Origin of the sequence: Desulfovibrio sp. TomC (assembly GCF_000801335.2) — a bacterium.
In the GTDB taxonomy this organism is placed as follows: Bacteria; Desulfobacterota; Desulfovibrionia; order Desulfovibrionales; family Desulfovibrionaceae; genus Solidesulfovibrio.
Genome location: NZ_JSEH01000014.1, coordinates 57,672 through 115,342, shown reverse-complemented (window position 1 = coordinate 115,342; position 57,671 = coordinate 57,672). Strand labels below are relative to the sequence as shown.

The following is a 57,671-nucleotide window of genomic DNA, read 5'->3' as shown; positions in this document are numbered from 1 at the left end:
GCTACGTCACCACCCAAGAGCTTAACCAAGCGACGAACGATTGAAAGCCCCAGGCCTGCCCCCTGAAATCGCCTCGTATACGTACCTTCTGCCTGGACAAATGGTTCAAAAACAGACTTAATACACTCCTCGGAAATGCCTATCCCCGTATCACTGACTGTGATTAACACACGTACAACAGAATTTCCGAGACTCACCAACAAAGAAGCATCAATCCGAACTTCTCCTTTATCGGTAAATTTAATCGCGTTTCCAACAAGGTTGAACAGGATTTGTCGAAGCCGAACCTCGTCCCCAATCAAGACCAAGGGCAAATCCTCGTTCCAACCGAACTCCAAAAAGAGTCCTTTCCTACGTGCCTCCATGTCAAACAGTTCATATATGGAATCGCGCATCTTCTTGATGTCGAATTCTATGTCAACAATATCCATCCTGCCGGCTTCAATCCTTGAGATATCAAGGATATCAGAGAGAAGCCGGGTCAGTCGATTTGTGGACCGAATCGCACCCGCTAGATACTCTTTCTGTTCATCATTCGGATCAGTAGTCTTAAGTAATTGAAGCATGCCGAGAATTCCATTGAGTGGGGTGCGAATTTCATGGCTCATGTTTGCTAGGAATTCGCTCTTAGCGCGGCTGGCTGCTTCGGCTTGGTCCTTAGCCAGTAGGGTGTCATTTTCCGCTCTATTACGCTCGGTCACATCTCGGAACACGCCCAGAATGAGCCTGTGTTCCTTTATTTCAAATGTGCTGGCAGTAACTTCCACAGCCCGCACGTCACCGCCAGAGGACAAGAGCCTGATTTCCTGTTTAAGCATTGGATCAGTTGTCACACGCTTGAAGTCTTCGGTCACGCCCTCGACTTGGAGAGTCCCCGGCGGATGCAGATCACGTTGAGGCAAACCGATAAGTTGCTCCCTATTACGCCCAAAAAATCTCTCCGCAGCGGGGTTGCACTCTACCAGAATACCCGTTTCCCTAATGGCTACCAGCACGGGATCACTTACAGCAGAGAACAATGCACGAAAACGCTCTTCGCTCTCGCGCAGCGCCTCTTCAGCTTGACTGCGCTCAGTTATATCAATGTTAATGCCCAGAATCCCCAGGATATCACCACCTTGACGAATAGGTGCGACAATGGCGTGGTAATGTCGTAAATCACCTCCAGGGCTGGCATATGCACAATCTTCGTCAACCACATCCCCTCGCAACACCCGATCGTTAATGGGCATCCATGATTGGAGGTATTCTTGTTCAACTTGAGCATCATCAATGGCCGTTTTCGTAAGGTCTCCCCACAGCCGAACGGACTCATCGCTTTGCATAATCATGCGCTGGCTTGTGTCACGCGCCCAAAAATCAAAGGGGAGGTTACGCAGCATCGCCCCTAGCAAGGCGTCTTTGCGGGCTAAGGCATCTTCCGCATGCTTTCGATCGGTGATATCGGAAAAAATGCAGTGGGTACGCATGAAGTTGCCATCGCGGTCAGTCTGCACCCGGCCGTTGAAACTCACAATAATTCGTCCACCATTGATGCGGAGCATCTCGAACTCCACCCCGTCGATGACACAGGCTTGCTTGAACATGGGGAAGTTGATGTCGAAGTGTTCTTTGAAGCCGGGCGCAAGGAAATCCCCGAACCACTTCCCAACTACATCGTCCTTGGCGGCATAGCCCAGGGCCTCCAGCCACTTCCTGTTCACGTCCAGGAACCGTCCGTTTTCGTCCAGGGACTGATAGGCCAGAGGCGCATTTTCAAACAGGCTACGAAAACGCTTCTCGCTCTCGCGCAGGGATTCTTCGTTACGTATACGGTCTGTGATGTCGTCGAGAATGCCGACGACACCAGCAGGGGAGCCGTCTTTGCCGGGAAATACGGCCTTTGTGATCATCAAGGTGCGAAGGCCCAGAGCAGTAGGCATTACATGTTGGTAGCGCTGCATGTCACCTAAATTCGAAAGTTCCTGGTCGCGCTGCACGAACACTTGCCCATGCTCCTGGGAGAAAGCTTCTGTGGGGAGCCTGCCGACAAAGTCCTGCTCTGGTTTCCCCATGAGGGTTTCAAAGGCCGGGTTGACGCCGAGATAGCGACCCTGAATATCCTTGTAGAACAGCGGGGCGGGCATGGCCCGCATGAGCGTCTCCACGAAGTTCAACTGGCCCTGGTACAAAGCCTCGGCTACCTTGCGGCGCGACACATTCAGGGCAAGAAATATCGATAAGAGAAGCAGGCAAAGGCCGACCGCGCCACCAGTCAAAAACAGGATCTTGTTGACGGCGTAAAAAGAGACAGGGGCATTTAATATCACCGCGCCCTCAGGCAGCAGGCTCTCGGACATCCCAAAACGTGTGAAGGCAAGACTGTCCGCGATAGTGACATTGTTCTCCTGGCTGACCACGGGAATGTCATCCGCCCGTTCACCCTTCAGGATTCGACTCGCCATTACTGCCGCCGTCTCCCCTTGAGACCTACCGGAAACCACCACGCCCGCTGCCGGGCCGTGGCCCATCCAGAAATCCCACGTGACAAATAAAGGGACAGCACAAGCCCGGCTAAGCCTCTGGCTAGCCGCTTGAGCGGAGAGCACTCCATTCTCATCCAGGGGCCGAACCATAGGCAGCACGACCCATTCCGGACTAAGCCCAGCCAAGCGAGCCTCAAGCTTGTAAATGTCCGTCTCCTCCAAGACTTCAATCTCCACACGGCCTGAAAGGCGCGATAATTGCGCCTGAAGAAGTGAGAGGTTCGCCTTGCACGTCGGTGTATCCTCAGCAAGGACGAGCAACTTGCTCGCCATGGGGCGCAGCTTGCTCGCCAAGACTATGGTCTCGTAAAAGGAGGGTATCTCCGCCACCCCAGTGATGTTCGATTGCCCGCGCAGCATGTCTTGAGTGAAGTTGTTGATGCCGCAAAACACTACGGGGGCGTTCCCGGCAATTGACTCGCGATGATCCAACAGAAAATCCAAGGCTGCATTGTCAGAAACAAGGACCATGTCGAACGGCTTGCCTGCAGACATGTTGACTATCTGCTGTTGCAACAGTTCCTTGTTTTTGCGCAAGGCCTTGGGGTCTGTTATGCGCGCCACGTCTAGGTATTTGACATCAACTTCCAGGGGAAACCCGCTTCGGGCTAGAGTGGCTGAGAAAGCCGCCTGGATGTCATCTGTCCAGGATAATCCCTGATGATAACTATGGAGGATAAGCACGCGATGTGGGCCACCAAAGGCCTCGGCCATCATTGGTGTGGACAAAAGAAAAAGCACACAGACCAAAACCAAGCGCATGTGGAGAAAAGCAGTGCGCGTAACGCATGTGACCGTGCCCATGTCTCCTCCATCCGCAGTACAGTAGTCAAGTTTGCATATATATATCACGGTTCTCGCGATCGTACCAATATAATATCCCATCGGTTAGTTTTGTCCGGCTAAGCAGAGATTAATAAATATATAGAATTGTTGATTTTTTATTTTTACCTGTGATGAGCAGAGATTTAGCATCTGATTTTTGCTGCGGCCATATTTGCAATATCACCTTTGTAGCCTGCCGATAAGTTTCATAAATTCATGTGGTTGCCTGAAAATCGCTGGCGCATAGGGGTGTCATTTGGCCCAGTGGGCGAGGACGGGGCAGGACCAGGAAACCAACCAGCCCCGGTAAAATAACAGCACCTGCGACTCCATGGGGCAGTTCCTGCGGATTTTCCTACATCAGCCTCGGACAAGATTTCCGTCAGCAGGAAACGGGGCTGATTTTTTCAGGGGATGCACCAGAAACAATGGTATGGACCGCGCCCTGCTCAGCGTCAATTACCCCTGGGCACTGACGACAACTATTCTTGTGCACGCACCTCGGCTTCAGCCAAGCGATCTTCGGGTATGGGGTCAACCCGCGTCCGTGGTCATTGCCGCGAAGCTGCGTATCGCCGGACAAGCTCATGGCCGATGGCACACAGCAGGTGCGTTTTTCCGCGTCCCGGCAGGCCAAAGGCTACGATGTTTTCCGCTCGTCCCAGGAAGGGCGATGTACTGGTGACGCTGGGCACCCCGGTGGAGCCACGAGGCGCACGACAGTGCTATTCAGGTTTGCCGGCCACGCTCGTGGAAATCACGGCCATCTCCATTTCGAAAATGGACAAATTGCCAGCGGCTGCCCAATTTTGGACCAGGTTCCGAGTCTTTTGGGGTCCCGTTGGAATCGCACTCATGGTTATGAAGCAAGTGGCAGCTTAACAGCTAATTGGTTCGATTTGTCAAGGTAAAGTGGTAAATTTAAAACTCTTACCCTGGGATTTTTAGCAACGCCCCCTAGAAACTTAGCGGCAAGTGGTAAACAGCGGATTCAGCCACGCGACAGTCGCCATGCCATGCTTCAAAAAATCCGGGCATCCATTTCCCCGGGTTGACCGAATTGACCGATTCCAAAGTGTGGCCAGGAAAGTTTGTCGCGCTTCCCTTCGGCTCTTCGCATCACAACCTCTCAAATTTGAGAATAGCACTATTCGTATTTCCGGGATTGCTCAGGACATGCTGCTCAAAGTATGTTTATGGTAATTTTAGGCATGATCGGTAATCAATATATTAATGTGTCAAATGAAATCAATAAATAAATTGAAAATATAGTTTGTTCAAAAAATAATATAAAATTAATCTTCAAGTGTTTAATAAATTGAAAATTTTGAAAGGTCTTTTGCCGGAACCTCGTGTTTATTGATTTGACAGACATAGGAAAATCTATTAAGCTTCTTTTCAGGTTGAGGGGTAATTTTTCAAAGAATAAATAACATGGAAAAGTGAGGTAAAATTATGAGTAAGACTAAAATCGATTGGACTGATTGCACATGGAATCCTACAACAGGATGCACAAAGATAAGTTCAGGTTGTGCCAATTGCTATGCTGAAATAATGGCGAAAAGATGCAAGCTGATGGGCTTGGAAAAATATCGCAACGGATTTGATCTGACACTGCATCCCGACATGTTGGATAAGAAGTTAAGTTACCGAGATCCTAAGATGATATTCGTTAACTCTATGTCAGATATGTTTCACAAAGACATTCCTTTTGGATTTATTGATAAAGTCTTTGCGTATATGCGACGCGCTCCTCAACATATTTTCCAAGTGTTGACAAAACGAGGCGATCGACTGGAAGAATTGTCCCCCCATTTGTTTTGGCATGACAACATCTGGATGGGAGTGACGGTAGAGGGGGAGCAAACCATAAAACGAATTGATAATTTACGTACAACTCCAGCGATTGTGCGATTTGTATCTATTGAACCACTTCTTGGTCCTCTTCCAGATCTGAACCTCGATGGCATCCATTGGGTTATCGTCGGCGGCGAGTCAGGTCCTCGTGCACGTCAGATGGACTTAGATTGGGTGCGCCCAATTCGCGACAAGTGTATAGAGATGAATATTCCGTTCTTTTTTAAGCAGAAAGGTGGGTTCCGGAAGGAGGAAGGTTATAATGTTCTTGATGGACAAATTTGGCATCAGTTTCCATTGAACCATATAAAGTAAACACAAGTCTAATTCTAAAATGGGAGTATTCATAAAGAATACTCCCATTTTAAACTTTCATAAGTAGTTTCATGTTGTCATGAAAAAGGAAATTCCAAAATGGAAAGTGCAAAAATTACTTTCAAAGCGCAGCTTGTGGAAAGAGCGCCATACAGCACATTGATTGGAACTGATTATATTGACTTTTTGGAAAGTAACTTAAGCGAATTGTATCAAGGTAACATTGGAATATATTTATCTCGTGAAGTACAGATTGAAAATCAAAAATTATACTTCCCGTTTATTGACATAGATCCATTTTTGAATAAAGAAAACAATACTGAATGTGAATTGATAACTGATTCAATTCTCCGCACTAAAATATTGATCCAATCATTTTCAGAGCTCAGCATCCTTGGTTGTTTTAAATTTATCGCAACAGGTGGATATGGTTTTAGAGCAATATCTAGTATGCTTCTTAACAAAGAAAATTACAACGGGTTCGTTGATCTTGTCAAAAATGAATTAAAAAGTTGTATTATCGATTTCCAGCCTACAGAAGTAACAACACAGCCGTATCAAGTATTTGCCCGTAAGGACAATCCATTTCAAAATCATAGAACTTTAATTGGTAGACATTCTGTCCTTGTTGAGAGTGATATAATCATGGGTGAATTCACCTCCGATGACTATCGTTCTGTCACGGGTGGAGAGTTGAATCCATATTATTACATTGATGCCGCCAAGCAATTAATGGATTTTCGCATTGTTTCAGACATTTCCTCACTCGGCGAATTTGGCCATAAAATACAACGCTATAGTGAATTGCGTAAGGGCAATGCTGTTGATAGTATAAATTTTTTTGATATATCAAAAAATGTCAAGGCAATATCGGCAGACAAGACCCTCGAAATGCTTAACAATCATGGATATTTTTTCAAAGAAATGGATAAAGCCACCGGGAAGTTTTACACATTCAAAAACAAAATATGCCCGGTTTGTGGATCTTCCAATAGCAATGCATACATTAAGCCGCCGTATTTTCGGCTGAAATGTTTTAGGTCATCATGTCCTGCAAATATTACCCATGGCGGATTGCCATTGCCAGAATGGTCTGGCTTACTTTTACAGAAAGAATATAACAGTTCGCACCGTTTGCTTTCCGCTATCCCAGCCCAAAAAATGACACTTGCCGATGCGCAGCAATCCATCAAAGCACACTTAAACTCAAACAGCGATGTTTTCTTGAGGGTTACCCCAGGCTCGGGCAAAACGCACTTGGCGTTGGAGTATGCCTGTTCGCAGGCTTCACTCGGCAAAAAAATTATATACAGTACTTATAACGTCGCGCAACTTGATGAAATCTATAATGTTGCCAAGCAGATTTTAAATGGTGAAGATAAAATATATCGTCTGAACACCCAAGAATCATTTTGTAGATTCAAGGACAATTACCGAGCAGTGGTGGATATTGGATACTCTACGTCAACATTGCTTTGTAAATGTTGCCAAGAAAAAGATAATTGCGAGTATTACACTGAACGAAGTCAAATGCATTCAGGAGTTTATTTCGTAACACACAACATGCTTTCAGAACTCAATACAGGAGTATTTAATGCGGATATAATAATAATTGACGAAAGCATTTTGCCATTAGCATTGAACGACAGCGAAAGCTTTGCCGATGCAGACTTAAGATCGTTACATGCGGTAGTGGAAAACACTCACTCGGTGATAATAAATGAAATCTTAAAAACTCTTACTGAAATATACAGCCGCAAGTCTAGTGCATACCATCAGATCCTCCTTACTAAAAACTATCATGAAACTTATCATGACAATTTATTGGATTTAGTCAGCGCCAAATTGAGCATGGAAAGTAAAGAGTTGATTTCTGCTATTGCTGAAATTGTTGCAAAGCTCAAGCTCAAGTATAATGATCTCTACGCTTCTAGAATAAACTACAATGTTATTAAATGGTTGTCTGGTTTTATAGAAGACGACGTGATTTCGCACGTGTCGTTTGAAAGCAATGGAATAATAAAATTTTGCATTAAGTATATTAAAAAGCCACTTGAGTTTGACGGCAGATACATTTTATTAGATGCCACAGGTAGCAGCATAATTGTAGACAATATTTGCAATAAGCCAATTCCATTTCTAAATATTGACATTGAATGGACGTGCAACTCTTTGTTTTTAGAAAAAACCATTAAAAAAAGTACAGATGTCGAGGAAGGTGAAATTGAAGAAATAATCAAAACTGGTTTGTCGCATTTCAAACAAGACAAAATACTGGTTGTTTCATTTAAAAGCAATGGTGGAAAATTGCTGAATAAATGCAGAGCAATCAAACCAAATATCCAGTTTGAGTTCTACAACTTCTTCGGCCAAAAAGGGACAAATCAATTTAAAGAGTTTGGTGCCATCTTCGTTTTTGGTCTCCCCTTCCCGAATATTAACGCCGCCTGGCAGGATGCCCATATTTTGTTTCCAGGGGTGGAACAAGACGGCCTGCGTGACAGTTGGGCATATATGGGCATGGAGAATGAACTTCTTCAAATTGTCCACAGAACTAGACCCGTACTTAAGGACAACCAGCCTGTAGAGCTGGTTGTCGCGGGCAATTGCTATCCATCTTCACTTCCAGGTCCATCTCAAACAATATCTTTCAAGCGGAGAGAAGATCCCGTAGGAACGGCTATCGCTCGGTTACGTAAATTTATCGATTATTTTGGATTTTATGATATTATATTGGAATATATAGCTGGGATAGCTACAACAGATTCTGAAACAAAAGCCACTCAACTTCGTAAGTCGGTATTTGATAAACTAGGTGAAGTAGTTGAGCAATATAAAGCTCAGTCTTTGTCAGCCGGGCCTGATTATGGGGGGACAGAAGTTACTAGTACTTGTCCTCGAAGCATATCTAGTACCTACAATTTAATTTCACATTTACTTGTACAATTAAAAAAATTTAAAATCATTGATTCCGAAGGAGAAGCTCAGTCTAGTACCATTATATATACTATAATGGAAATAGACTCGGCTATCGATTGCAATTTAATGCTTTTCGAAAATGATCAAAATGATCAATTTGACATCAATAAAATGAAATTGATCATATTAAAATTGATCACTTTGTACTTTTATTTAAGTGAAACCAAATGGGAAGTTAATCTCCCTATGCACTTTGTACACAAAAACCAGGCCCGGGATTTTCGGACTCAGCTCAAGGACGAGTTTGAGTACATGGACAAGTACAAAATAACATCTTTATATTCTAAATTTAGAAAAATTGATGGTATGGAAATTGATTCAAATGGATTGTATTTTTATAATACACTTTCAGAACTTGGTTTGGTAGATGTAAAAATAGCAAAATCGTATGCTGTAAATAAAAGTGAAAATTTTATTGATTCAGAGTTTAATGTTATAATCGTATATTTTGTGGGCAATATTGTTCATCTGCTTTCAAAAAACGAATTTGTAACAATCGAATCGAATGAAAGAATTGACAACAATTTTTTTCATGAATACAATTGTATAGTGACAAACGATGGTCAAGCATGTTTTAAATTAAGCAAAATTGAAATTACAACTAGTATTCATGACGTAATGATCGTTGACAAACTGTTGAACAATAGTAAAAAATACTTGAAGCCAAACAGTGTTAAAAATTTACTTCAAAAATTTAATTCAGAGTTTCAGAGTGAAGGCGGTTTTAAAGTTTGCAAAACAATTTTTAAAGTATATCAAATGCAAATTGACTTGATAGTCAGCAAAAAAATTATTTATATTTACCAACTTGAGTGCCAAATGCTGCATTTGCACTCAATAATTGGTCGCAATGGATTTACAGTTGATGCTGATAAATTGAATGGTATAATAAAAGCTAATGGAGAAAATGGTAATAATTGTTTGAATATTGAGAAAAATAATAGAATTTTGTCTGAGGCGGCCTTCAGTAAGATATTTGTCTCTGAGGCTAACCTCTCAGAGACAATTACCGGAAGAATAGGATTTAAATACCTTTCGAAAATGGATAAAAAATATAGATCTGAATTCAAACCGAAATTTGGTTGTGTTTTACTTTGCTTTGACATCAAATACTTTGAACCAACAATTATTTGCAGTTTTTCAGGGGAGCCTTATGGATTAGAATTATTAAACTCGGGAAAAGATCTTTACTCGGAAGTCGCAAGTCAGATTTCAAAAAAAATAATGGACGAGCGTTTAAATAACAGATGGTTTGGCAAGGTATTGTTTAATATTGCAATAAATGGAGGTGGTGAGTATGCGCTTGTTTCTCGGTGCTTTGACAGTAATTTTCAAATTGAACGCCAAGAGGCAGGCCAAATATTTCAATATTTCAGAGACATGTTTCCAGGTATATTTCAATTTCACCGTGCGATCATTGACAAAGCAAGACAGCACGGGAAAATATGTACAAAATACCATCGTATATTGCTTGTAGGTAATGAAGACAAGGATTCAACCATCTCTAATTTTGTTGTACAAGGGTCAGCAGCTGACGCTTTTAAACGATTGCTGCTGAAAGTTAATGGTTTACTGATTCATCCAGAGGAAGATATTTTACTCCACCATTACGATGCAGTTTATATCCAGGTGCCGGAGCATGGTGCCAGAAACCGAATGGACGAACTGAAGGCGGCCATGGAGGATAGCTTATCGTTGGACTTTGGCAACGTCCGCTTCTCGGTTGCGGCATCGATGCGCAGATCCTGGGCCGAAGAGGATACCATTGTGCAGGTTTAGCTACATGGATTTTCCCAGATTTGACCGGTTTGGCCAGTAATTTGTGGGCAAGTGCTATTTCGACACAGAAGGCCGCTGGCTGCGTTTTGCCGGTCATGGTGACCTTTGCCCTCCCTCTTCCTTCAAACGCCGCGTATACGCCAAATTTGAGGCATAAAGAAGCTCGGCTTGAACCGAGTATAAATTATAGAGCGGTTATTGATTGTTGCTATTGTTAAAGTAAAGGCCCGAAAGTGAATTTTGTTTTCTTGAAAAAAACTATTGTAAAATATTTTGAGAAAAAAATGAAAAGTAAAAAATTATATAATTTAATATTGAAAGCTGGTTCAATTAAGCATGACATTGATATATTAAGTGATACACCACAAAAATGTTTAGTAAACTTGAATAAAATTTTCAGACTAAAACTTATACTAATAAAAAATAAAGATATTATCCCAGATCCAGCCTCGAGACCAATTGACCAAGGGTATGCCAAACAAGAACAACGTCGAAAATTGCGATTATCATTTAAAAACAAGCGAATCATGTTGCACGAATATCCACACTTAAGAGATGACGCCAATGACTAGGCTAGGCAAATTACAACGAGCAATTATCTATCTACTAAATGATGACGCCTATATCGGCGTGGATCAAGTTCTTGAGTATTTAGATCTGACGCGCTCCCGGTCAAATCTTGTTTCCGTTAGGCGTGCTTTCCATTTATTAAAAAAAAGAGGACTGATAAATGTCGCTAAATTTGATTATGGCGATGGCCACGCCTGGGGATTGATAGCATGGTTACCCGAAACAAAATCACCGGATGTTATTGAAGAAATTAAAGTGACTGATGTTGAAAATATTGTGTTGAATTTTTTGAATTACATGAAGCAAGAATTCGATTCTACTTCCGGAGTCAATTACAAATTAATATTAAATTATATTAACAAATTAAATAGTAGAATTGGAAACATCCAGGAAAATGACGCCAGAATTCCGGTGTCGTACCATAGAGCACTCAAAGCACTGGCGACAAAGAATTCTATTGTCCTTGACTTTGTAAAGACCAATGGCAGGATCGAATCCGTTGCCTTGAATTGTTTCAATGACATGAATCAATAGATAGCAATCTTCACTGACTTAAGAAGTTGCTGTAATCCAAAAGCCCCCTAGATCATTTCAGATCTTGGGGGCCTTTATTTTTCTGCTACAGCAAACATTGCTTCGACCAGTCGTTCGGCATCGGCTTCAAGGAGTAACTGGTCAAGGAACCCGTCGGGAAGCGAGAGGACCAGCTCATCGAACTCCTTGCGCGACAAGGGCGTCTTCTTCCAGGGCTTTGCGGTCTCATAATCACGTCGGGAAACCTTTAGCACTGCCCATGGCTTGTTTAATGGTTTGGCGCTCCCCATAAGATCTTTATATATACAGCGCCAACTATTCGCAAGTCAGATTTTGCGCTGGACGGGTCTTTGCTGCGTCATCGTCCTCAGCAATATCCCCTTTGCCATTAAAGACACTCATGATCTGCTCATACCGTTCACAACCAGTCTCACCACCCATCCGCACGCCATACGATAAGAGTTTTGCAACGGGCAGCTTGCCAACGCACCTGTCGCACAGGGTGAGCAGACAATTGCTCGTGCCAACTTCTATTCCGCAATCATGAAATTTTTCGTAGTTTAAATTTAACGAATAAAAATAAGTATTTTCGGAAATATCTTTGTCGCATACATCGCATACAAATATCATACAAACACCTCTCATGTCTTTACAAAATGTTTTATTGAAAATTATTTTTATGAAAGTAAAAATTCGAGTTGACAAATTTTTTGGTACGTATATTCGACGATCCATATATTTCAGCCAATGGAGAGACGAAAGTGAATCCGATGCATTTATTTGTTTATGGGACACTTAGGCGGGGGCAGTCAAACTATCAGCGACTACTTGACGGCAAAGAAGGATTTGAATTTGTCGGTTCTGCGACGACCGCAAATAAGTACACAATGTCCTCTTCAGGGATTCCTTTCGTCCACAAGCAACCAGAGATGTCATTAATCAGAGGGGAAGTGTTTATGGTCTGGGACAATAAATTGATCAAATCGCTGGACTCGCTGGAAGGCCATCAGGACGGCGAGCGCCAAGGCTACCACCGTGAGATGACGCCAGTACGTTTAGATAATGGTGTCGATATGCTAGCCTGGCTTTATTTTTATTATGGCGTCCACCATGGCTCCATTGTCCAGTCCGGAGATTGGCTAAATCGAAAAAACAATAAATAACGAGAATGTTGCCGTGAAAGTTAACTACAAATATATGGACTACGTCAGGTATTGGCCTGGGGATTCCCGTGTCCATGTTATTATTGATGCCCCGCACTGTTCCGGTGAGCCGAATGAGTCCGACGAGAGGACTTTGGAATTGTCGCATGATTTAGCTGAAGCTACCGGTGCTGGGGTTATCCAAAGTTTAATTCCTCGGACAATTGCAGACCTTAACCGCGACATTGACTTCGAAAACCAAGTATCTGCCCAGGCCCACGCACAACAACGTAAAGCTTTGTACCACATCCTAAAACATAAAAATGTGTTAAATACGGAAGGGCTGGCTGACAATTGCTTTTTGTATATTTCGCTTCACGGCATGAAAAATGGCTTCTCTACTGATTTGAAATCTATTGACATCGAAATTGGCACTCGTTGGGGAGCACTGTGTGAAGACAACATGGCTGATTATTTGAAGTTATTGCTAAGTTGTTCCGGTCAATATAATGTATTGTTGAATAACAAGTTTGTCGGCAGCAAGTGCCTGTATTGGCATATTAATGGCGACCCACGTGTGCCAGCGTATAAAGGATATGGGCGGAATCTCAAGGTTGTTCAAATCGAGTTGTGCCGTGTGCTTCGATTTAAGTATTATGACAATATCTTTAAAGTTCTGGCGAATTGTATCGGTACGATTCACCAAGACATAATCGAGAACAACAAAAGAAAAATTTATTCGCAGATACACTAGGAGTCAACATGTTTACTTTGACAGGTAGGACATTTATAGCATTCGATGACAAATTTGGTCGATCAACCGTTAGTATGTTGACGCACTCGCAGGGAAATAGTGATGAAAATGAATGGTTTTCCTTGCTTTTGAATTTGATTGCTAGCAACTCAAAATTGCATGTTGCTTCATTTAGAGGTATGGTTGTCGATATCGATAAAGTCAAGTCGATTATTTTTCAGGACAACATCCAAGAACAATGGACACAAAAAAGGTTAAAGCGGTTTGTTTTGGACAAACTGCAAAATTACGAGAGAAATTTTTTAAAAAATTTTTAACCGCAATGCCTTTAATTGTTTGTATGGTTTGAAGTTAAAATCAACACATGCATACCGTGTATTTATTTAAGACCGGCGAAGGTCCCATCCCTTTCGAGGGATGGGACCTTGTTGTATTTCAACCAGGCCTACTAGCTTAAAGGGGTTCTTCGATGTTTCAAATGGAATTCAGAAAACAATTAAATCGCCGATTAGGGCGGCGATCAAGTAGATCATGGAGATGAAATTTGCCACATTCCGATAGCCTCTGGCGCGAGCTTCCGAGAAGTAACCGTTTAGGCCTTCCAGTCGGGCGTTGGTGTAGCCATGCAAGACCGCAGTATGGCAATTACAAGTGCATAATAAATCAATCAACAACGATGCAACTTTTGTATTATATTTATATTTGGCTAAAAGTTATAGTCAAGCTAAATCCAATTTCTGGTTTTTAACGGGCCTACCGATTTTTTTCTTGACTTAATTCCTTTTTTATGGTTTATTAGATTCAAGTTTGGCGTTGCCAGATTCAAAAAAATCTTGGAGGAATATTTTTATGGTAAAAATTAAGGAAAGTGAAACGCTTGTTGAAAATTTTGTATTGTCCCCGGCATTTATGAAGGAAAATTTCAAGAAAGCAATAATCGCGACATGTAACGAAGCAGGGAAGTCAGCGGCAGAGACCGAGCGATTATTAGCTTTATCTGATTGCGTTAACTTTAGTCCTGTTGTGCCAGTCGAGTGTATCTCGAATAAGCAAGAGGCAATAATGGAGATTTGCATTGGCGATACTTCGACAGCAACGGAATTGCCCTCTGAGCATGCTTTTGAACAAGCATTATACAACATGGTGTATAATGTATCAAAGCTTAACATGTTTAGTAAACAGGACCTGCGCCAATTAGCAGAAGAATTGATTGTGTTCAAATTTGCAATACAACAACACAAGCTCAGTGCGTACAAATTCTATGAACAGCAAGAGCAAAATTCGGACTGCTACTTGTTTAATGAATTTTATGCATTAATAATCGAAGATAGCATTGATTGTTGGTGTAGTGCTGGTGGTACAGAGTTCACAGAAGATTTGATAGATTCTGAACAGTTTTGCGGAGTCCAGGGTTTAGCATTAAGACGTTTTGTCTACGAGCTGTTCGGAATAGATCTCGTGCAATATTCGCTACTGTAATTATTGTTTGTTAGCGTACTAAAAAACTGGCAGCATAGAGTGCTGCCAGTTTTTAATGGATATGTAAAATTGCCTTTGTATGTCACAAAATGTTATTGCTATTGATTTTACATTTTGAGCAGAAAGTATGTGTTACAATGAAGATTTCTTGAGAGTTCAAATAAAGGGCAACTAATATATCATATTGCGGATGACCAGAAAGCAATACGTGGTGGACTGTCTTTAAAATACTACAGCCTAGAATAAACTTAGATTGCTCGTGTCTCCAGGCGGACTCACTTTGAAGCCAAAGCGGGTCCCTAAAGTGGTCTTGACTGCTCAACCATTTTCGTGCGCTCGAGAGGGAGGAGCTTGACAGGAGAGGTTCGGCTTGAGTGACTGGGGTTGGCGCAAATTTGAAGGCGAGCGACCGAGCGATTTTCTGATCAAATCATGGTGGTTGCCATCAAAGTGTCAACCGAAATCGAACGTCATAGCAGTGCATTTATGTCAATCGAAATGCCAATTTTTAGTTGACGGATATTGTCCATTTAAATTATAGAATAGCCATTGAAGTTGACATCAACCCACGGAGCAACAAATGAGCACGACCTGGGCATATTTGAGGGTCTCGACATCTAGACAGGAGCTGGACAATCAACGCTTGGAAATTTTAAATTTTGCCAACCAGGCCGGCATCCGAGTTGACGAATTCGTGGAGGTCGAGATTTCCAGCCGGAAGACCACGGAGGAACGGCGCATTGACGAACTGCTGGCTCGTTTGGCTCCAGGGGATACCGTTGTCGTCAGCGAGTTGTCGCGGCTTGGTCGTTCGCTCGGGGAGATGGTTCAGATAGTGGAGCAACTGAAGGAAAAGGAAGTGGCGCTGATCGCCATCAAGCAGGGAATCAATACCCGAAGTGACTCTGATATGGCATCCAAGTGTATCATCTACCTGTCCGGGATGTTTGCTGAGCTTGAGCGTGACTTTCTGAGCCAGCGCACAAAAAATGGTCTTGAACGCGCCAAGGCACAAGGCAAGGTCCTTGGTCGCAAGAAAGGTAGTCTTGGAAAATCGAAAATGGATGAACATGTTGATGAGATCAAGAGGCTCATGACATTGAAAGTGCCAAAGGCGTCCGTTGCAAAGATCCTTGGCGTGAGCCGACAAGCATTGTATAAATTTATTGAAAGTCGAAATATTGATGTCGCTAGCTGATAAAGCGTCTGGGCAAGAACTTTTTTTAAGACAAAGAGATATCCCTTGATTTTTAAGATAGGTATTGCAAAAAATTTTATTTTATGTATAGTTTATTATAACGAATTCAAGGAGGACTATATGAATTTTGAATATGGGTACATTTCGATGGACGAGTTGATAAAGAGAGGGTGGTCGCTTCAGATGGCCAAAAGATTGTATGGTGAGCCTGACATGACGGTAAGTTCAGGTTATAAAAAAAAGAAGTGGAGATTTTTTAATAGATCAAAAATTATGTGGCTTGAAAAATCTAATGAATTCAAGAAAGCCAAATATAGCCACCTGGACAGATCAAATAAGAAAGTGGTGAAGGAATTAAGCAGTGAGTCAATGTTTGCGTACGAATTTTGCAAATCATTCGTGCTTAAGATTAAAGACTTCGATTCAGATATATTGATACTGCGCGCACTCGATGCATATGACGAGGTGATGTCGAGGAAGTTTGGCATTATAACGCCAACCAAGGATACGTGCTGGCGGCATGAGATATCACGGGACAAGCTATTGCCAATAATAGTTGAGTACATTAAGTGTCGAGAATCAAATTATTGTTATGCGCGAAATTATATCGAAATGCTGCGAGTTGAGCTGACCAAGAGAGGTGCTGAGTTTAGTGATTACAACCGGTGCTTATCTGTCTTGGAGGTTGTTACAGACCTAGCTGTCTTCAGCAAGTATCCTGAGATAGCCATGCATTTTGATGATAAAGCTTTTGAAGAAAGATGCGAAAAACTATCGGGCCTAAAATTTTGCGACGTCGATACTGGTATGCCTCAATAGCTATCGCACAGCGCCTGGAGATGTCGCACAATCTCCAAGCGCTGGTATTAGATGCTTGTGTGATTAAAATGTTGTGATATTATTATTTAATGACAGACAGAGTAAGCATTGCGCTTATTTGTTGCGGAGCTGTTTATGATATTTGCGATTCATCAAAGCAAGAACAACCCTAGAATATATCTTTTTACGAAAGAAAAAGGCAACATCTCGGGAGTTCCCGAGGGGGTGATCGAACATCTAGGGAAAATTCAATTTTTGCGAAATTCCCGCGAGCAATCAAAGGAAACAGAAATTATAGCTTTGCGCTACAAAGAGATTGAAGCTAAAATAATATCTGATGGCTATTGCCTGTTGAAGCTGTAGTGAGACTTGGTAGCTATCTTTGGGGCAAAACAAGAAATGAAGAGGATTTACGATGAAAATATATCAGGCTGGTCCATTGTTTACCGAAGCTGACCGAGATTGGCACAAGAAGTTTACTTCTGCCCTCAATAAAGAAGGCCATACGGCGATCTGGCCAGGCGATCTATTTGACGAGGAGCATTTATTGTCTCTTGGCAGTAAGGCCAAGGAACATATTTTTGAAAAGTGCCGGAATACCATTGACGAGTGCGATATTGTAGTTGCACTTTTGGACGGCACCCAAGTCGATGATGGAACATCCTGGGAAATTGGGTATGCTTTTGCAAAGAATATCCCCATTTTTGGGATCAGAACTGATTTTCGAAATGGAGGAGATACGAGTCACTCAATGGTGAATTGCATGATCGAGTGTTCCTGCAAAGCAATAGCTACAAGTATTTCTGGCTTGCTAGAGCTCCTATAGATCGCCATGGATCTAGTTGATCTCCAGGGACAGATAGAGCGGGTCACTTTTACCAGCGAAGAGAGTGGCTACACCATTGCCAAGGTCAAGGTGTACGGCCGCCGCGAACTCGTAACCGTCGTTGGCAATATCTTGTGCCCCACCCCGGGCGAGATCATCAAGATGAAGGGCGAATGGGGTAACCACCCGAAGTTCGGCGAGCAGTTCAAACTCACATTCTACAAGACGACCACCCCCGCCTCTGTCCACGGAATTGAAAAATACCTTGGGTCGGGCCTGATCAAGGGCATCGGCCCGGTCATGGCCAAGCGCATCGTCAAGCTGTTCGGGGAGGCCACACTGGATGTCATTGAGGCGGACATTCAGAAGCTTGTTGAGGTGCCGGGCATCGGCTCCAAACGGGTCGGAATGATCGGTCTGGCCTGGGAGGAGCAGAAAGAAATCCGCTCGGTCATGTTGTTCCTCCAGACCCACGGGGTCAGCTCCGGCTACGCGACGAAAATCTACAAGCAGTACAAGAACGAGTCGATAGGCGTGGTCCAGGAGAATCCCTACCGGCTGGCCCATGACATTTTCGGCATCGGCTTTGTCACAGCGGACAAAATCGCGCAGAAGCTTGGGTTCGACAAAAACTCTCCGCTCCGGGCCGAGGCCGGCATCCTGTATGTCCTTCACCAGCTGTCTGACGAGGGTCACGTCTTTTACCCCCGGGAACCATTAATCGAGAAGGCCATTGAGATCTTGGAAGTGGAGGCTGGAGTTCTGACTGATGCCCTCGGTCGTCTGGCAAGGGAGCAAAAGATTGTCGCTGAAACGTTGGATAATCCGGGTGGGCCGGTTGAAGCCGTCTACCTTGCCAAATACCATCTCTCTGAAAAGCAGGTGACGGCGAGGCTCAAGGCGCTCCAGGCTGCCGCCAAAGGTGTTCGCGCCATTGACGCCGTGAAGGCAGTGGAATGGGTCCAGGAAAAGCTGTCCATGACCCTGGCAGAGAAACAGGTCGAGGCGGTGCGGGCCGCAGCCACGAGCAAGGTCCTGGTCATTACCGGTGGACCGGGGACCGGCAAAACGACAATTATCCGGGCCATCCTCAAGATTTTTTCCGCGATTACCAAGCACATCCTCCTGGCGGCACCGACAGGCCGTGCAGCTAAGCGCATGTCCGAAGCCACCGGTCATGAAGCCAAGACGCTCCACCGGCTGCTTGAGTACTCCATGCAGAAAGGTGGCTTCCAGAAGAACGAGGACCATCCCCTCGATTGCGAGCTGATTGTCGTGGACGAAGCGTCCATGATTGACCTCATTCTGATGCACCATTTGCTCAAGGCCATCCCGAAACCGGCCACCTTGATACTGGTTGGTGACGTGGACCAGCTGCCGTCGGTCGGTGCCGGCAACGTGCTCAAGGACGTGATCGCTTCTGGAGCCATTCCGGTCGTGGAGCTGAACGAAATTTTCCGGCAGGCGCAAGAATCCTCCATTATCGTCAACGCCCACAGGATCAACAAGGGCGTCATGCCTGACCTGCGGCCGAAAATGGAGGGTGATGATTTTTATTTCGTGCAAGAGGATGAACCAGACCGAGCGCTGCAGCGAATCATCCATTTGGTCAAGGAGCGGATTCCGAAAAAGTTTGGCCTGGACCCCATCGACGACATCCAGGTATTAACCCCCATGAACCGAGGCGTTGTCGGGACCGCGAACCTTAACACTGCTCTTCAGGAAGCACTCAATCCTCGAGGTGAGGAACTCGCCCGTGGAGGAAGGACGTTCCGAGTCGGCGACAAGGTCATGCAGATCAAAAATGACTATGACCGGGAAGTTTTTAATGGTGACATCGGGCGGATTGCGAGAATTGATTCAGAAGAACAAGAAGTTGTCCTAGCCATTGATGGCCGCGAAGTTAAATATGAATATTCTGATCTAGATGAGTTGGTACTTGCTTATGGCGTGTCGATTCACAAATCTCAGGGGTCAGAGTATCCGGCGATTGTTATTCCTATTATGATGCAGCACTATATAATGCTACAGAGAAATCTAATATACACTGGAATTACTCGGGGGCGGAAGCTCGTTGTCCTCGTTGGCCAAAAGAAAGCGCTTGGTATGGCCGTAAGAAATAATAAGACGTCATTTAGGAACACCTATTTAGACAAAAGACTCAAGCTCGGAAAGTAAAGAGACAACTTCGTGCCCTGGTATGTTTATATACTTAAGTGCTCCGATGGCACATTTTATTGTGGAATAACGTGTGACGTGACCCGTAGGATTGATGAACATAATGGATTATTGCCTGGCGGAGCTAGATACACATGCAGCCGAAGGCCCGTGCTCCTTGTTTCTAGTGCCCCTTTTGCAAATAGATCTGAAGCTTCAAGAGCTGAGTATCGAATTAAAAAGGTACACAGGGACAAGAAAGTATCACTTTTAAATGAGTTCGCTAATGGTATGGTAAGTAATAATCAGTCGTAATTTTTTCAGTTTTCTAAAAAAAGAAAGAATTCAAATAATGGTTGATATAGGTCGAAAAAAAAGAAAACCACGGTTTCGGCTTAAAAATACCTAGTGGGTGTAAGCGTGTCCCCTCTATTTATATAAGTCATTGGAGTCTGATATGCTTCGCCTCAAACCGTCGAAGATTGTTGCCTTCTACGCAATCGTCAGCGCTCTATGGGTTCTTTTTTCTGACAGGGCAGTCGGCATGCTGTTCTCAGATTCTGTTCAAACTATTACGATGCTTAGCACTTTTAAAGGATGGCTCTATATATATGTCATCTCGGTCATGCTATATATAGTTTTGAAAAGATACGAAAGGGAAAATAACAATCATCAAAAATCACTTTCTGAAAGCGAGGAGCGTTTCAAAACAATATTTGATTCTGTAAGTGACTGTATTTTCATTCATGATCCTAGGAACGGTAAAATAATAGATGTAAATGCTAGGACATGTGCAACTTTTGGGTATAGTCGAGAAGAATTCCTTAAACTAGATGTGGGCAAAATAAGTTCCGGTATTTCTCCTTATACTCAGGACGAGGCTGTAAATCGAATTCGCCAAACTCTCAAAGGGGATATTTTATCCTTCGAGTGGCAGTGTAAAACTCGAAATGGGCGTATCTTTTGGGGGCAAGTTTCAACAAGTAGAGCGGTAATTAACGGGATTGATCAAGTATTAGTGAGTTTACAAGATATCACAGAGAGGAAACAGACAGAGATTGTATTGGCAGAAGAGCGTAAATTTGCAAATGCAGTACTTGAAAGTGTTCCTGGTTTATTGTATCTTTACAATGACGAAGGATTGCTTGTCCGTTGGAATAAACAGCATGAATCAATTACAGGGTACTCTGGTCAAGAACTCTCTCAAATGCACCTTCTTGACTGGTACAAGGGCGATGAACTTGCCCAGAAAAAAATTACAGATGCCATCAATCGCGTTGTGCGTGATGGTAGCGCTGTTGAGGAAGCGGATCTTCAAACAAAGAATGGAGAGAAAATACCATTTTATTTGACTGCAGTTCGTTTAGAAATTGAAGGGAAAATATATTTTGTCGGCGTAGGTATCGACATCACCGAACAAAAAAAACTAGAGCAACAGCTGACATTCCGCGCACTCCACGATCCGTTGACCGGTTTAGCTAATCGAACCCTTTACATTGAACGTATTTCTCAGGCGAATGAGCGCCTTTCTGAAAATAAAGAGCATAACTTTGCGGTTGTATTTATCGACATTGATAGTTTTAAGTCTATTAATGACAGCTTCGGTCACGAAGCGGGCGATCTGGTCTTGTGTGAAGTTGCGCATCGGATTGAATGTTGTGCTAGAAAAACTGATACAGTCTGTCGCTATGGCGGAGACGAATTCATTTTACTTCTGACAGATATTGATAGATCGGAAGTGATTCAAGTTATCGGTAAAGTGCAAGATGTACTCGTTGCCCCGTTGGCCATAAACTCTCATGAGTTGCAGATTAGCGCAAGCTTTGGCGTTGCATATGGTAATGATGGACAGCAATCTCCTGAAACCTTTTTGAGAAATGCGAATATTGCATTGCACAATGCAAAAATTTCCCGAATTGAGAAACTAGTTGTCTATGAAGAGGGAATGCATGAAGCAGCTATCCTCAACCTGAATTTGCAAAATGATATGCGTCGCGGACTTGAGGCCAAGGAATTTTTTGTTGTCTACCAGCCTATATTTGTACTTAAAAATGGCCAGTTGTCTGGATTTGAGGCCCTTCTTCGCTGGCGTCACCCGCATCGCGGCATTATAAGTCCTGGAGAGTTTATACCTGCAGCGGAAGAGTCCGGTTTTATATATGAACTTGGTAAGTTCGTATTAAACCAATCTTGTTTAGATTTTGTCGGGTTGATGCCGAATTTGCCTTCAGATGACAGTCTTACTTTGTCTGTCAATATTTCTCCCAGGCAGCTTGCACGACCAGGTTTGACTGACATGATCGAGCAAGCCCTATGCAAAACAGGTCTGCCACCGTGGGCCTTGATACTTGAAGTTACAGAATCTTCTATCATGGAGCATCCTGAAGATTCAGCTTGCATTCTTGATAAGCTAAAACAGAAAGGCGTTCACATCGCTATTGACGATTTCGGAACGGGGTATTCCTCGATGAGTGTTTTGCAAAAATTGCCGTTGGACAGCCTGAAAGTGGATATGAGCTTTGTCAGCAGATTGACAGGCAGTAAAGGAGATCGCGAAATCGTTCGTGCGATCATTACATTGGCTCATAGTCTTCGTCTAAAAACTGTTGCTGAGGGCATTGAGACCGTTGAGCAGCTCGAAATCCTCCGGGAGTTAGGTTGCGAATTGGGCCAAGGCTATTTATGCTCTAGGCCTTTGTCTTTAGTTGACATACCTCTCGTTATGTCTAAAAAAGCTTGCCCCTCGCTCACTTAACAGATGTTATGAGGTGTTACTTTGCGTTTAAATAAAACAAAATACCAACTAGCCGATGAGCTAGCAATAGCTCAACAACGTATTGCTGAGCTTGAAGCCCTGTCTCTTGCCAAGTCCGAAAGCTTGTCTTGGAAAGAAAGCATATTGAATAGTTCCTCAATAGGAATTCTTGTTGTTACCAATAACCGTATTATTACAGAAGTAAATAACAAATTGGCTGAAATGTTCGGATACAGTAAAGAGGAGATGCTTGGAAATTCAGTGCATATGATTCATCTCGATGAACAACGGGGTGTGCAGTTTGGAGAGAAATTTTGGGCGAAAACCGCTGAGACTAAAACTGTAACGTGTGAATATCCATTGAAGAAAAAAGACGGAACCACTGTTTTATGTGAGTTGTCAGGGACAGCTATAAATTCAAATGCCCTGTGGCAAGGGGTTGTTTGGGCTGTGGTTGATATTTCTGAAAGAAAAAAAATCGAACATGATTTATTGTTTTGTGCGAACCACGATCATCTTACCGGTATTTATAACAGAGGTTTTTTTGTTAGACAACTAGAAGAAGAAGTTTGGCGGTCAAAACGATATAAAAGGCACATATCGTTAATAATGATTGATGTTGATGACTTTAAAAAAGTAAATGATTTGTACGGCCATATCGTTGGAGACAGTGTTCTAAAGTGGTTGTGTGCGGAAGTGCAGTTGACTTTAAGACAAGCTGATATATTTGGTCGGGTCGGGGGCGAAGAATTTGGCATTGCGCTTCCAGAAACAGAAATTGCTGGAGCCGTGCAGCTCGCAGAGCGAATCCGTGAATCTATTTTTACTCAAACTTTTGCTCCGGATTCTATAGAATTGCAACTGACATTAAGCTTTGGAGTTGCCATGCTGGCTCAAGATGACGATTGCGATAGTTTTTTCAAGAGAAGTGATGATGCACTGATTATTGCAAAGTCTACTGGTAAGAATAAAGTTGTTGTGCTGTAAACTGGTAGAAACTCCACGCTAGTTGCTCAAATAGAATACAATTCTTCGCAGAACATAAGTCGAATCAATAACCGGAATCGCTAGCCTGAAATGTAAAGCCCACGCCAACCATTCAGTAGTGGGAAGGCGTGGGCATGGAAACCAAGCAGCTTAGGATGTTATTTCTTTTTGCTTTCCGCACTGCCCTGCAGTAGCTCAATGATGCCCACGTTCTTTTCTTTGGCGGCAGCGGCCAGTCCCTTGAGGCCGTCAAAGCCCTTGTCCGTGACGAACTTTTTGACTTCACCCCGGGCAACGCTAAATTCCTTCATCACCATTTGCATTTGCTTCAGGGGGTTGTCTTCGCCAGAAGTGGTCTTACGCGTCACCTTAACGGACATGTCCTTTTTCTTGACATCAAACTTCTTCATGTACTCTTCGCGGGTAAGGCCGTGAGAAGCAAGATGCTTTTTGGTGAGAGTTTTATACTCCGCACCACAGAGGGCACACCTGACGCACTTACGAGTCTTCTCGTGGCGCTGGGCTTCAATCGCCTTGACAGGTTCGGCGGTGATATCAATAACCGGCCCGCACCGCAGAGAATCAAGCTTTTCGTAGATGCTCTTGGTGACAACTTCGAGTTCGCTAAAATGGACTTTCCCGTGGCGGAGTTGGTCCTTGGCAAGATTGAGAGCTTCAGCCCAAATTTCTTTATCGATCATAGTGAACTCCTTGTTTGTTGGCGTTGACAGGTATCTACCATCAAAAAACTAAATGTCAATTCGAAAAATGCGTTTAGCCCGGAATAAAAAATTATTAGGAAATATCCTGAGCAACGTATAAACGGTAGTTGCTAAAAGCAATTTCTTTGCTGAAAACAATTTGGTCCTAAACGATGGAACTTGAGTGTAATTGCTTGTGAGGTGGTTATGCGATTTGGACTCTGCTGCTTATTTTTTGAAGAAAAAATATCGTTTAGAACGACCACGGCGAAAGCCTTGTTGAACTTGACGGTCAAAACGCGCTTGGAAAAAGTTTCTGGAATTTGCCTCCACAACGCCAAAAGTCTGCTGGAATCTGTCAAGACGGTTCATCGTCTGGGCATTGGCGCTTTCAGAATCTCGTCCCAGTTCTTTCCCCGGATGACACACCCTGTTACGGGCTACCGGCTTGAAGGATTGCCTGAGGTTGAGGAAATCAATGACCTGCTGGCAGCGACAAAGAACTTTTCGAAGAATAATGGTATCCGACTAAGCTTCCATCCGGACCAGTTTATCCTGCTGTCCTCGCCAAAGGACGAAGTGACGGAAAATTCCATTCGTGAACTTTGCTGCCAGGCCGATTGGGCAGACGCTATCGGGGCGGATGTGATTAACATCCATGCCGGCGGCGTTTACGGGGACAAGGCGCAAGCTCTGGAGCGTTTTAGCGGAGCGTTCAAGGATCTACCCAAGAAAGTAAGCAGCCGACTCACGTTGGAAAACGACGATGTCAGCTACACGGTGCGCGATTTGCTCCCTGTGTGCCACGCGCTCTCCATTCCATTGGTTTACGACGTTCATCACCATCGGTGCAATCCGGATGGCCTCACCGAGCTTGAGGCCACGGATCTGGCCGCTGGAACCTGGGCAGCCGTGAAACGCGAACAGTACTGTCACGTTTCTTCGCCCAAAAATGGTTGGGGCAAAGGTAATCCCAAACCACATGCTGATTTTATCGACCCCAGGGATTTTCCGGTGTGCTGGCTGGGACGTGAGATGACCGTGGACGTCGAGGCGAAGGCTAAGGAGCTTGCGGTGGTCCAGTTAATGGGCGCACTGGGTAAGGAGCGGTGAGGGCGGAATGGGGCCGTCGTTGATTGAACCCGATTTGCCCGATTTACCCGATTTGCCCGATTGTATCCTGTGTGTTGGAGGATACTCTGGGACGGGTCGTTTTACGCGCTGATTTGCCTTGGACGAATTATCAAAATCAGTAATTATATTAAACCAACTTGGTGCAAGATTTGTTTGGTTTCGTGGTTGCTCAATCGGGTGTATATCGCTGTTGTATTTAAAGACGAGTGTCCCAAAATGGATTGTACGCCCGTAAGCGGAACGGAGAGGCGCGTCATTTCGATAGCCCGTGTATGCCTGAGGACATGAGGATGAGACAAAGAACGAGGCAAATTCGCCTCCTCGGCTCTGTCATAAAAGACCCGGCGCATGTTTCCTTGATCTAGCATGAATACACGACCACGTTGGTCAGGATATTGGGCTAGGTATGTTGCAAGCTCGGATATGATGGACGGCGGCACCGGCACGAGCCGCACGGGGACGGATTTGGTTTTCCGTCCAGCATGGTCTGTCTTCGCGTGGCGTTTGAGCGTTACCAACTTGACATCACCAGCGCGGTAATCGATATCGTTAACATCGTTAAGTGAAAGCACTTCGCCCAACCTGGCCCCGGTGAAGCGAAGGAAGAGAAACGCCAGCCAATAACGCCCACGAGTTTTCCGGGTGGAGGGACGGATGGCGGCGTCATCGAACCATTCCTGGAAGGCAGTGGTCAGGGCGGCGACCTGGTCCGGAAGAAGGTAAGGGATCTCTTCGACCATTTGCGGTTGAATGGAGGCCGGGAGATTTTGGCGAGCTGTCAGGTGGTTCATGGGGTCACCTCGGGCTTACACGGTTATTTAAACGTATGCGTGTAAATCTAATGGATTTTTCTGGTCATGGGAAGGGGCTTTCCGAGAAAAGTCGATCAAATTCGATGGGTTACTACACGATAATTGGCATTTTCGTGTAAAGCTGAAAAGTTGGGTTGGCTCATGAATTAGTCAGGTGCTGCTGATTCATGGGTATGGAGTTGCGAGATGGGGGCTGGCACATTTCATCCCCGCTTGGCTTGGTCTGGTTTCGGCGGAGCGAAATAATTATTTGTCTGTTGAGTATGGAGTGGATAATTCAACTTCCCCTGTTTAATTATGCAGGGCGCAAACTGTTAGCTCTCAAAATTCCGCTCAATTGTACTTTAAAATCAATTCATTATCATCCATTATTTAGGATTCTGCAAACAATATTTTCTAGATCCGGTCGAGTCTGAATCGCCGCCATGTTTGACGGCCAGGATGACTCCCTCCTTAAAACTCCGAGCGACCAATGCACAGTAGATTGAAATGGCCAGGGCGAAGCCCCTCTCCTGCTGAAGAAGATTTTTCGCTGCGCTCTATAATGATATTTTACGATAATATCCTGTAATTTCGTTTTATTTTCCCGTACCATTCATCTCCGTCAGCATCCCATCGCGAAGATAAAATATCTGATCAAACCGGTCGAAAATTTTTTCATCATGGGTGACGACCAATACCGCAGCTCCCTGCTCCGCTGCTACCTTGCGCAGCAGGTCCATCACGACGCCAGCACGTTCAGAATCCAAAGCGGCAGTGGGTTCATCAGCCAGGATGATATGAGGACGGTTAGCCAACGCACGAGCAATGGCCACACGCTGCGCTTCACCTCCGGAAAGCCTTGACGGCATTGTTTCGCAGCGATGTTCTACCTGGAGATAACTGAGCAACTCAAGAGCACGCTGGCGGGCTGACATAGCACTTGTGTTGGCGATTTCCAAAACTACAGCAACATTTTCAATGGCATTCAGAAAAGGAAGCAGGTTGTGAAACTGGAAGATGAACCCGATTCGGTCCAAACGCAGGCGACGCAAATCACCCTGTAGCCATTTGCCATCATAGACCACTTGCCCGTCGAGTTCCATGCGCCCGCTGCTTGGCTCCAGGATGCAACCAATGATGTTGAGCAGGGTACTTTTTCCGGAACCGCTCGGACCAAGTAGCCCCACCACCTGGCCAGCATACACCTGCAGCGTGACCTGCTTCAGTGCATCGACTCGCGCGTCTCCCTGTCCGAAGGATTTGCTAAGATTGCTGATGGTTACCAAAGGTGTCCCTAGGGTGGACATATTCATGCCCTATCCTCCCAAAGCCACTGAAGGTTCGATCTTGAGTGCAAGGCGCACCCCCATCCCACTGGCAAGCACACATAAAAAGAGCACCACAATGGCCAAAGCTAATCCGTCCTGCGGCAAAAGAATCACTCGACGAGGAAAGAAATCCCTGGTCAAGTTGATGAGCAGTGCTCCCAGTGAGAAGCCGATTACGGCCATGGCGACGGCTTCCTGAATGATGAGTCCGACAATGGTTCTGTCCGGCGCACCTATGAGTTTGAGCGTGGCGATCTCCCGTACTTTATCCATTGTCATAGTGTAGAGGATGAGCGAGATGATCACCGCCGAAACGACAAGCAATATTACTGTGAAGAGTCCGATTTGGCGTCGGGATTTGTCCACCACCGACTTGGTCAGAATTTCCTCTTGAGCCGACTGGCTCAATCCGGTGAGGTGTTTCCAACGTCCGACTGCCTCGACCACCCGATCCGGGGTCGTTCCTGGCGCGACTTTGGCCACCACGGCGTTGACGATATCCGTGCCGACCGGTGAAGTGCCGCGTTCGGCCTCACGTCGGGCCACCGGGGGTTCCAATTCAAATTGCAAGCGCTGGGCGTCTCGCAACGTAATATAGGCGACAGGATCGCCGCCTGAAGAAACTTGATTTCGGGTCAAGCCTACTACAGTAAAAATATTGCGCCCAAGACGCACCTGCTCACCTAACATAAGTCCGCTTTTCGAGTCGACCAACATTTCATAGTGGCTACGGGTCATGTAGCGCCCAGAAAATATTTTTACAGGTCCTCCTGGCCTCCCTGGTTCATATCCAACCACGTAAAGTCTTAATTTATTCCCATTATGCATAGCCTCCACGGATTGATACGTCATGGAGCCTGTTGACACCACCTGCGACAGGCTGGCGATTACTTCGCGGGTGTCGCCAGGTATTCGTGATGACTCCGCGAAAGGACCCCTCTTCCCTGCCTCCACAACCCAAAGATCGGCTCCTGGTGCTCTGGACAAGGACAAGGCTTCTTCAACCAACCCTCGGTAGATGCCGATCATAGACAACACGAGGCCCAACAGCAGGCTGAGTCCCAGACACGTCAGTACGAAGCGGCCGAGGTTGTGCCGGATATCGCGCACCGCCAGATTCATGGGGTGCCTCCGGATTGTACCGTGGCCTTCCGCCCTTGGCGCAGGCCGGACGGCAAGGCTGCCAGAACCTGGGCTCCCTCAGGCATCCCTTGGATCACCGGAAGACGACCATCCAGCGTACTTTGCCCGAAAATCACCCGGCGCTTATTGAGTTGCCCTTGTTCCAAAGTCCATATCTGGCCACTACTACCATCTCGTTCAAAAACGAGTGTTTCTGAAACCAGCACTACTTTATCCAACAAGCCGCTATTGATCACCACCTCTGCTTGTTCGCCGAGATGGAAATCGCGGGGGCAATCACACCAGGTTACGTAAATACGTCGTTCCTCGCCGACCCTATCACTTTCCAGGTCAATACGCGCAACTTTGCCGGGAAATCGTTTTCCAGGAAGGGAGCGTAGTCGCACCTCAACCGGCTGTCCAACTTCTATATAGCCGGCCTTGGCCTCATCCACGAAAGCCCTGACCCATACTGTGCAGGGATTCACCAATGTGAAGACCGGCTCTCCTGCCTGCATGATTGTGCCAATCTCCTTGTGGCGGCCAATAATCACGGCATCGTATGGAGCCACCAGAAGATGTTGGGACAAGACTTCCCGAGATAAGCCGAGCTGAGCTTCAGCATCCTTTACGGCAGCTGCCGCCGCAGCCATCTCTGCCTCTGACAGAAGCACTTCTGCCTCTGCTGTTTGCGCTGCGGCCAATGAAACTTCGGCCTCTTCTCCAGCAAGAACATCCTTATTTTTTAGCTCTTGGCGACGGTGGCTTTGCTGCTGTTTCAGGGCAAGGTTGGTGCGGGACTTCTTTAGACTTGCCTTTGCCAGATTGAGATTAGCCTGAGCCTTGTCCAAGTTGGCCAAGGCCTTGGCTACTTGATTTTCTTGCTCACCGCTGTCCAGTAACGCCAGAAGCTGCCCCGCCCTTACCTCGTCGGCATGGTCAACCTTCAATTCACGAAGCAATCCATTTACCTTGAAGCCTACCTTGGAAAGTACTCTCGCTTCCACAGTGCCCAGGGCGAAGACCTGGAGCGCCTCCTGTGCGGCCGGTTCAACGACTCGGACTGAAATTGGGCGAAAATAAAGGTGAATCAGCACGAAGGCAATGACCATACCCCCAACGCCTGCGAATAAAACTCTTTTTCTATTTCTGGACATAGACGATTCCCCTTGACCGTCAATGGACCTTGCTCATACCATACAGCAAGATTTCCAAAAGCCGTGTGCCTTCTTTCGCGAGGTTGAAAGTGCGCCCGCTAAGTGACCAGCGTGTGGCTAGGCCTGACGGCAACGTCAACAGTACGTTGGCTATTTCATGAGGGGCAAAATCACTTGACAGCTCGCCTGCGGCTTGAGCTTGCTTAGCCAAATCGGTTAACAAGGCATGAAACACCGTGCCCATAGAGTTAAAAGATCGGCGCAATTCTTCGTTTTGCGCGTGGAGTTCACGTGAAAATATCAGAGAGTGGACCGCTGGAGTCTGCTGAATAAATTCAAACTGCGCTTCTATGACGCACCTTATTCCCGCGAGAGGACTTTTTTCGGATTTGCGTGCCTTAGCCCAGCGTGCTTGGGCTTCCATAACTAGCCAGTCCGCCACGGCAAGCCAAAGATCTTTCTTCGCCGGAAAGTGCCGAAACACGCCAGCCTGAGTAATGCCTACCCGATCGGCCACCGCCTGGGTGGTCGCACATGCAGGCCCTAATTCGGCAACCAGGGCAAGCATGGCTTCCACGATTTCGGCCTTTCTGTCCGCACTGTTTTTGCGAGACCCCATAGACTTTCCCTCTTTTGTTAGTTACTGATAACTAACAATGGTGAGGGTGTTTGTCAATCCAGGTTGGCGATTGCCCTTCTTAACCTCGAGATCACATCCAAAGCGGCAGTGGGTTCGTCAGCCAGAACGACATGAGGACGGTTAGCCAACGCACGAGCAATGGGCGCACGCTGTGCTTCGATTCCGGAAAGCCTTGATTACTTCTTTTGACTTATGTCAAGGATACTATCGGAGACGAGTGGGACGATCATCGGCAACAAGATGAAAAAAAGAAGCTGTGCGTCGTCGCGCCCGCCGGAACTGAACCGAACCCAAAAGCGCTTGAATCACTGGACAATCAACCACAAGGAGGCGCGATGTACTGCTTTCAATGCCAGGAGACGGCAAAAAACACGGGCTGCACCGTCAAGGGCATGTGTGGAAAACCCGAGGAGACTGCCAACCTTCAAGACCTTTTGATCTTTGTGTTGCGCGGTATTGCCGTGTATGGCGAAGGACTCAAGGACCTAGGGCAGTCTGACCGTTCAAACGATAACTTCGTGCTTCAGGGTCTGTTCGCCACGATTACCAACGCCAACTGGGATGACGCTCGTTTCGAAGGCATGATTGAAGATGGTCTGAAGCGTCGCGATGCGCTCAAAACAAAGTTCTATGAAGCCTACAAAGCAAAGCATGGGAAGGAATTCAGCGATCCTTTGCCCGACGCCGCCACCTGGAGCGGCCCATCTTCCTCTTTCACCGAAAAAGCGAAGGCCGTGGGCATTTTGGCAACGGGAAACGAGGATGTGCGTTCCTTGCGGGAATTCCTTATCATCGGGCTCAAAGGCGTAGCCGCCTATGCCGAACACGCAGCCATACTTGGATTCCGTAAACCAGAAATCGACGAATTCATGCTTGAGGCTCTGGCATCAACAACTAAAGACCTGTCTGTGGACGACATGGTCGGTATGGTGATGAAAGCCGGTGAAGTGGCCGTGACTACCATGGCCCTGCTGGACGAGGCCAACACGAGTAGTTACGGACACCCGGAGGTAACCCATGTCAATATTGGCGTAGGCACGAACCCGGGCATCCTCATCAGCGGTCATGATCTCAAAGACATGGACGAGCTGCTCAAGCAGACCGAGGGTTCGGGCGTGGATGTCTACACCCACGGCGAGATGCTCCCGGCCAACTACTACCCGGTCTTCAAAAAATACAAACACTTGATCGGCAACTACGGCGGCTCCTGGTGGCACCAAAATCCCGAGTTCGAAGCCTTCAACGGCCCCATCCTGCTGACCACCAACTGTCTGGTGCCGCTCAAAAAAGATAATACGTACCTCGGCCGCCTCTACACCACAGGGGTAGTCGGCTACGAGGGTGCCACGCACATCCCGGACCGTCCGACCGGCGGGGCCAAGGATTTCTCGGCCATGATCGCCCAAGCCAAGAAGTGCGCGCCGCCCACGGAACTAGAAAAGGGAGCCATCGTCGGAGGTTTTGCCCACCACCAAGTCATGGCTCTGGCCGACAAGGTTGTTGAGGCCGTCAAGTCCGGCGCTGTCAAGCGCTTCGTGGTAATGGCCGGTTGCGACGGCCGTCAGAAGTCCCGCGAATACTACACTCAGGTGGCCGAAGCTCTGCCGGAGGGTACCATCATACTCACGGCGGGCTGCGCAAAGTACCGTTACAACAAGTTAAACCTTGGCGACATCGGCGGCATCCCGCGCGTGCTGGACGCTGGCCAGTGCAATGACTCCTATTCCCTGGCTGTCATCGCCCTGAAGCTCAAAGAGGTCTTCGGTCTCGACGACATCAACAAGCTGCCCATTTCGTATGACATCGCTTGGTACGAACAGAAGGCCGTGGCCGTGCTCCTTGCCCTCCTGTTCCTCGGAGTAAAGGGTATCCGGCTCGGCCCCACGTTGCCGGGTTTCTTGTCCCCGAACGTGGCTAAGGTCGTCATCGAGAAGTTCGGCCTGAAACCCATAGGCACGGTACAGGACGACATCGCGGCCATGATGACAGGCCAGTAAAATGAAAGGGGGAGCTTCGGCTCCCCCTTTGCCATTAAACTGAAGCGTGTTTCTTCAAGTCTTGTTGAGCTTCCCAACTATTTTGGTGTGTTGTTTTGATCAATCGAGGGAGGGGAGGATGACGAGTCCAAAAGTAAAGGCAGTTCTCCTATTTTGTCTCGCGTTGACTTTCGGTATACTTATCTTTGGAGGTTATGCAATCAACAAGGGCAAACCACCAATTCCCGTCAAGGTTCTGGATGATTCCGGCAACGTCATGTTCACGGGCGAAGATATCATCAGCGGCCAAAACTATTTTTATAGCAGAGGTGGGCAGCATGTCGGAACCATCTAGACATGTGGCTTCCGCCGAGTTGGGTCGACACGTTTACTGGCTTTTTAACAAGATAAGTAGCGATATCATAGCATATGAAAAACAAACTCTCCACCCTATTCGCGTGGCTCGTCGGCGGCGCTGTCTTGGTCTACCTGTCAGTATTTGGGGTGGGGACGGGTACCTGCACCCCTTGAATGGCCGTAGGTGCTTCTGGGGTCGCGGGTTACGGCTCCTTAATTTTGGCCAAGTGGTTCGGCAAGAAAAAGCCCAAGGACCGGGACCAGTGCAAACCTGAGCTTTAACTGAGCCACTTGCCATCCTGGCCCGCCCGATTTTTTTCAGACATTTTCATGCCGGACAATCCCTGCCTGCTGATGGTACAATTAGTGACAATGACGGCCCGGCTCTGCTATGGTCAAGTATGATCAGACCCGTGCTGGCGATATGTCTTCGTGGTGATCAAGGTAAGCGCCGCTTTCTCCTTGCCGCCGCTGCCACGCTTCGCCGATCAGGACAACTCGCCCAAGCGCGGGAAATGTTCCGACGGGGCGTTGATGTGGGGAACTGGCGGGCCTTGCTTTTGCTCGTTGTCGAGTACGTTGACTTAGATCTTGTCATCCGAGGATAGTCGTATTTACCTCTTCATCCTTGGCGTCACTCTTGCCGGCATCGTCATCTGTCAGCGACACCCATGTTGTGCAGGGACGGCGTAGAGAGAGGCCTTAGGGGACGCGAGATTTACGATCCTGCCAACCGAGACGAATCCTCAATGAGTGACTACCTCCGAGTCGATTTTCGACCGGAAGGAGGTGGGATCCTTGAGAGGGCGTCGTCTGAGCGCGGAGGAAATCGTGACGATCAAGGTGTTGGCAACGAAAGGGGCAACCAATTCGGCAGTTTCTCGTATTGTTGGAGTGACAGAAGGAGCTGTGAGGTACCACCTGAATAGAGACCTTGACTCCAATGGTAATGCAAAAGCTTTTAAAGCTGAAGCAGTCCGCGAGGTGATCAAGCACTGGATAGCGACCAAGGAGCATGGACAACGGCCGGTCAACATCAAAGATCTCTTTGAGCACCTCGTTTTGGAGTATGCCTACGAAGGATCGTATAAATCCGTCCTCCGGTATGTCCGTGCTCACTATCCCAAGCCTAAGATTCGGACTTTTCGTCGTGTCGAAACACCGCCCGGGGCGCAAAGCCAAACGGACTGGGGTGAATTTCCCGGGGTGAGGATCGCCGGCGAGACAGTCGATCTCCACGCTTTTGTGATGGTGCTGTCCCACAGCCGGATGCCGGTGGTGATCTGGACTCGGAGCGAAAACCAGCTGTCCTGGCTGAAGAGCCATAACGAAGCCTACCGACGACTCGGTGGTGTGCCCGCCGTCAACCGCATCGACAACGTTAAGACAGCCATTGCTCGTGGGGCCGGCGCTTGGGGGACGATTAATGAAACCTACCGTGCCTATGCCCTGGCAGTGGGGTTCCACATCGACGCCTGCCAACCCCGGGCCGCCAACGCTAAGGGCAAGGTCGAGGCGAAGGTAAAGCTCTCCCGTTTTCTCCTTGATCCTCGGGACAAGGACTGGATTTCCCTTGAGGCGCTCCAGGCCGCAAGCGATCTGCTCATAGAACGCTGGGCGAAACAGGCGCTGTGTCCGGCCACGGGTAAAAGCGTCTTCGATAGTTGGCAGGACGAGGTAGAACGCCTTGGCAAGTTGCCGATCTTGCCAGAACCTTTCGACATTGCCGTAACCAGGCCTGTCCGGCCGGATTGCTCGGTGTCTTTTGAGGGACGATTTTATCCGGTGCCGTTTGCTCATGTGGGGAGCCAGGTCGAAGTGCGTGGCTGTGCCGGCACGGTCCAGATTCTGGCTGAGGGTCGGATCATCCGGGAGTTTTCGCGCGGGACTTCCCAAAGGGTGCTGACTGACCAGGACTGCTACGAAGGCGAAGCCACGGACAGGGTTCTGCCTCCGCCCCCTTTGGGGAAAATGGGGAAACGTCTCCAGGAAATCATGGAGATGGACGTGGAGAAGCGGCCGATTGATCTGTACGCGGCCCTGGCAGAGGTGGCCAGATGAACGGGCGCGTGGATATCGACACGGTTCGGGACGCCTTCTCCCGCCTGGGCCTGACCTTCGCCGCCGAAGCCCTGGCCGAGGCGCTTAACGATGCTGTCAAAGAGGAACTGCCCCCGCATACGGTCGTCAATCGGTTGCTGACTGTGGAACTCGAACGCCGTGAAGAGCGACGAATACGCACAGCGCTCAAGCTCTCCGGGTTGCCGCCGGGCATGACGCTTGGGAACTTCGACTTCAGTTTCCAGCCGAGCATCGAGCGCAGCCGGATCGAGACACTCTCCACTTGCGCCTTTGTGCGGCAGCGAGAAACGATTCTGATCCAAGGGCCGCCCGGGACGGGAAAAACGCACCTGTCCGTGGCGCTGGGCGTGAAGGCGGTGGGAAATGGTTTCTCCGTTGCCTTTTACACCCTGGACGCACTCCTACACGCGGCCCGCAGGGATGCAGACCGACCTCCTCAGCGGCTCAAGGGGTTGAAATATCATAAATCGTCTCTTCTGATCATCGACGAAATGGGCTTTCAGCCTCTGTCGCGGAGCGATGCGTCACTGCTGTTTCGAGTGGTGAATTACCGCTACGACAAGGGGAGCACGATCATCACCACCAACAAGTCCGTCAAGGACTGGCCGGAAATCCTGGCCGGAGACGAGGTGATGGCTACGGCGATCTTGGACCGGTTGCTGCACAGGAGCCACGTTCTGAACGTCACGGGGCGCTCCTATAGGCTCAAGGACCTGGAAAACATGCTCAAGTAGCCTAAGCCCCATCGCGGCCCACCATGGCACGAGCGCTTGGCCCGTCAAGGCCAAGCCCCTTCGGGGTCGGCTGTCGCCGAGCCTTGACCGCCCAAGCTTCCTCGCGCCGCAAGATATCGTGGGCGATGGGGCGGGAATGCCGCCGGTGGGGGCTTCGAAGCAAGAATGGAAGTGGAACAACGGTACCCGGCATTATGTTGGGAGGTGGATCAAACCGAGCGGGACTCGTAAGAACTCGTGTCCCCTAACCTCGTAAAAACTCCCGTCCCTGGACACATGACCAGCAGGCTGCACAGGAACGTCTGGCGCAAGACGGCGAGGATGAGCGGGCCTCGAGGCCTTGCCCTGCCGAGGCCCAGCCAGTCGCCAAGCAGGATGACCTTGGCCAGGATGGCCGCCTCAATCAGGGAATAGCCGTAGTGATAGTAGGAGAGGTGGTGCTCCTGCAGCACCAGACGCTTATAGATTGTAAACGAGCCGAGAAAAGCGGCCAGATAGACGAATAGCATGAGGTAGTCCTTGGTCTCCTGGACGAGGCGCTCCTTGACCCTGGCTTTGTCGATGGTCATGTCCTTCCTCCGCGAACGGTCTTGGGGCCTTACGAAAACCTATGTCGAACTTGCCGGTTTTTTTGGAAAAACACAACGCCTTGGCCGGGGGAGCAAAATTTGGCCTTGCCTCAAGCCATGGTCGCAGCAGGTCACCCCGCCCAAACGCCAAAGCCGGCCGTGTTCCAGTGCGCGATCACGTCCGTGACATTTGGGCCTTAAGTATGATCCTTGCTCATGAGTTTCTTAAAACCGGCTGGGAGTCAGGCTCTCGCATGGCTGAAGACTTACGCCGCCACGCGGTCAGCCAACTGCCGGATTTCATGGTTCCTGCTGCAATAGTCTTTCATGTGTACGTCTTCGCATGGCTGTCGTCATTGATTGAACCCGATTTGCCCAATTGTATTGTGCGCTACTAGGCATTTCGGTTTTTCCTTGCAAATTTAATTGCAAAGGTTATGATATGATTAATTCCATAGTAAAAGACTATGCGCAATTATAGGGAAAATAGCTTGAATCGGGCACTAAACGAAGTCAGGCGCAACTGTATCGGTAAAGCTAAAATAATCAGATTTAAATCTAATAATGTATAGTCGCTAAAAAATAAATTTAGCTTTGCGAATGTTGCAGCGTCTGCAGAGATTGGAACTTGTAATTCTATTGGCAGTTTGTTCTGAACAGACAAACAGAAGGAAGTTCATATGAAAGCATCGCCAGTCCTTGTATTATTCTTATTTTTTTTTCTTACTAATGGATTAGCTAATGCTGAAGAATCTTGCAATTTGAGATTTGCACCACTTCCAATGGAAAGCAGGGAAGCCATTGTTAAACAATTTAAACCAATGTTTATTTATATCCAAGAAAAAACTGGATGTAAAATTGAATTTGAATATTCTGATGATTACGTAGAGATCTTAAATAAAATGAAATCAAACTCAGTTGACTTGGCATATCTAGGGCCTTTGCCTTACGTGATTTTAAAAAAAGAATACGATGATGTGTCCCCAGTTGTGTTATTTAAAGAATCATCGGGAGAACCAAGCTATACATGTTGTGTGATTGATAATGCAAATTCAAAAACAGATTTATCTACGCTGAAGAATTCAAAAGTAGCATTGACTCAACCCCTGTCTACTTGCGGATATTTGTCAACAAACGGTATTATGAGAGACAATGGGAATAGCCTCAGTAACAATCTATACAAATATCTTGACCGGCATGATGATGTTGCGCTTGCGGTTGCGCGAGGAGAGTATAGCGTTGGTGGCTTAAAAACTGCAATAGCAAAAAAATATACACATCTTGGGGTGAACATAATCGCAGAAACAGACAAACTGCCTGGATTTGCACTTGTTGTTAATAGTAGGACAGTTAGTCAAGAGGTGATCAGTAAAATTCATAACGCGTTGATTTCTCTCCAGCCAAAAGGCAAGGATTCTGAGTTGCTTGCGTCTTGGGGTGCGAACATAAAGTTTGGAACCTCTCCAGCAAGCGACAAAGACTATGATCAAGTACGAAAACTTCTAGGAAATGAATCAATTCCATCTACCGGAAACTTTTAAAATTAAGTTTCAAAATGAATACAACACCTGCAACTGACAAAAAAATATTAATCTATTATTTATTTTTTATTATTTTGCTAGCGATTGCTATCGCTAGTTATTCCATATTGGACAAAAATAGGCGAGAAAGGATCAATGCTCACTATTCTGAGATATTGTCTAATCTTGACATTGCGTACAGGGCTTCTGTAAAAATGTATGGAATGTCAATAGACAATATCGTAATCAACCAAATTCAGACCGAAGAAAATCTAGTTTTACTAAACAAAGGGTTTTTATCTCAAGAAACGGAGCAAAATAAAGATAGAGGCGCGCTCTATGCCAACATGCACAATATTTATAAGGAACTTAAAAATAATAATTTGCGGCAACTGCAGTTTTACGACAAAGAAGGCACTAGCTTCCTAAGGATGTATTTGCCAGAATTTTACGGAGACAATCAACTAAAGATTAGGCCCCTTCTACAGAAAGTGTTTCAAACTATCAAACCAACACAGGGTTTTGAAACAGGTGCGACCGTATCCGGATTTAGATACATATATCCCCTTTTGTTTAATAATGAATTTATTGGAGCTGTTGAATTTTGTCTTTCTACGAAGTCAATACGCGACTCGCTGGAGTATCTAGATTCAAAGAAGGAATACCTTCTTATTGTCAAAAAAGATGTTGTCTCTAGAATATTGGTTCAGGACCAGGAGTGGCTGTATAGTCCATCTGTGATTAACGATAGTTACTTAGTCGAAGACCCTAATGCAGTTTTACCAGACAGTCCTTCGCCATTGTCGAATGTTGCAAAAAGTTTATCACAAAAAATAAGTAGAGATAAGAGTGTCAATGCCAACATCTTAACGGAGAAAAGCTTTGCAGTAACGGAAACTGAGAGCAATGAACACTATTCAATTGCGTTCCTGCCGATTAAAAATATAGATGGCAAATTAATTGCCTACCTAATTGGTTTTTCAAAAGACGACATAGTATACGAGTTAAATCAAGAATTTATTAAATACACCTCGTTGCTTTTAGGGACTCTTTTTTCAATACTCGTTTTGATAATATCTTTAAAAAGAAAAACGGACTCTCTGAACGAAGAAAGGGCTAATCTTGTGACTATAACCGACACTCTTTCTGAGGGTGTCTACGCAATGGACACCAATGGTATTATAACAGAAATTAATCCTTCCGGACTAAATATCTTAGGATACGATAAAAACGAAGTCGTTGGAAAAGTAGCTCACGATTTGTTTCATTCTCATTCCCAGACTGAACAGACAAAGCTTGAGGACTGCCCATTTTTTAAAAAAGTATCCTCTGGCGATAATTATGTCGCTGAAGATCTTTTTATTACAAAATCTGGCAAAATAATTGATGTCGAAGTTTCGAGCAGACCGATCGTCATAAAAAACGAAGTGACTGGATCGGTAACTGCATTTCATGACATAACTTCGAGAAAAATTGCTGAACGTGAATTAAAAGAAAGTCAAGAATACGCAAGAAATTTATCGGAAGCTGTTCAACAAAGCCCTCTCGGGATAGCAATCTGCGACCTTGGCGGTTCGATAATCTACAAAAATATGGTCTACAGCGAATTGTGTGCTCAATCAGAAGAACACGATCTGATATTCGATGCAGATTCTGACGGTAACGTTTTGATATTTGGATCATTTGCGGAAGAGTTAAAATTGTTAACAGGAAATTTTAAATGGACAGTTGATCGTAAAACAACAACGGTAGATGGAAAGGAATTTTGGGAAAACATCACAATTTCTATACTCAAAGATGGCGACGTCCCGTCTGGTTTTTTAATCTCTCGTGAAGATATAAGCAGCAGAGTTAAGATGGAGTCTGAACTCAAAGACAACCTACAGGTTCTGAATATTTTAATGGATAGCATGCCCATTGGTGTTGTAATAGTTGATGCTGCAACGCGAATAATCGAAAGAGTCAATCCTTCTGCAGCAGCTATGTTCGGAGCAGAACAAGACTTCATTATAGGAAACATATGTCATAATTTTTTGTGTCCAGCAGAGCAATGCCAATGTCCAATACTTGACAAAAAACATACAGTAGACAATTCAGATAGAATAATGATACAATCTAACGGGACTAAAATTCCTGTTATTAAAACTGTAAAAATAATACGCATTGGTAACCAGGAAAAACTTTTAGAATGTTTCATTGATATTCGCCAAAGGAAAAAAATCGAAGATGATTTGCTTGGAGCGAACAACAAACTTAAAGAGGTTGCTGAACAATCAAAACATCTCGCCATTCAAGCCGAGGCAGCAAGTTTGGCAAAGAGCTATTTTCTGGCCAACATGAGTCATGAAATACGAACTCCAATGAATGCGATTATAGGAATGACATTCCTCTGCCTTAAGACAAACCTTGATGAAACACAAAAGCAACATCTTCTAAAAGTTGACAAAGCTGCGAAATCCTTGCTTCGACTCTTGAATGATATTTTAGATTTTTCTAAAATAGAGGCAGGAAAGCTCGAGATAGAGGCTACAGAGTTTGACGTCATGGATGTTATAGATCATGTTAAGAATATAGCGTCAATACGAGCGCAGGAAAAAGAGCTTGAATTTTTAATAGATATATCTTCATTTTTTTGCCCAAAAATCATTGGCGACTCGTTGCGATTAGGTCAAATTCTCATAAATATTGTTGGTAATGCCATAAAGTTTACAGAAGATGGCTTTGTTATTTTGAAAGTTAATTTTGTTCAGTTAGATACTGCAACTGTTTTGCTTGAATTTGAAGTTTCAGATACAGGCATAGGGATTTCTGTTGAAACGATCGACTCTTTATTCTCTCCCTTTTCACAGGCCGATGTTTCTACTACAAGGCAATATGGCGGATCAGGGCTCGGGCTTTCAATTTCAAAAAAGCTCATAGAGGCTATGGGCGGTATAATAGAAGTTAAAAGTAGACTTGGCGAAGGCACTACATTTTTATTTAATGTGCCTTTAGCCGTATCGTCCAGTATATGTCCTTATCAATCTGAAATTGATGCTCGATTTGCATCTAAGGTTGTACTCGCGGTAGATGATAGCTCTGATTCGTTATTTTTGCTAGAAAAATATCTGTTAATGCAGGGCGTTAATCCTTTGTTGGCTAACTCAGGCAATGAAGCCATCAGTATTTTAGAGTCTTTGGACCGTCCTCCAGATATGATAATAACTGACTGGAAGATGCCAAAATTATCAGGCATTGAGTTCATCCGTTGCGCTAAAAATAAAAACCTCATTGATGAAAACACTATTTTATTGATATTATCTGCGTATAGTTCCGAGCAATTTAAAGAGGAATCATTTAACGAAGGATTTCACGCATACTACAGCAAACCATTAATGCCGAAAGATGTGAGATCGATGTTATTTGATTCATTCGGTTTTATTGACAAGGAAATGCATAGTGAAGAAGACATAATTGAACTGGATGATCTTGAGAATTGGTACTTTGAACCAGCGACCATACTGTTAGTTGAAGATAACATAGTAAACCAAGAGGTCGCCAAAGCCATATTGGAAGGTGTCAATTTAAAAGTTATTTTAGCATCAGATGGATATAAGGCAATCGAATTGATTAATGAGAATAAAATTGACCTTGTTTTGATGGACCTGCAACTTCCTGGGATTGACGGCTTTGAAGTCTCTAGGCGAATTATGGCTGACGATAAATTTAAGGACATTCCCATAATTGCAATGACAGCTCATGCAATGATTGATGTTAAGGATAAGATTTTAGCATCTGGCTTACGTGGCCACTTGCCAAAACCGATAGACATCCGTGAACTATATTCTGTCCTTTCGAATTTTTTGAAATCATCTCAAAAAAATATTAACAAGAGAAATAAAATTTCTGGTAAATTTGAAGCTGAAAAATTTCCTGCATGTATTGAAGGGGTAGATGTTGAAAAATATCTCGAAAAATTTAAATATGACTATAAAATCTGCGCCGAGATATTAAGATCTGTTTACATCGACTGCGCTCGTCATTCATTAGATATTTCTCGCAGTGTTGAGTCGAGGGACAAGGAGAAGCTTTTGTTTTTGAGCCATACAATCAAAGGAATGGCAGGAAATATTTTTGCATCAAGTTTGCAGATCGCAGCAAAATCATTAGAAGACAATTTAAAACTAGATAAAAATTACGACAAATCATTCGATTTAATTAAGAGTGAGCTTAAAGTGCTCGAAACTTCTCTTCGTATTTTTGCAACGGAAGCTGATAGGCCAGTCTTCGATGATAGTCATAGGCTCTCTTTTCTGGAATTAAAAAATATTTCTCAACAACTTGTTGCTTCAATTAAAACTAAAAAACCAATTGACATAGACAGAATTACTCAAAATATTAATATTGATGCTATTCCTTTAAAATTCAAAAGCAAGATGCAAAATATTTTACAGCGCATTGATGAATTTGACTATGTCTCTGCAGAAGATCAGCTTGAGTCTTTCATCTCTACACTAACAGGAGCCAGCGGTGAATAATTTAGAAAAATGCACCGTTTTGATTGTAGATGATGTTAATGCTAATATCAGAATTTTAATAAACGCTCTTTCAGAGTATTACGAAATAGCAGTAGCCAACAATGGGCAAGCCGCATTGGACTATTGCGTAAATAGTAAGCCTGATTTGATTCTATTGGATATAATGATGCCAGGGTTGTCGGGTTACGATGTTATAAAATCATTAAAGTCTAATGTATCTACTCAAAAAATACCTGTCATATTCTTGACTGCTCTTTCAGAAATTGAAAACAAAACTAGAGGTTTCGATCTTGGTGCTATTGACTATATTATAAAGCCATTTGAAATAAGTGAAGTGCGTGCCAGGGTAAAAACCCACTTGACATTGGTTCTTGCTTCTAGATTCATAGAAGATCAAAATATTCATCTCGAAGCCCTAGTAAAAGCAAGGACCGAAGAGTTAGTGTTGACTCGCCAAGCAACAATTGAAGCACTAGCTTCCTTAGCCGAACATCGTGACCCTGAAACAGGCGGACATATTAAAAGAATTAAGCATTACGTGATCGCGCTGGGAAAAGAACTTCAGACAAACTCTCCATACGCGCATCTAGTTGATGATAACTATATAGATCTTTTAGCCTTGTCATCCCCCCTGCATGACATAGGCAAGGTTGGCGTTAAAGATAGTATCCTTTTAAAACCAGGAAAATTAACAGTACAAGAATTCGAAGAGATGAAAAAACATACTCTCCATGGGTATGAAGCCATCCTGGCAGCTGAAAGCAATTTGGGAGATAATTCATTCCTCAAAGTTGCAAATGAAATTACTTATTTTCATCACGAAAAATGGGATGGCTCTGGTTATCCGCGTGGTCTAAAGGGCGAAGAGATTCCGCTGTCAGCTAGAATCATGTCTATCGCGGACGTATATGATGCACTGGTTTCAAAAAGAGTTTATAAAGAAGCCATCAAGCATGAGGAAGCTGTAAGAATTATTGCTTCTGAAAGAGGGAAGCATTTTGACGACATCCTGGTTGTGGCATTTTTAAATATAAACAAAGAGTTTGATTCCATACGCCACAATTTCAATGGATAAACAATTTTTTTGTGTAATTGAACTAAATGACGAGCTTGGCAACAAGAAAGCGAACCGACTATTTCTACAATTGCCGAGAAAATAGAGATTGAAGTTATTTGAATTCTTTAAATTAGCCTTGTTTAAGCCGGACTGTGTGGTTGGACAGCAACGATTGGTATGTCAAGTTCCTCGCCAAGGCGCTGCCAGTCCATTGCCGACCGAGTTTTGAAGACAGCTCTGTACTGGGCTGGTGCGACGACGGTACCACCTAGGTAGTCTGAAAGCCGCTGTCGAAAGCGCGGTTCCAAGGCCGCTACCGCCACCCAGCCATCCTGGGTTTCATAGAGGTTGTATTCGGGACTGCCGCCACCGAGCAGGCCTCCTGATGTAGTGAGTCCACGCCTTAAAGGCTCTGCCATACTCGCAACGGCGTCAGCCAAAACGACTTGGGCGTAACCACCCTGTCTGGATTTAAAACGCGCCAGCAGAAGTCCCAAGGCACTACTTACCGCCCGCTCCGCTCCTACGATGTCAGCCAGTAGTGCTCGCGGTAGGCAGGGAGGGTCGAGAAGGCCCATGGTTGCTTGGTAGGTGAGGTCATGGCCGGCCACGTTTTCACGCGCCCCGGGGTAACCAATGATGGCGACCTGACAGAGCTTTGCAAATCCCTTGTGCAATTCCTCCCAGCCAAGCCGCATTTGTTGAAGGGCAACTGGCCGGTTGGATGTGATCAGGAGGTCGGCTTGGCTTAGCTGTTCATCAAAGGCGGCCCGGCCAGATGTGTCCTTCAGGTCGAGTGTGATGCGTTCTTGGCCGGAAACAAGAGCAGCGTACCAGCCTGGGCTATAGTGTGCTAAAGGATCGCCTGTGATGGGTTCGACCTTTAAAACCCGTGCACCCATCTCTTGAAGCTGGTTGGCCGCCAAAGGCCCGGGCAGATTGAGTGCGATGCTTACAACCGTAATGCCTTCCAAAGCCATAGTATTTTTATCCATACTTTTTTCCTTGATTGGACAATTTTTCTGAAAGTTAGAAATATCGTAAAAAATTATTGCATAAAAAAATCATCGTAAGTCGATTATTTTTATTCTGCAACAATATACTGTTGGGGCTCGGCAATAAATCGTTTGGAGGCCCTGTGGATCGCTGCTTTTTCATTTCTCATCTTCGTATGGGCGAATACATCGTTCCTGACGATCAGGACTATGCTATAAGTCAGTTTGAGCCGCGTGATGCCCTTGGCGTTTCCCGCCTGACGTACACTATCTACGGAGACGCGCATCCGTTCGATTACGTATACGATCCGTCCGAGGTAGCTCGGCTTTTTGCGTCAGGTTCGCAGTACGCCATGATCGCCAGATCGGTAGATGGTGTCGTTCTTGGCATGATAGGCATCTATCGGTGCTCGCTGTGGCCGAGTCTTTTCGAGTTGGCACAACTCATGATCCTGCCCAATCAGCGCGGTAAGGGCATGGCTATAGAATTGTGGCGGCAGGCCATGGCCACGCTGCCGGAGATGGCCGGGGCCGGGGCGATCTTTGGAGAGGCGGTCTGCACGCACACCTTCTCCCAGCAAATGTGCCAGGAAAGCGGGATGCTCCCGTGCGGCATCATCCTAGACGCTATCCCTTCAAAAGCCTATGCCTCGCGTGATACTGGCAAGGCACGTACCTCACTTCTGTTGACTACGAAACCACTGAAAAACATGCGTCTCTCCGCAGCATTGCCGCAATGGTATCGTGCTGAATATTCCATTCTATGCGACACAATGGCACTCGAAAGGACGGTGTCCCCTAGCGTCCCGGAAACGATGGCGAAGCAATCTACCATTGAGGTGACGCATTTCCCCCAGGCGGACTGCGTGAAGCTGCTGGTTCGGCGTGCTGGACACGATTTGGCACAACTGTTGGCGGAGCAAGAGCTCGCAGCTAGTGAAATGGGCATTGTGCAGGTGGTATTTAATCTGGGAGAGCCGACCTCACTTGCTGGCATCGAGAAACTTAGGGAGCGGGGATATTTTTTCGGCGGATTTCTACCCTTCTGGTTTGGCCACAGCGACGGGTTACTATTGCAGCGCCGCAAGGAACAGCCATCTTTCAACGACATAAAATTGCTCAATGATGCCCCGTCTTTTTTGATTGATCTGGCCCGTCGGGATGCGGCAGATGCCTCGTCACACTGGAAACAATGGGGCAGGAGATAGGCGCGGTGCCGCACACTCAAAACAGAATCAGGAGAACATAACGTTTGTTTTATGCTACAGATAGACTTACTGGTCGGTTTGAAGTGCTTGAGGTCGGTCCGTGCTATTTTGCTGGCTAGGGCCTAGCTGCAAAATGAGCGAAAGTTTGTGACCAAAGGTGTTCACTGAACGTATATGTCCCAAAAGGGTTTAATAAACCGAATGGATCACGACGACGAAGCGCAACTTATTGAGGATATCCTTGACGGCGAGGCCGAAGCATATGCTGTTCTGGTTCGCCGTTACCAAGGGCCAATCTATGCCCTTATGACTCGAATGTGTAAAAATATAGAAGACGCGAGCGATTTGACTCAAGAGACCTTTGTGGTTGCTTATGAAAAAATGGATCGATTCAAAAATGGATCACGGTTTTTCCCGTGGCTTTATACCATTGGTCTGAATATCGGGCGTGATTACTTGAGAAAACGTGGACGTGCCGAAGTTTCTTCCTGTGATTTGCCTGATGGATTTATTGAAAACTTAAGTTCAGAGTCGTCAACAGATGAAGTGATAAACGGTATTGATTCTGGTTTGATTTTAAATGCTATGGATGCGCTTGGAATAGGAACTAGAGAGGCGTTGATGCTCCGATATCAGCAGGGGATGTCTATAAAAGATATCTCTGGGGTGTTAGGGATTTCCGTAAGTTCTGTTAAAATGAAAATATCACGAGGACTTGATAAACTACGCGTGATATTTGTTCATATTAAAAATGGGCCATCGTTATGAAAAAGAAAGATAAGACTGACGCTGAAATACATCGCCTTGTTGGCTATATTGCTAGCATACCACGCCAGGATGTTCCAGAAGATATTCTTCCCCAGGTGATGTCTCGAATTAAAGTAAAGCACCAATCGTGGCTAAAAAAATATCTGCGCCAATTGCGTCGTTCTGTCGTAGGCCCAACAGGACGAGCAGTCATGGTCGGTGGTTTAGCATCAGTCGCCTTTCTCGTCGCAGTTTCGTTACTCGTTCCTGACATTCGAAAATCTTATTTCACCCAAAAAACTCCTTCTTCGGTTGAACTTGCTCGCAGGCCAGACAATATACGACTTGCGAGAGCAGATGTTGGTCTTAGTAAGGAAGTCACTTTCGTTGCTCATTTGCCCAGTGCGAAAGACGTTGCAGTCATAGGAACTTTCAATAATTGGGATCCGAGTCGCCATGTTATGCGCAAAGCCACTGGCGGAGATGTCTTCACGCTTACGGTGTCGTTGCCAATGGGCCGATACGTCTATGCCTTCCTTATTGATGGAGTACTTCTGCAACCTGATGTGGGAGCATTGATTCAGGAAGATGATGGTTTTGGAAATACCAACTCCGTGTTAATCCTTGAAGAAGAAAACCTGCAAAATAATAGGGAATCTCATGAACGTCCGCTTTAGAGGCTTAGCGGCCGAGCTTGCCCTAGCGGCCACGTTGTTATGGCCAGTAACAGCAATGCCGGAGACGAAATCGGGCTTGGTTGAATCAATGGAGTCGGCACGTGGGGCCGGAGTGCCCCAACCCGATATTGATCGTGTTCTTGCTCTTGGCTTCAAATACGGTTTGAGTGAAATGGATACGGCGACTCTTCTCGAGTCAACAGGAAGGGCGTCGGCGTCAGGCAGGCAGACTGTTTATGTGGTAGATAAGGTCGAAGAGGGCCTGGCCAAAAGGATCGCTGTCACCAATATTACAAAAGTGGTGGAAATAAGGACGGGTGATTTTATTTTTGCACGTCAAATTCTTAAAAATTTTAATTGTGATGACCCGGAGCTCAACGAGCGGTTGTCGGATACTTTGCGCATGGGGCTTTCGCAGCAAGATATTGAGGAATGTGCTGGCAATGTACAGCGTTCAGCTGAAGAAATTGTCCAAGCAGTAGAGTTTTTGGCTGCTGTGCGCCAAACCGGAGTTGATTCAGCGGGGGCGTCGACCCTAACATCCCGTGCCCTTGGAAGTGGCCGTTTTCCTAGTTCCTTGCTGGAACTGGCTCGGCTGATCCGTGACGCTAAGAAAATGGGACAGCCAGATGATTCGGTGCTGAGCAACGCGGCGAAGATTATTGAAGGTTCTTTGAGCATCTCTGATGCCCGAAAATCCATGGGACTTTCTGCGAGTAGTTCACCTACAGGCTCCACGAATGGCAAGGGGAAAGCGGGGGCTGGCTATGGACAAGGCTCAGGCCAGGGTTCAGGGGCCGGTGCTGGTTCTGGAAGTGGAAGGGGCGGGAACGGATCTGGTGGAGGTTCCGGCGGCTCCGGTGGCGGATCAGGAGGAGGAGGTTCAGGTGGTGGTGGTGGTGGTGGTGGTTCTGGCGGCGGAGGGGGAAGGGGAGGGCGTAATTAGTTTGCCGTAACCCTTTTGAAGTTTTGAATATTTTGACTGCAATTGAATTTTATTTTTTGTCTGTGACCTTTGTCCTCTGCCGCACGTATATTCTATTAAATGCAATAAGGAGCAACTCATGATCAAGAAAATGGTTTTGACAGCAGCGTTGTTTGGTTTTGTCGCCTTTTCAGTGAACGCATGGGCTGGGAATGGATTTGGTGCCGGTGTCGGAAATGCACAAGGCACTGGAGCAAATGGAGCCATCGGTAGCGGTACAGGGGTGTGCCCCCTTGGCGATGGTACGGGGCTGGGGCTGGGGCTTGGACTTATGCTTGGATTTGGCGATGGAACTGAACCTATGCCTCAGGATGGAACCGGTTTTGGAGCACCCATCAATAGATAGTAAGCTTTATTTACCAATGTTCCCCGAAGTTAAACCGACACTGCGGGGAACATTGGTAAAGCTGTTTCATCGCTAAAGCAACTTTTCTTAGTAATTTAATACGAACGGGTAGCATTTGAATGCGCCCTCGGTCGATCAAATCGGTCTATTGGATTGGAAAATTAGTCTAGTTTGCATGCGTCCGATTATGTTTACTTAAATTGTTTTAGATCTAAGCCTGTAGGTGGTCATGGCAGATGAAGGATGTATTAATAATGTTGGTACTTATAAATGTTGTATTGGCGTCAAGTCTTGTTGCGTTGCTGTTTGTCGTTTGTTGGAAAACTATGATTGTTCATTTGTTGTGCTGTATGGTGACATTTGCTTGTTGTTGTTTTGTTGGCAAGGCTTTGAAGTGCCAAGCGGAAAATGTGTCCTGACACTGCGGCAGGCATACGAAATCTAGAAGAGTGAATTTCCTGGCGTTGGTGTTTTGGCGAGCCTCAATCTGTTCCCTTCAACTTTTTGATTCTATAGTTTGCAGACGCGATTCGGCTAATCGCCAAGGTAGTCGTCTATTGTCTTTTTTCATGAGGGAATAAGCGTTTCTAGCAACTGTAGCGGTGATGCGGCCTTGTATAATCATTTGCTCGATTAGCCAAATAGTTCCATACACCTGTACTTCTTCTCTCGTAGCTGCTTGGCGTAGATCGTCGTCGCCAGTCAAGAGAGGGCATTTTCGATGTTCCGCGAGTGCTAATGCAAATAGATCGTTACGACTTGGCTTTCGGTGAATACGAGCAAGATCTTCTACACGTTTTACCAGTAATGAATCAAGGCTTTGTATAATTAGACCCATATCGACAAAGTGCCCGTGCTGTTCTTCTAGCTCCTCATAAAAGAGGATGTCTGGGACTGCAAATTGAAAGTCTAAGCTGAACATTGAAGCAAGTAGTTCGCCAGTTTGGATGTCAATAAGAATGTTGGCATCACTGATGAGGAATAGCATGAATTCCTTCCAGTGCGCGAAAACGCCGGAAGTTTATTAGGGGCATTCCCAAAAGTTCCGCCGCCTTGGCCTCCCCTATATACCCTTCTCCCAGTGCATGGAAGATGTGTTGTTCAAAAACATGTGTTTTCTCGGAAGGATACGGGGGGCCTGGTTCAACTCGATGCCATCCAAGCATGCGGAATTTGATCATTGTACGCTTGTGATATTCTTGCGAAATAATTCCTAAATCCTTCGCTCGATAAAGAGTTGCCGACATGCTTAGCCCGAATTCTTCCTTGAGCAAAGCCAATTCCTTTGGCTCAATGGAAGTGCGGCGAGTGCCAAGTTCCTGGAGGACTGAACATCGCGGGAATAGGAATGCCCCAGCAAATCGATGACATGCTTTCTCTTCGTCAAGGGTGGTTTGTAGGCGACCACGAAGCATAAGATGCCCAAGTTCGTGTGCAAGTGTTAGGCGTTGCCGGTCACCTGGCCAATTGCCACCAACTACAATGACAGGCATTCCATTTGCTGTAGCAGCAAGTCCATCAAATTTTGCGTCAGAATTGGTATCTACCAAGAACACGCGGATTCCATGTGATTCCAATAGGTCGGTAATATCTGGAATAGGATTTAGACCTATATTCCATTCTTTGCGCAGTGCTTCAGCAGCGAACTCTATGCTGTCGAAAGTCGAAAACTCAGCGACTAAACTTTGAGATTGTACAAATGGCTTCACTGGAGTAGTCGGGAAAAAGCTCTCCAGTTCCAAGCGTCGTTCAATTTGATCAACCACTTCTTGTGTGATGGCAGCCAATCGTTTCTTTGGCAACGAGCATTTTTTGCGATATTCTAGGCCCGTAAGATCAATTGTGTCCGGACGGAAAAAATATTCGCTACGAACTTTCAATGTCCGTGCAAGTTTGAGGAGAACGTCAGAGGAGGGCAGAACCTTCCCATCCTCGTATTTTTTTATGGCCGCGTGCGACAGACCTACCTGAGTCCCAACTTCTCGGAGGGAGAGGCCGGCAGCCTTGCGGGCGTTCGTGAGTCGCTTTGCGAACATACGGCCCCCTTTTTTAGGTTTACATCGACGTACTATTTATAGGTCTTTGTAAACCATGGTCAAGGGGGGATTTTCTCTGCCGGTCAATATTGGAGTCCCGGACAAAGACCAGTCGAGCGTTTTGACCATCGCCAGGGGCCAGGAGGGTTGAGTAGGTAAACCTAGTCGGAACCCATAGGATTTGACCGGATTTACTCGGACTTAAGTGGCTGTAAATATGGGTGAAGTACGCTAAATGAAAGTCCTTTCACGCCGGTAACAGGGGTTCAAATCCCCTTGGGGACGCCAAGCAAATCAAAGGGTTATCCTTCGGGATAACCCTTTTTTTGTTATGGACTCACGGGTGGACACATTTTTCAAAATATCGCCGGTGTCCTGGAAAATTTTTACGTGAATTCAGTGTGCTGGAAGCGCTATTGAGAACGGGACAGTGAGTCAGGTTTTAGATCGGTGAACCCCAAGTTGTTCCCCAGAGGGCATCCAGCTAGCAAAACTGGTTTTTTCCCTTGCTTACCTCATCTCGTTTCCCAGCGTTTATCATGCACGGTCAGATTTCACTCGGTAAGGCGTGCTTCGCACTCGGACTGAGGTGTTGGGTTATTTGGAAGTATATGGTAAAAAAAATGTACTCCCGTTGGACGAATCAGTTCCCTAGTTCCAAAGGAAAACTGGATGCTTACGATAAAACGACTCTTAAGTACAGTCTTGCTTGTTCTTATTGGACTATACACAGCGGCAGCACTAACAAACATAGTGCACTCGATTGATGTCTATAATAAAGCTGATTATATCTGTCAAATTAACGATATCTCAGATGATCTGTACGATGCCGTACAGCATTTTGGATTTGAAAGAGGACGGGTGAATGTTGTTCTCAGAGATTCCGGCCCCGTGGAATCAATGGAAAACAATCGAGTGTTCATAGCAAAGCAAAGAAGCGAAGGCGAAAAAGCGTTACAAAATGCTATAACCAAAATCAATGCGTTAAAAAAAGATAAATTCATCAACATAGAAACCAGCCCTGTTGAGTTTAATACATCAGTGTCAACGTTGCGAAATGCCGTAGATTGCGAAATGAAAATACCTCTAACAGACAGGGACAACAAACTTGTTGCTCGTTGGTTTGATACGATGACAGAGTTTATTGACAGCCTGGAGGAGCTACTCTTTGCCCTAACTTCTGACATAAAAATCATCGATGGCACGTCGCGTGAATTTTTTACCATAAAATCAAAACTTTTGTCTCTACGCAATTCAGCAGGTCCGGAATGCTCCCTGGTGCTTTCGGCCTATGGAACTGACGGAGTGCTTTCTGACAATGACCTCATTAAAGTATTTAAGCTAGAAGGTGTCACATCGCGATTAATCCAAGACATTAGGCTATCAGCAAGGCTACTTGACAATGCAGCACTCAACATGGCCTTGAAAAATTTTAATACAAAATACATAGACCAATTTGTTCCGATTCAAAAATCAAGTCTTGATGCAATATTTTCAAAGCAGAAATTGCCATACGAAAAACAAGCTTACGAAAAAACAATGGTCGATGCTTTGAATTCAATCGCCCCCCTAATGGAATCCGCCATAACGACGACAAATCAGTATGCAATGGAAAGGCTGGCATTTTCTAAAAAATCACTTTCCGAAGCAATATTTTACTCTGCTTCATTTCTAACCATCTCCATTGCGTTGTTTCTGTACATAAAAGTCAAAGTCTCTTTTAGAATAAAAGCTCTTTCAAAAACCATGTCTGAACTGTCGAACGAGAACAACCAGGATGTTCCCTATTCTAGCGACTCGGATGAAATTGGCGATATGGCAAGATCTGTTCAAGTATTTAAAGAAAATATTGTGAAGAGAAAAGAGGCAGATGCACAAATATTGAAAGACCTTGAAGATAGAAAAGTGTTACTCGACACGATTCATCTTCAGGTATGGTACCAGCTCGATGAGTCTACTTATGGTGCCGTCAATGACTCTCACGCCACATTTCTCGGCAAAAGCAAGAAGGAGGTAGAATTCAAAAGAATTGACGAGATTTTTCCGCATGAAGTTGCTCAAAAAATAATTGAAAAGAACCGCGCCGTTATCAAAGGAAGAAGAACTATAAACACAGAGGAATGGGTGCGAGACGGAAATAACGAGACAAGACTTTTGTCTGTAACAAAACATCCAAAATTTGACAAAGATGGTGAAGTTGAATATTTTATATATTCAGCAGAAGATATAACAGAGCGAAGGCAAGCTGAAATATTTCGCAACGATGTTGAAATGATAATACGTCATGACATTAAATCTCCTCTTGCTGGATTACACTCTCTGGCGTCCTTGGCTCTACAAGAAGATATTGGCGATGGCCTTCGCAATGTCGCCCCACTAATACTTAACTCCATCCAACAGGTAATCAATCTCGTTGATTCATCTGACAAATTATACAAAATGGAATGTGGAGTTTATTGCCCGAAAAGAATGCCATTTGAATTGCCAAAAGTTCTCGGCAATGTACTTCAAACACTTCATAGTATTTGTATTCATAAAAAAATTACGATTTCTAACAAGTGCAAATGCAATAGTCCAGATAGTTGCACTGTGTTTGGCGAAAAGTTTTTAATTGAAAATATGCTTCTTAATATTGTAAAAAATGCTGTTGAAGCGTCAGTTGATGGATCTGTGGTAGAAGTAACCTGTTACGTTCTGTCGGATTGTTCGTATATTTCCGTAACTAATCCTGGAGTAATCAATGAAGATGTGTCAAAAAAAATATTTACCAAATATTTTAGTTATGGAAAAGAACACGGCACAGGATTAGGGACATACAGCGCACGACTAATAGCCAAGTCCCATGGTGGCGACATCTCGTTTTCTGTTTCGTCGGAAAACAAAACGACCTTCCTCATTGAATTGCCACTTATTCCGCATGATAAGGATTCCAACGTCGCGAAATGTCAGCATAGCAACATACAATAAAGAAGTAATTGTTGTTCCTGTCGCCTTGCGGCATCGGTCTTTTATTAGTTTCATCACGGGTGGACACATTTTTCAAAATCTCGCCGGTGTCCTGGGAAATTTTCACGTGAATTCAAAGTGCTGGATGCGCTATTGAGACCTGGACGGTGGGTCAGATTGGATTGTTTCACTCGCTGCCGCTGTCTAGTGAAAATAGAAGCGAAATTTCGATGTGTTGGGGCAACGTGTCGCAGAGAATGCAGCTGGTAAGTGTGTCCGGTTGTCGGGCATACCGTGGTTGACCAAAAGGTCCAGTTCAGGGTTGATCTTTATGAAAAGCAAACTCACCACCGTCTTTGCCTGGCTGGTTGGCGGCGCGGTCTTGGTCTACCTGTCCGTATTTGGAGTAGGAACGGGCACCTGCGCCCCTTGAATAGCCGTAGGTGCTTCTGGAGTCGCGGGTTACGGCTCCTTAATTTTGGCCAAGTGGTTCGGCAAGAAAAAGCCCAAAGATCGGGACCATGACGAATCTGAGCGTTAACTGCGCCACTTGCCACCCTGGTCCGCCGGATTTTTTTCAGACATTTTCATGCCGGACAATCCCTGCCTGCTGATGGGACAATTAGTGACAATGAAAGCGCGGCCCTGCTATGGTCAAGTATGACCAGACCCGTGCTGGCGATCTATCTTCGTGGTGATCAAGGCAATCGGCGCTTTCTCCTTGCCGCCGCTGCCGCGCTTCGCCGATCAGGACAACTCGCCCAAGCGCGGGAAATGTTCCGCCGAAGCGTTGATGTGAGGAACTGGCGTGCTTTGCTTTTACTTGTTGCCGAGTACGTTGACTTAGATCTTATCATCCGAGGATAGTCGTATGGACATCTTCATCCTTGGTGTAACTCTTGCCGGCATCGTCATCGGCACGGTCATCACCCTAGTGATCCTGAGAACCAAGCGTAAGCAGTCGAGTCCCGTAAAAAAGCGCTTCGACTTCGACGGCTACAAGGCCGGGGAATTAGACAAGCGCGGCCTGATCGACAGGACGAAGTGGCATTGAACTGGATCGATACATGGGCAATACAAAATCTTAGATTTGCTAGTTCTTCTTCATAGGATAGGAGCCAAGTATGTCACTTCATCATACACTTGACCAAAATTTTAATAATAAAGATGCAGATGAGGCAATCAGTGTTATCCTAGATGCTCCTATTGGGTTTTTCAAGTCAACACCAGATGGAAGGTTTTTATTTGTCAATCCTGCGTTGGCGGTGATGCACGGCTATGAATCCCCGGAAGATTTAATGTCGTCCATTACTGATATCGCTACGCAAACATACGTAAACCCTTCTGATAGGGATTTTTTTTTAAAATTATTGAACGCCACTGGATGTATTGTTAATCACGAATGCCAACTTCGGCGTCGGGATGGCTCCACGTTCTGGGTATCACGGAATGCTCGGGTCGTGCATCATACGGATGGATGCGTCATGCATTACCAAGGGTTTGTCATTGACATTACGGATCGAAAAAATGCGGAGGTAACAAAGCAAGAGAATGATGAAATACAACGAACCATAATGGAAAGCCTTCCCATTGGAATGGCTATCATTGATGCTGAGTCACGAAACATTGAGTTTGTTAATACAGCTGCGGCAAACATGTTTGGGGCAGCTCCTGATCGAATTCAGGGTAATCGCTGTCACCAATTTCTTTGCCCAGCCTCTGAATGCACTTGCCCAATAGGAGATCTTGGGCAGAAAATAGACAATTCGGATCGGATTATGCTTTGTGCCGACGGAACTAAACTCCCTGTTCTTAAGACAGTCACTCCTATCCTTGTTCGGGGAAAACAAAAGTATCTGGAGTGCTTTATTGATATCAGAGGCAGGAAGGCGGCCGAAGCTGAGTTGCAGAGATCTAGAGAACAGTTTGAATTGGCAGTAAATGGTTCAAATGATGGCATATGGGATTGGGATTTGCGCACAGAAGACCTTTACCTGTCGCGTAAATGGAAAGAGCAACTTGGATATCGGGAAGATGAGTTGGATAATGTTTTTAGCACGTTTGAGTCACTCATTCATATTGAAGACAAAGATCGTGTCTTTGATTATATTGATCAGTATCTTCACTCGATTGTTCAGAGATATAGTATTGAGTTCAGAATGCGTCACAAGAATGGCTCTTACAGATGGATACTTGCCCGTGGGGAGGCGGTACGCGACGATGCGGGGGTGCCAGTACGCATGGCAGGATCTCACACCGATATGACCGATTACAAAATTGCCCAGGAACGATTGCATAAATTTGCTCAGCAGATGGAGATCAATAACATCACCTTGGATCAAGCGTTGAGTCAGGCCCAGGCCGCAACTCAGGCAAAAAGCGAGTTTTTGGCCAATATGAGCCATGAGATACGAACCCCCATGAACGGCGTCATCGGGATGACCGGTTTGCTGCTTGGCACCGATCTCACAACCGAACAACAGCACTACGCGGAGGTCATTCGATCAAGCGGAGAATCGCTCCTCAATCTTATCAACGATATTCTAGATTTTTCCAAGATAGAGGCGGGGAAACTTGATCTCGAAATACTCGATTTCGACCTATTGGATCTTGTCGACGAATTTTCTGACGCAATGGCTTTGCGTGCTAATGAAAAAGGTTTAGAATTCCTCTGTTTCGTCGATACTAATGTCCCTGTCTCCTTGCGAGGTGATCCAGGTCGGTTGCGGCAGATACTCAATAACCTTGCTGGGAACGCCATCAAATTCACTTCTAAGGGTGAGGTGAGCGTCAAGGTCATCCTGTGTGAGGAACAAGATAATAAATGTCTTTTGTGCTTCTCAATGCGAGATACAGGTATTGGTATTCCTGAAGAAAAGCACTCTATTTTATTCGAAAAGTTCGCTCAGGCAGACTACTCTACTACACGCAATTATGGTGGAACAGGATTAGGCCTCTCCATATCCAAGCAACTTGTAGAGATGATGGGTGGCGAAATAGGAGTTAACAGTAAAGATGGTCATGGTGCAGAATTTTGGTTTACCATTTTGATAGATAAACAAAAAAACTATTCACAAGATACGCTTTCTCCAGCGATTCTAAAAGATGTGAAAGCGCTTGTTGTGGATGATAATATTACTAATTGCGAAATTCTGACGATCAATATGACTAACTGGGGAATGCTTCCCCTTGATGTCCAGGATGCTCCGCAGGCCTTGGGGGCTTTGTACCGTGGACTAGAGGAGAATGCTCCATATCGTCTGGCCGTCATCGACATGCAAATGCCGGGTATGGACGGCTTGGCCTTGGGTCGGGCCATCAAAGCGGACCCCCGCCTGGCCGGGGTCGCGATGGTAATGCTGACTTCCATGGGAAGTCACGGCGACTCCCAGCGTTTTTTTGAAGCCGGCTTTCGTGCGTATGCGCTCAAACCGATACGTCGCAGGGATCTGCTGAACATTCTGCAACGTGTCCTGTCCGAATCACCTCGCGAGGATAGTCCTCAGATCATCACACGGCAATCTGCCAGGGACCGAATACTTCCGTTGCAACGTACTGGACGAATTCTCGTCGTGGAAGACAATATCACAAACCAGCAAGTGGCTGTGGGGATCCTCAACAAGCTTGGTGTGCACACGGATGCGGTCGCTAACGGCGTAGAGGCCTTGCGGACCCTCGAGAATATTTCCTACGATTTGGTTCTTATGGATGTTCAGATGCCCGTGATGGACGGGTTCGAGGCGACAAGGCGGGTTCGAAATCCCCAGAGTGCTGTACTGGATCATGCCATTCCGATCATCGCCATGACCGCACACGCAATGCCTAGGTATCGGGAACAATGCCTTGAAAAAGGCATGAATGACTATATTACAAAGCCTGTCTCTGCCAAAATCCTTTCTGAGATCGTTGCCAAGTGGTTGCCGAATCATAGTGAGGAGTCGCCAAATCAGTCTACGCTCCCCCCGGAGCGCAGCACAGATGAGATTGCTATAAAAGAAAATGGACTACCCGTATTCGATAAAAGGTCCATGATGGTCAGGATGATGGACGATCAGGATTTAGCGCAATATGTCATCAGAACATTCCTGGGAGATATCCCTATTCAGCTGAAACGATTGCGAGAAAGCATTGCGACATGTGAATTTGAGATTTCTGAACGAATATCTCATAGTATCAAGGGAGCTGCTGCGAACGTGAGTGGAAAACGTATGTTAGAAACTGCTTTAAAAATGGAGCAAGCTGGAAAAAATAGAGATAGTGGCGTGCTTGAAAGCCTTATTCCTGAGCTAGAGAAAAGATTTAGTGAATTAAAAGAAACAATAGAACACGATTTTCCCATTTAATTTAGGTTATTACACGATGATGTCTATCTGTTTGCGTGATGATCAAGGCAATCGGCGCTTCCTCCTTGCCGCCGCTGCCGTCCTTCGCCGGTCAGGACAACTCGCCCAAGCGTGTGTAATGTTCCGACGGGGTATTGATGTGAGAAACTGGCGGCTCTTGCTGTTGCTTGTTGCCGAGTTCGTTGACCTAGATCTCGTT

The 57,671-nt window shown here is 45.7% G+C and carries 49 protein-coding genes (1 of these 49 only partly in view); 33 read left to right on the top strand and 16 right to left on the bottom strand.

Annotation, left to right across the window (positions count from 1 at the left end; all coding sequences use genetic code 11):
• A protein-coding gene (locus NY78_RS23155) for an ABC transporter substrate binding protein (protein WP_053062227.1) crosses the window boundary here: on the bottom strand, nucleotides 1-3,329 show its 5' portion. Its footprint begins 511 nt before the window's first position; only the first 3,329 of its 3,840 coding nucleotides appear in the window; it begins with the start codon at nucleotides 3,327-3,329; the stop codon falls past the left edge of the window.
• 572 nt (nucleotides 3,330-3,901) lie between these two features.
• Nucleotides 3,902-4,045 (bottom strand): ATP-binding protein, encoded by a 144-nt coding sequence (locus NY78_RS25885; protein ID WP_197084255.1) that lies wholly within the window; start codon nucleotides 4,043-4,045, stop codon nucleotides 3,902-3,904.
• Nucleotides 4,046-4,805: 760 nt separating this feature from the next.
• Between NY78_RS25885 and NY78_RS14320 the strand changes: the two genes are divergently transcribed.
• The 4 genes from NY78_RS14320 to NY78_RS24780 all read left to right on the top strand — a co-directional run bounded on the left by NY78_RS14320 (nucleotide 4,806) and on the right by NY78_RS24780 (nucleotide 11,384).
• On the top strand, nucleotides 4,806-5,522 hold the full coding sequence (locus NY78_RS14320) for a DUF5131 family protein (RefSeq protein WP_043637332.1): 717 nt from the start codon (nucleotides 4,806-4,808) through the stop codon (nucleotides 5,520-5,522).
• 99 nt (nucleotides 5,523-5,621) lie between these two features.
• Entirely contained in the window at nucleotides 5,622-10,280 is a 4,659-nt protein-coding gene (locus NY78_RS23840; RefSeq protein ID WP_082140040.1) for a DNA polymerase, read from the top strand.
• Between the two features lie 284 nt (nucleotides 10,281-10,564).
• Nucleotides 10,565-10,852, top strand: a complete 288-nt coding sequence (locus tag NY78_RS24785) for a hypothetical protein (protein WP_156180952.1) — start codon at nucleotides 10,565-10,567, stop codon at nucleotides 10,850-10,852.
• Nucleotides 10,845-11,384, top strand: coding sequence for a hypothetical protein (locus tag NY78_RS24780; protein ID WP_156180951.1), 540 nt, complete (start codon nucleotides 10,845-10,847; stop codon nucleotides 11,382-11,384). The genes NY78_RS24785 and NY78_RS24780 overlap by 8 nt, the downstream gene beginning before the upstream one ends.
• 74 nt (nucleotides 11,385-11,458) lie before the next feature.
• Here the strand turns inward: NY78_RS24780 and NY78_RS25775 are convergent, their stop codons facing one another.
• Nucleotides 11,459-11,581, bottom strand: a complete 123-nt coding sequence (locus tag NY78_RS25775; protein WP_269430874.1) for a hypothetical protein — start codon at nucleotides 11,579-11,581, stop codon at nucleotides 11,459-11,461.
• 118 nt (nucleotides 11,582-11,699) lie between these two features.
• Nucleotides 11,700-12,014: a hypothetical protein gene (locus tag NY78_RS24775; RefSeq protein WP_156180950.1), complete on the bottom strand. Its 315-nt coding sequence runs from the start codon at nucleotides 12,012-12,014 to the stop codon at nucleotides 11,700-11,702.
• Nucleotides 12,015-12,154: 140 nt separating this feature from the next.
• Here NY78_RS24775 and NY78_RS14305 point away from each other — a divergent pair, with 140 nt between their 5' ends.
• The 12 genes from NY78_RS14305 to NY78_RS23825 all read left to right on the top strand — a co-directional run bounded on the left by NY78_RS14305 (nucleotide 12,155) and on the right by NY78_RS23825 (nucleotide 23,501).
• Nucleotides 12,155-12,547, top strand: a complete 393-nt coding sequence (locus NY78_RS14305; protein WP_053062226.1) for a gamma-glutamylcyclotransferase family protein — start codon at nucleotides 12,155-12,157, stop codon at nucleotides 12,545-12,547.
• A gap of 13 nt (nucleotides 12,548-12,560) precedes the next feature.
• Nucleotides 12,561-13,280, top strand: a complete 720-nt coding sequence (locus NY78_RS14300) for a hypothetical protein (RefSeq protein ID WP_156180948.1) — start codon at nucleotides 12,561-12,563, stop codon at nucleotides 13,278-13,280.
• A gap of 8 nt (nucleotides 13,281-13,288) precedes the next feature.
• Nucleotides 13,289-13,597, top strand: a complete 309-nt coding sequence (locus NY78_RS24770) for a hypothetical protein (protein WP_156180947.1) — start codon at nucleotides 13,289-13,291, stop codon at nucleotides 13,595-13,597.
• A 532-nt stretch (nucleotides 13,598-14,129) separates the two neighbouring features.
• Entirely contained in the window at nucleotides 14,130-14,759 is a 630-nt protein-coding gene (locus tag NY78_RS14295) for a hypothetical protein (protein ID WP_043637323.1), read from the top strand.
• A 580-nt stretch (nucleotides 14,760-15,339) separates the two neighbouring features.
• Nucleotides 15,340-15,957 carry a recombinase family protein gene (locus NY78_RS14290; RefSeq protein ID WP_043637321.1) on the top strand — a complete coding sequence of 206 codons (618 nt, stop codon included), beginning with the start codon at nucleotides 15,340-15,342 and terminating at the stop codon, nucleotides 15,955-15,957.
• Between the two features lie 120 nt (nucleotides 15,958-16,077).
• Nucleotides 16,078-16,776 carry a hypothetical protein gene (locus tag NY78_RS14285; protein ID WP_043637319.1) on the top strand — a complete coding sequence of 233 codons (699 nt, stop codon included), beginning with the start codon at nucleotides 16,078-16,080 and terminating at the stop codon, nucleotides 16,774-16,776.
• A gap of 135 nt (nucleotides 16,777-16,911) precedes the next feature.
• Nucleotides 16,912-17,139, top strand: coding sequence for a YcgL domain-containing protein (locus tag NY78_RS14280; RefSeq protein WP_043637318.1), 228 nt, complete (start codon nucleotides 16,912-16,914; stop codon nucleotides 17,137-17,139).
• A gap of 52 nt (nucleotides 17,140-17,191) precedes the next feature.
• The gene (locus tag NY78_RS14275; protein WP_043637315.1) at nucleotides 17,192-17,602 is read left to right on the top strand and encodes a nucleoside 2-deoxyribosyltransferase; all 411 of its coding nucleotides are present in this window, start codon (nucleotides 17,192-17,194) and stop codon (nucleotides 17,600-17,602) included.
• A gap of 6 nt (nucleotides 17,603-17,608) precedes the next feature.
• Nucleotides 17,609-19,780: an SF1B family DNA helicase RecD2 gene (recD2, locus tag NY78_RS14270; RefSeq protein ID WP_043637313.1), complete on the top strand. Its 2,172-nt coding sequence runs from the start codon at nucleotides 17,609-17,611 to the stop codon at nucleotides 19,778-19,780.
• A gap of 12 nt (nucleotides 19,781-19,792) precedes the next feature.
• Nucleotides 19,793-20,074, top strand: coding sequence for a GIY-YIG nuclease family protein (locus NY78_RS23835; RefSeq protein WP_082140039.1), 282 nt, complete (start codon nucleotides 19,793-19,795; stop codon nucleotides 20,072-20,074).
• A 142-nt stretch (nucleotides 20,075-20,216) separates the two neighbouring features.
• Complete coding sequence (locus NY78_RS23830) at nucleotides 20,217-22,514, top strand: sensor domain-containing protein (protein ID WP_082140038.1); 2,298 nt, start codon at nucleotides 20,217-20,219, stop codon at nucleotides 22,512-22,514.
• Between the two features lie 21 nt (nucleotides 22,515-22,535).
• The gene (locus NY78_RS23825; protein WP_082140037.1) at nucleotides 22,536-23,501 is read left to right on the top strand and encodes a sensor domain-containing diguanylate cyclase; all 966 of its coding nucleotides are present in this window, start codon (nucleotides 22,536-22,538) and stop codon (nucleotides 23,499-23,501) included.
• A gap of 158 nt (nucleotides 23,502-23,659) precedes the next feature.
• Here NY78_RS23825 and NY78_RS14255 read toward each other — a convergent pair whose 3' ends face one another.
• A complete protein-coding gene (locus NY78_RS14255) occupies nucleotides 23,660-24,202 on the bottom strand; it encodes a MucR family transcriptional regulator (RefSeq protein WP_043637310.1) in 543 nt (180 codons plus the stop codon).
• A gap of 207 nt (nucleotides 24,203-24,409) precedes the next feature.
• On the opposite strand from NY78_RS14255, the gene uvsE reads away from it, so the two are divergent.
• Nucleotides 24,410-25,315, top strand: coding sequence for a UV DNA damage repair endonuclease UvsE (gene uvsE, locus NY78_RS14250; RefSeq protein ID WP_047960200.1), 906 nt, complete (start codon nucleotides 24,410-24,412; stop codon nucleotides 25,313-25,315).
• Between the two features lie 143 nt (nucleotides 25,316-25,458).
• On the opposite strand, the gene NY78_RS14245 is transcribed toward uvsE, so the two are convergent.
• The 7 genes from NY78_RS14245 to NY78_RS25830 form a co-directional block, all read right to left on the bottom strand.
• Nucleotides 25,459-26,127 carry a tyrosine-type recombinase/integrase gene (locus NY78_RS14245; protein WP_053062222.1) on the bottom strand — a complete coding sequence of 223 codons (669 nt, stop codon included), beginning with the start codon at nucleotides 26,125-26,127 and terminating at the stop codon, nucleotides 25,459-25,461.
• 389 nt (nucleotides 26,128-26,516) lie between these two features.
• Nucleotides 26,517-26,639 (bottom strand): ADP-ribosylglycohydrolase family protein, encoded by a 123-nt coding sequence (locus tag NY78_RS25880; protein ID WP_442855206.1) that lies wholly within the window; start codon nucleotides 26,637-26,639, stop codon nucleotides 26,517-26,519.
• An 87-nt stretch (nucleotides 26,640-26,726) separates the two neighbouring features.
• On the bottom strand, nucleotides 26,727-27,443 hold the full coding sequence (locus NY78_RS14240) for an ABC transporter ATP-binding protein (protein ID WP_047960199.1): 717 nt from the start codon (nucleotides 27,441-27,443) through the stop codon (nucleotides 26,727-26,729).
• A 3-nt stretch (nucleotides 27,444-27,446) separates the two neighbouring features.
• Nucleotides 27,447-28,580: an ABC transporter permease gene (locus NY78_RS14235; protein WP_043637304.1), complete on the bottom strand. Its 1,134-nt coding sequence runs from the start codon at nucleotides 28,578-28,580 to the stop codon at nucleotides 27,447-27,449.
• On the bottom strand, nucleotides 28,577-29,692 hold the full coding sequence (locus NY78_RS14230) for an efflux RND transporter periplasmic adaptor subunit (protein ID WP_043637301.1): 1,116 nt from the start codon (nucleotides 29,690-29,692) through the stop codon (nucleotides 28,577-28,579). The genes NY78_RS14235 and NY78_RS14230 overlap by 4 nt, the downstream gene beginning before the upstream one ends.
• A 64-nt stretch (nucleotides 29,693-29,756) precedes the next feature.
• A complete protein-coding gene (locus NY78_RS14225; protein ID WP_231584006.1) occupies nucleotides 29,757-30,305 on the bottom strand; it encodes a TetR/AcrR family transcriptional regulator in 549 nt (182 codons plus the stop codon).
• Between the two features lie 104 nt (nucleotides 30,306-30,409).
• Nucleotides 30,410-30,538 (bottom strand): hypothetical protein, encoded by a 129-nt coding sequence (locus tag NY78_RS25830; protein WP_331428928.1) that lies wholly within the window; start codon nucleotides 30,536-30,538, stop codon nucleotides 30,410-30,412.
• Nucleotides 30,539-30,712: 174 nt separating this feature from the next.
• Here NY78_RS25830 and hcp point away from each other — a divergent pair, with 174 nt between their 5' ends.
• The 4 genes from hcp to istB all read left to right on the top strand — a co-directional run bounded on the left by hcp (nucleotide 30,713) and on the right by istB (nucleotide 35,526).
• Complete coding sequence (gene hcp, locus NY78_RS14220; RefSeq protein WP_043637296.1) at nucleotides 30,713-32,374, top strand: hydroxylamine reductase; 1,662 nt, start codon at nucleotides 30,713-30,715, stop codon at nucleotides 32,372-32,374.
• A 118-nt stretch (nucleotides 32,375-32,492) separates the two neighbouring features.
• The gene (locus NY78_RS14215) at nucleotides 32,493-32,708 is read left to right on the top strand and encodes a hypothetical protein (RefSeq protein ID WP_043637293.1); all 216 of its coding nucleotides are present in this window, start codon (nucleotides 32,493-32,495) and stop codon (nucleotides 32,706-32,708) included.
• Nucleotides 32,709-33,541: 833 nt separating this feature from the next.
• Nucleotides 33,542-34,771, top strand: a complete 1,230-nt coding sequence (gene istA, locus NY78_RS14210) for an IS21 family transposase (protein WP_197084253.1) — start codon at nucleotides 33,542-33,544, stop codon at nucleotides 34,769-34,771.
• The gene (gene istB, locus NY78_RS14205) at nucleotides 34,768-35,526 is read left to right on the top strand and encodes an IS21-like element helper ATPase IstB (RefSeq protein ID WP_043637289.1); all 759 of its coding nucleotides are present in this window, start codon (nucleotides 34,768-34,770) and stop codon (nucleotides 35,524-35,526) included. Before istA ends, istB begins: the two co-directional genes overlap by 4 nt.
• A gap of 209 nt (nucleotides 35,527-35,735) precedes the next feature.
• Here the strand turns inward: istB and NY78_RS14200 are convergent, their stop codons facing one another.
• Nucleotides 35,736-36,095: a hypothetical protein gene (locus NY78_RS14200; protein WP_231584003.1), complete on the bottom strand. Its 360-nt coding sequence runs from the start codon at nucleotides 36,093-36,095 to the stop codon at nucleotides 35,736-35,738.
• A 41-nt stretch (nucleotides 36,096-36,136) separates the two neighbouring features.
• Here NY78_RS14200 and NY78_RS24750 point away from each other — a divergent pair, with 41 nt between their 5' ends.
• The 4 genes from NY78_RS24750 (at nucleotide 36,137) to NY78_RS23810 (ending at nucleotide 43,207) form a co-directional block, all read left to right on the top strand.
• Complete coding sequence (locus tag NY78_RS24750) at nucleotides 36,137-36,493, top strand: hypothetical protein (RefSeq protein WP_156180946.1); 357 nt, start codon at nucleotides 36,137-36,139, stop codon at nucleotides 36,491-36,493.
• Between the two features lie 282 nt (nucleotides 36,494-36,775).
• Nucleotides 36,776-37,636: a PhnD/SsuA/transferrin family substrate-binding protein gene (locus NY78_RS23820; RefSeq protein ID WP_082140035.1), complete on the top strand. Its 861-nt coding sequence runs from the start codon at nucleotides 36,776-36,778 to the stop codon at nucleotides 37,634-37,636.
• Nucleotides 37,637-37,650: 14 nt separating this feature from the next.
• Nucleotides 37,651-42,132 (top strand): response regulator, encoded by a 4,482-nt coding sequence (locus NY78_RS23815; RefSeq protein WP_082140034.1) that lies wholly within the window; start codon nucleotides 37,651-37,653, stop codon nucleotides 42,130-42,132.
• Nucleotides 42,125-43,207: a response regulator gene (locus NY78_RS23810; protein WP_082140033.1), complete on the top strand. Its 1,083-nt coding sequence runs from the start codon at nucleotides 42,125-42,127 to the stop codon at nucleotides 43,205-43,207. The genes NY78_RS23815 and NY78_RS23810 overlap by 8 nt, the downstream gene beginning before the upstream one ends.
• 122 nt (nucleotides 43,208-43,329) lie before the next feature.
• Here NY78_RS23810 and NY78_RS14185 read toward each other — a convergent pair whose 3' ends face one another.
• Nucleotides 43,330-44,184 carry a CoA transferase gene (locus NY78_RS14185; protein ID WP_082140032.1) on the bottom strand — a complete coding sequence of 285 codons (855 nt, stop codon included), beginning with the start codon at nucleotides 44,182-44,184 and terminating at the stop codon, nucleotides 43,330-43,332.
• A 143-nt stretch (nucleotides 44,185-44,327) separates the two neighbouring features.
• On the opposite strand from NY78_RS14185, the gene NY78_RS14180 reads away from it, so the two are divergent.
• The 5 genes from NY78_RS14180 to NY78_RS14170 all read left to right on the top strand — a co-directional run bounded on the left by NY78_RS14180 (nucleotide 44,328) and on the right by NY78_RS14170 (nucleotide 48,147).
• Nucleotides 44,328-45,392, top strand: a complete 1,065-nt coding sequence (locus NY78_RS14180; protein WP_043637285.1) for a GNAT family N-acetyltransferase — start codon at nucleotides 44,328-44,330, stop codon at nucleotides 45,390-45,392.
• A 201-nt stretch (nucleotides 45,393-45,593) separates the two neighbouring features.
• Nucleotides 45,594-46,160 carry an RNA polymerase sigma factor gene (locus NY78_RS23805; RefSeq protein WP_082140031.1) on the top strand — a complete coding sequence of 189 codons (567 nt, stop codon included), beginning with the start codon at nucleotides 45,594-45,596 and terminating at the stop codon, nucleotides 46,158-46,160.
• Nucleotides 46,157-46,816: a glycogen-binding domain-containing protein gene (locus tag NY78_RS23800; protein ID WP_082140030.1), complete on the top strand. Its 660-nt coding sequence runs from the start codon at nucleotides 46,157-46,159 to the stop codon at nucleotides 46,814-46,816. The genes NY78_RS23805 and NY78_RS23800 overlap by 4 nt, the downstream gene beginning before the upstream one ends.
• Entirely contained in the window at nucleotides 46,800-47,762 is a 963-nt protein-coding gene (locus NY78_RS24745; RefSeq protein ID WP_043637283.1) for a hypothetical protein, read from the top strand. The genes NY78_RS23800 and NY78_RS24745 overlap by 17 nt, the downstream gene beginning before the upstream one ends.
• 118 nt (nucleotides 47,763-47,880) lie before the next feature.
• The gene (locus tag NY78_RS14170) at nucleotides 47,881-48,147 is read left to right on the top strand and encodes a hypothetical protein (RefSeq protein ID WP_156180944.1); all 267 of its coding nucleotides are present in this window, start codon (nucleotides 47,881-47,883) and stop codon (nucleotides 48,145-48,147) included.
• A 496-nt stretch (nucleotides 48,148-48,643) separates the two neighbouring features.
• On the opposite strand, the gene NY78_RS14165 is transcribed toward NY78_RS14170, so the two are convergent.
• Together NY78_RS14165 and NY78_RS23795 are read right to left on the bottom strand one after the other, a co-directional pair.
• Nucleotides 48,644-49,135: a PIN domain-containing protein gene (locus NY78_RS14165; protein WP_043637278.1), complete on the bottom strand. Its 492-nt coding sequence runs from the start codon at nucleotides 49,133-49,135 to the stop codon at nucleotides 48,644-48,646.
• A complete protein-coding gene (locus NY78_RS23795; protein WP_082140029.1) occupies nucleotides 49,116-50,183 on the bottom strand; it encodes an XRE family transcriptional regulator in 1,068 nt (355 codons plus the stop codon). Before NY78_RS23795 ends, NY78_RS14165 begins: the two co-directional genes overlap by 20 nt.
• A 672-nt stretch (nucleotides 50,184-50,855) precedes the next feature.
• Here NY78_RS23795 and NY78_RS23790 point away from each other — a divergent pair.
• The 3 genes from NY78_RS23790 (at nucleotide 50,856) to NY78_RS14155 (ending at nucleotide 57,472) form a co-directional block, all read left to right on the top strand.
• Nucleotides 50,856-53,150, top strand: a complete 2,295-nt coding sequence (locus NY78_RS23790) for a PAS domain-containing sensor histidine kinase (RefSeq protein ID WP_082140028.1) — start codon at nucleotides 50,856-50,858, stop codon at nucleotides 53,148-53,150.
• 850 nt (nucleotides 53,151-54,000) lie between these two features.
• The gene (locus NY78_RS14160) at nucleotides 54,001-54,183 is read left to right on the top strand and encodes a hypothetical protein (protein WP_043637275.1); all 183 of its coding nucleotides are present in this window, start codon (nucleotides 54,001-54,003) and stop codon (nucleotides 54,181-54,183) included.
• A 70-nt stretch (nucleotides 54,184-54,253) separates the two neighbouring features.
• Nucleotides 54,254-57,472, top strand: a complete 3,219-nt coding sequence (locus tag NY78_RS14155) for a PAS domain S-box protein (protein ID WP_082140027.1) — start codon at nucleotides 54,254-54,256, stop codon at nucleotides 57,470-57,472.
• Nucleotides 57,473-57,671 lie beyond the last annotated feature (199 nt).

Coding starts and splice junctions, on each gene's coding strand:
- NY78_RS14215 (WP_043637293.1), top strand. CDS start 32,493: ATGACGAGTCCAAAAGTAAAGGCAGTTCTCCTATTTTGTCTCGCGTTG.
- NY78_RS14280 (WP_043637318.1), top strand. CDS start 16,912: ATGATATTTGCGATTCATCAAAGCAAGAACAACCCTAGAATATATCTT.
- NY78_RS14200 (WP_231584003.1), bottom strand. CDS start 36,095: ATGACCATCGACAAAGCCAGGGTCAAGGAGCGCCTCGTCCAGGAGACC.
- NY78_RS24785 (WP_156180952.1), top strand. CDS start 10,565: ATGAAAAGTAAAAAATTATATAATTTAATATTGAAAGCTGGTTCAATT.
- NY78_RS23830 (WP_082140038.1), top strand. CDS start 20,217: ATGCTTCGCCTCAAACCGTCGAAGATTGTTGCCTTCTACGCAATCGTC.
- NY78_RS14235 (WP_043637304.1), bottom strand. CDS start 28,580: ATGAATCTGGCGGTGCGCGATATCCGGCACAACCTCGGCCGCTTCGTA.
- NY78_RS24775 (WP_156180950.1), bottom strand. CDS start 12,014: ATGATATTTGTATGCGATGTATGCGACAAAGATATTTCCGAAAATACT.
- hcp (WP_043637296.1), top strand. CDS start 30,713: ATGTACTGCTTTCAATGCCAGGAGACGGCAAAAAACACGGGCTGCACC.
- NY78_RS14245 (WP_053062222.1), bottom strand. CDS start 26,127: ATGAACCACCTGACAGCTCGCCAAAATCTCCCGGCCTCCATTCAACCG.
- NY78_RS23805 (WP_082140031.1), top strand. CDS start 45,594: ATGGATCACGACGACGAAGCGCAACTTATTGAGGATATCCTTGACGGC.
- NY78_RS24780 (WP_156180951.1), top strand. CDS start 10,845: ATGACTAGGCTAGGCAAATTACAACGAGCAATTATCTATCTACTAAAT.
- NY78_RS14230 (WP_043637301.1), bottom strand. CDS start 29,692: ATGGTCATTGCCTTCGTGCTGATTCACCTTTATTTTCGCCCAATTTCA.
- NY78_RS23795 (WP_082140029.1), bottom strand. CDS start 50,183: ATGTTCGCAAAGCGACTCACGAACGCCCGCAAGGCTGCCGGCCTCTCC.
- NY78_RS24770 (WP_156180947.1), top strand. CDS start 13,289: ATGTTTACTTTGACAGGTAGGACATTTATAGCATTCGATGACAAATTT.
- NY78_RS14185 (WP_082140032.1), bottom strand. CDS start 44,184: ATGGATAAAAATACTATGGCTTTGGAAGGCATTACGGTTGTAAGCATC.
- NY78_RS24750 (WP_156180946.1), top strand. CDS start 36,137: ATGTCGAACTTGCCGGTTTTTTTGGAAAAACACAACGCCTTGGCCGGG.
- NY78_RS24745 (WP_043637283.1), top strand. CDS start 46,800: ATGAACGTCCGCTTTAGAGGCTTAGCGGCCGAGCTTGCCCTAGCGGCC.
- NY78_RS14165 (WP_043637278.1), bottom strand. CDS start 49,135: ATGCTATTCCTCATCAGTGATGCCAACATTCTTATTGACATCCAAACT.
- NY78_RS14285 (WP_043637319.1), top strand. CDS start 16,078: ATGAATTTTGAATATGGGTACATTTCGATGGACGAGTTGATAAAGAGA.
- NY78_RS14275 (WP_043637315.1), top strand. CDS start 17,192: ATGAAAATATATCAGGCTGGTCCATTGTTTACCGAAGCTGACCGAGAT.
- uvsE (WP_047960200.1), top strand. CDS start 24,410: ATGCGATTTGGACTCTGCTGCTTATTTTTTGAAGAAAAAATATCGTTT.
- NY78_RS23815 (WP_082140034.1), top strand. CDS start 37,651: ATGAATACAACACCTGCAACTGACAAAAAAATATTAATCTATTATTTA.
- NY78_RS14155 (WP_082140027.1), top strand. CDS start 54,254: ATGTCACTTCATCATACACTTGACCAAAATTTTAATAATAAAGATGCA.
- istB (WP_043637289.1), top strand. CDS start 34,768: ATGAACGGGCGCGTGGATATCGACACGGTTCGGGACGCCTTCTCCCGC.
- NY78_RS14160 (WP_043637275.1), top strand. CDS start 54,001: ATGGACATCTTCATCCTTGGTGTAACTCTTGCCGGCATCGTCATCGGC.
- NY78_RS14240 (WP_047960199.1), bottom strand. CDS start 27,443: ATGAATATGTCCACCCTAGGGACACCTTTGGTAACCATCAGCAATCTT.
- NY78_RS23800 (WP_082140030.1), top strand. CDS start 46,157: ATGAAAAAGAAAGATAAGACTGACGCTGAAATACATCGCCTTGTTGGC.
- NY78_RS14255 (WP_043637310.1), bottom strand. CDS start 24,202: ATGATCGATAAAGAAATTTGGGCTGAAGCTCTCAATCTTGCCAAGGAC.
- recD2 (WP_043637313.1), top strand. CDS start 17,609: ATGGATCTAGTTGATCTCCAGGGACAGATAGAGCGGGTCACTTTTACC.
- NY78_RS14225 (WP_231584006.1), bottom strand. CDS start 30,305: ATGCTTGCCCTGGTTGCCGAATTAGGGCCTGCATGTGCGACCACCCAG.
- NY78_RS23820 (WP_082140035.1), top strand. CDS start 36,776: ATGAAAGCATCGCCAGTCCTTGTATTATTCTTATTTTTTTTTCTTACT.
- NY78_RS14305 (WP_053062226.1), top strand. CDS start 12,155: ATGCATTTATTTGTTTATGGGACACTTAGGCGGGGGCAGTCAAACTAT.
- NY78_RS14170 (WP_156180944.1), top strand. CDS start 47,881: ATGATCAAGAAAATGGTTTTGACAGCAGCGTTGTTTGGTTTTGTCGCC.
- NY78_RS14295 (WP_043637323.1), top strand. CDS start 14,130: ATGGTAAAAATTAAGGAAAGTGAAACGCTTGTTGAAAATTTTGTATTG.
- NY78_RS23840 (WP_082140040.1), top strand. CDS start 5,622: ATGGAAAGTGCAAAAATTACTTTCAAAGCGCAGCTTGTGGAAAGAGCG.
- NY78_RS14320 (WP_043637332.1), top strand. CDS start 4,806: ATGAGTAAGACTAAAATCGATTGGACTGATTGCACATGGAATCCTACA.
- NY78_RS14290 (WP_043637321.1), top strand. CDS start 15,340: ATGAGCACGACCTGGGCATATTTGAGGGTCTCGACATCTAGACAGGAG.
- NY78_RS23790 (WP_082140028.1), top strand. CDS start 50,856: ATGCTTACGATAAAACGACTCTTAAGTACAGTCTTGCTTGTTCTTATT.